This window comes from Christiangramia forsetii KT0803, assembly GCF_000060345.1.
In the GTDB taxonomy this organism is placed as follows: domain Bacteria; phylum Bacteroidota; class Bacteroidia; order Flavobacteriales; family Flavobacteriaceae; genus Christiangramia; species Christiangramia forsetii.
In genome coordinates this window covers 2,940,613-2,998,283 of sequence record NC_008571.1, presented here as the reverse complement: position 1 = coordinate 2,998,283, position 57,671 = coordinate 2,940,613, and the positions used below count along the sequence as shown (strand labels likewise).

Genomic DNA, 57,671 nt, shown 5'->3' with positions numbered 1-57,671 from the left:
TCCCAAAACTATGAAATAGGATGTTTCACGAAAATTAATAAACAACAAGGTAATTTTGATCAACAATTAGATTCAGGTGATCAATTTGGTTATTCAGTAGATAATATTGGAGATTTAAATAATGACGGTATTAGCGATATAATCGTTGGAGCATTTACAGATGATGATGGTGGAGCAAACAGAGGGGCGGTATATGTATTGTTTCTTAAAGCCGATGATACAGTTTTAAAATCTCAAAAGATTAGTTCAACCACTGGTGGTTTTACAGGAGATCTTGATGATAATGATGTTTTTGGCGCTTCGGTTTCATATCTAGGTGATATGAATAATGACGGGTTGGTAGAGGTGGCTGTTGGCGCAGAATATGATGGTGATGGTGGTTATTGGCATGGTGCTGTTTGGATTCTTAGCTTAAATACAGATGGGACTGTGAAAGCCCACTCAAAAATAAGCGATTTTGAAGGTGATTTTACCGGTCAGTTTAATGGTGATGTTGTTTTTGGAACTGATATAGGAAATATTGGAGATTTAAATAATGATGGGATTGAAGATATTATTGTTAGTGCGAGAAGAGATTATGATGGCAATCCCGGAGCCGGAGCAATTTGGGTTCTTTTCCTGAATTCTGATTTTACAGTAAACAGTTATTCCAAGATTAGTGAAACTGAAGGCAATTTTAATGTAGATCTGGATTCTGAAGATTTCTTTGGTGGATCTATTGCTATCCTAAAAGATTTGGATGGTGATGGTATAAAAGAGATCGCAGTAGGATCCTACCGGGATGATGATGGAGGAACAGACTTTGGCTCGGTTTATATTTTATTTTTAGATTCTAACGGTCGAGTGAAAAAACATAAGAAAATTTCTTATACGCAGGGAGGAGGAAGCTTTGATCTAAATAATAATGCTATTTTCGGGAAATCTATAGATGGATATTCAGATATTGATTCTGATGGTTTAATTGAAATTCTGGTGGGTTGTGCCCGCTGTATAAATCCCGAAACAAATACAACAACGGGAGCGTTTTATCTAATTGAATTAAATAACGATGGAACTGTAAGTGAGAGTTTTCCTTTTTCTTATAAAGTTGGAGGTTTTGAAGGGGAGTTAAATTCAGGGGATATTTTTGGTATTTCTTTAAGCTATTTAAAAAAACAAGACCCTTTAAAGGTTGTCGTCGGGGCATCAAAAGACAATGAAGGAGCTGTTTGGATTTTAAATTTTGATGACCAGATGGAAGGGTTGGCAATTAATCCAACTAACTCGCAATGTTCCGGTAGGAATATAGGCTTTATCCTTTCTGGTTTGGAGCCAAATGAATCTTACTTATTGAACTTCGAACACGATAATAATAGCTTTATTGAACTCGAATTTTCAAGTGATGAAAATGGTGAATATACCTTGCAGAATTTAGAAGCTGGTATTTACAATAATATTGAGGTAAGAAAAGATGGATGTGTCTTTGAATTTTCAGAAGAATTTGAAATTTCTGAAGAAGAAACACTTGAACCTGAATTTTCAGTGGTTTCCTCAGATTGTACTAGTTTAGAAGGAAACAGTATTCATATTAGTAATCTTCCAGTTAATGAAACGTTTTCTATCGGCTATGACTATAATGGTATTCCGAGGGAAATGGTTCAATTTTCAAGTGATGCTATAGGTGAAATAACTATTTCTGATGTAGAGCCGGGAGAGTATTCAAACTTTCAAATTGATTATGAGAACTGTAGTAATAGTTTTTCAATAAAACTGGAAGTAAATCCATTAGGTGAAATCGAACCGTTCTTTAATTTCCAGCTAGTAAGTGAATGTAGTACTGCAGATGGGGCGATTGAGATTAGGAATCTTGAGGAATTTGAAAATTACCTGGTTTCTTTCATGGTAGATTCCGAAGAAACTATTGAATTAGAGCTAACCTCAGATAGTGAAGGAATTTTACTTATCGAAAACCTGAAAGGAGCCCAATATTCAAATTTTTATATAGAAATAGCTAATTGCAATTATTATTTTGATGAGACCTTAAATTTAAATTTTAATGGTGCTAATTATGCTGTAGAAATAATACAGAGTCCAATATGTAGTTCAGATAGTGAAGGTATTGTAAAAGTTACCGGATTTACCCCGAATAGCGAATTTGAACTATTTTATTTCGTAAATGGGAGCGAGAAGAACTTAGCGATAGTTTCAGATCTTAACGGGACAATAACCTTAGAAGACCTCTCTGAGGGAGAATATGAGGAAGTTACGTTGGTAGCAGATTCATGTGAAATTTTAATAGAGAATTTCACATTGAATTGTAGTAGTGATGGTGATGAGAAAATTTGCTATAGTTATCCTAAATTTTTTAGCCCAAACTCCGATGGTATAAATGATCGATGGCGGGTTCAAATTACTAGCCCAGAGTGTAACAAGCAGTTTAATTGCTATATTTTCGACAGATATGGAAAGCTTTTAACCGTATTAAGGGGTCCTGATGAAGAATGGGATGGAAACTTTAATGGTGTAGCAATGCCTTCCGATGATTATTGGGTTAAACTGGATTTCCCGAATGAATCAGATTTTCAACCAGAAGTAACACATATCTCTCTTATTCGTTAACTTTCTCTGCGTAAGTTAGATAATACCTCGGAGTAAATTTTCTTAAAACAGGGCGAATTCCTATTTTATTTACAGGATGAGCCCATTTAATACTTTTCTTAATTTCCCAGCCGCTTTTCTCAAAAAGCCAATCGAATTGCCAGTCTTCAAACTCATGATAATGGCGATCCCATTGATCGGTTTTACTCCTGTAAGCTGAGGAAAACCATAGTTTAAGCGGAACACTAGCGATAATTTTTTTTGCTTTTATTTCACGAAGAATATTATATGGAGCAAGCAGATGTTCGAAAATCTCAAATGCCGTAACCAGGTCATATTCTGCATTTTTAACCGCTTTAAAATTATCGTCCAAATCTTCTCCTGAAGTGTTGGTAACTTCGTAGCCATTTTCGACCATAATTTCAGAAAAAGGATTTTTAACTCCCAGGTCCAATATTTTAGCAGGTGGAGGGACTATTTCTTTTAAAAATTTTAAGGTTTTCTGATAGCGCTTTTCAGGAAAATTCTGCTCGTACATTTTAGATCTGATAGGTAATAGCATTAATGTTCATTCCCGCACCAACACTTGCAAACATAACCACATCTCCTTTTTCAAGCTTTTGGTTGTCTATTTTTCCTCTTTGAACAAGGTCAAAAAGAGTAGGAACAGTTGCTACACTGCTATTACCGAGTTCGTGAATGGTCATAGGCATTACATTCTCGGGAGGGGTCATCCCATGTAACTTATAAAATCGCTGAATAATAGCATGGTCCATTTTTTCATTCGCCTGATGAATGAAAATCTTTTTAAGATCCTTAATTGACTTTCCACTATTTTCCAGACATTCCTTCATCGCTTTTGGAACGTTTACCAAAGCGAATTCATAGATCTTTCTACCATGCATTTTAATATACCTGATGTCTTCAGGAGCATCAGAATGATTGGATTTTCCAAAATAGATATATTCAGATTCCTGAAAAGAATAAGTTGCCGATTCGTGAGAAAGTATTCCAGATCCAGATTCAGCATCCGTAGCTTCAAGGATTACCGCACCGGCACCGTCTGAAAATATCATGGAATCCCTGTCATGCTTATCTACGACTCTCGAAAGAGCTTCAGCGCCAATAATAAGGCATTTTTTGGCAATTCCTGCCTTAATAAAGGCCTGTGCTTGGATCATTCCTTCTATCCAGCCTGGACAACCGAACAGGAGATCATACCCAACACATTTTGGATTCTTTATTCTTAGATGAGCTTTGACTCTGGTTGCTAAACTGGGAACAGTGTCACTTTGAATGGATTTTGATTTTACATCTCCATAATTATGAGCCACAATAATATAATCTAGTGTTTCAGGGTCTATTCCAGAGCTTTCAATCGCTTTCTGACTTGCGATTACAGCAATATCGGAAGTGGTAAGATTTTCGTCTAGATAACGTCTTTCTTCAATCCCCGTGATCGCCTTGAATTTTCTAATGGTGGTTTCATTATCATGGGGAAAGTTAGATCCGTCAAGATTGAAGAACTTATGTTGATCAAAGTCAGCATTTTTTGTAACGACATTTGGTATATAACTTCCCGTTCCGGTAATTTTGCAGTTCATCTGACTTTCTTGTTGTTAGGGTCACAATTTAAATAAATATCTTAAAACCCGCTTAAAATAGTTATTTTTTTGGTCGAAAAAAAACCTGCCGTCTGACAGGTTTTTACTATTAGAGACATTTTTTAAATATTAAGCTTCGGCATATTCTTCAGTTGGCGGACAGGTACACATAAGATTTCTGTCTCCAAAAGCCTCATCAACCCTGCGGACACTTGGCCAGAATTTGTTGTCGTGTAAATGATCTAATGGATAAGCCGCTTTCTCTCTAGAGTAAGGGAGTTTCCATTCATCTGAAGTTAACATATGAATAGTATGTGGCGCATTTTTCAAAACATTATTAGAATCATCTACAGAAACTTCATCAATCTCTTTTCTAATAGAAATTAAGGCATCACAAAAACGATCCAATTCAGGTTTGCTTTCACTTTCTGTAGGTTCAATCATCATGGTTCCTGCAACCGGAAAAGAAACAGTAGGAGAATGGAAACCATAATCTATCAGTCTTTTCGCAATGTCTGTTACTTCAATACCTTGTTCTTTGAATGGGCGACAATCAATAATCATTTCGTGCGCTGCACGTCCTCTTTCTCCTGAATACAGGGTTTTATAATGATCGTTTAGCCTTGCTTTAATGTAGTTAGCATTTAAAATGGCATATTCAGTGGCCTGTTGTAGTCCTCCCGTTCCAAGCATTTTGATATATCCGTAAGAAATAAGGCATACTAGAGAAGATCCCCAGGGAGCAGAAGAGATCGCTCCAATCGCTTTTTCTCCACCGGTTTTGATCACTGGATTACCAGGTAGGAAAGGCTTTAGCTGTTCTGCAACGCAAATAGGTCCAACTCCCGGTCCACCCCCTCCATGAGGGATGGCAAAGGTTTTATGTAAATTAAGGTGACAAACGTCAGCACCAATTCTACCCGGATTGGTCAATCCAACCTGTGCATTCATATTTGCACCGTCCATATATACCTGACCACCATTTTCATGGATAATATTTGTGATCTCCCTAATTGCAGATTCAAATACCCCATGCGTAGATGGATACGTAACCATCAATGCTGCAAGATTGTCTTTATGTTTTATAGCTTTTTCCCGAAGATCATCTACATCAATATTTCCGTTTTCTGAAGCCTTTGTAACAACTACCTTCATTCCAGCCATTACTGCGGAAGCAGGATTGGTTCCATGGGCTGAAGATGGGATCAAACATACATTTCTATGGCCTTCTCCGTTTGCTTCATGATAAGCTCTAATAACCATCAATCCTGCATATTCTCCCTGGGCACCAGAATTGGGCTGAAGAGAAGTTGCCGAAAAACCGGTAATTTCGGTTAATTGATGTTCTAATTCTTTTAATACTGTTTGATATCCTTCAGCCTGATTTACTGGTGCAAAAGGATGCATATTCCCCCATTGCGGATTGCTTAATGGAAGCATCTCTGAAGCTGCATTCAATTTCATGGTGCAAGACCCTAACGAAATCATAGAATGATTTAACGAAAGATCTTTACGCTCCAGTTTCTTTATATAACGCATCAATTCAGTCTCGGAATGATAAAGATTGAAAACTTCGTGCGTTAGAAATTCAGTTTTTCTCTCTAGATTCTTAGGGATTGCCGTTCTTTCAGAAAGTTCTTCGATTTCAGCATGTTTCTTTTCAGAAAGTTCAGCGAAAACAGCAATTACTGCATTAAGATCATCAGTAGTAGTAGTTTCATTTATCGAAATACAGGCACTTTCGGCATCTGGATAAAAGAAATTGATCTCATGCTTTTCAGCAATTGCTTTCAATTTTGAAGCATTCGCCTTAACATGAATAGTATCAAAATAAGCTGAATTTAGTTGTTCAAAACCAAGTTCCTTCAGGCTATCTTCCAGAGATACAGCCGATGCATGTACTATATTTGCGATATATTCCAGACCCTTCGGACCATGATAAACCGCATACATTCCAGCCATTACTGCAAGTAAAACCTGTGCAGTACAAATATTAGAAGTGGCCTTATCTCTTTTAATATGCTGCTCTCTTGTTTGAAGAGCCATTCTCAACGCATTATTGCCATCGAGATCTTTGGTAAGACCAATAATTCTTCCGGGAAGGTTACGCTTGTATTCTTCTTTCGTTGCGAAATAAGCTGCATGAGGGCCGCCATAACCAAGAGGGATTCCAAATCTCTGAGTAGTACCTACAACTACATCTACACCGAGTTCTCCGGGTGCCTGAAGTTTAACCAAGCTTAGTATATCGGCTGCAAAAGCAGTTTTAATATTCGCATTCTTACAGTTTTCAACAAAATTGGCATAATCGAAGATCTGTCCGAACTTTCCTGGATATTGCACTAATGCACCAAAATATTCTTCAGAAAAATCAAACTCTTCATGATCGCCCACTACCATATCTATTCCAAGGAAATTAGCCCTGGTTTCCATTAAAGAGATAGTTTGCGGCAAAGTTTGTTGAGAAACAAAAAATTTGTTTACATCATCTTTCTTTTGTTTTCTATCACGAACTGCATGCAATAAAGCCATCGCTTCTGCGGCGGCAGTAGATTCGTCAAGAAGGGAGGCATTTGCTATTTCCATTCCGGTAAGGTCACTTACCATGGTTTGGAAATTAAGTAAAGCCTCTAAGCGTCCCTGCGCAATCTCTGCCTGGTAGGGGGTATAAGCAGTATACCAGCCCGGATTTTCCAAAATATTTCGTTGGATAACGGCAGGAAGAATAGCCTGATGGTAACCAAGACCAATATAAGTTTTAAAAACCCTGTTCTTTTCAGAAAGCTTTTTAATATGCTCGGCATATTGATTTTCACTCATTGCTTTTGGAAGGTTCAAAGGCTGATCTAATCTAATATCATCTGGGATCGTCTCATAGATTAATTGCTCTATAGACTCAACGCCGATAGTATCGAGCATTTCCTGTAGATTTTCTGCTTTAGGACCTATGTGACGTAACGCGAAAGAATCTGTTCTCATTAAAATAAAGTTGTGTTTTTCGTGCTGCGAAAATACATAATTTCGTGCTAATTTTTTATAGTTAAGGCGTATACAGTTGTTAAGATTTTAAAGGCTATTCTATCTATGCGATTTTATATGTAATTTTACAGAATGAAGTATTTGAAAAATACTTTTGAACTTTATATAAATAGTAGCATCCATGTCTCTTTAGCTGTTGTTGCTTTTACCTTGATCACTTTTTTTGAGCATGATCTTATCCCTGATCTAAATCTTCTTCTGTTTATTTTTTTTGCCTCCATTACCGGTTATAATTTTGTGAAATATGCGGGTATTGCTAAACTTCATCATTTAAGCCTTGCAAAAAATTTAAAGATCATTCAGATATTTTCCTGTTTTTGCTTTATAGCATTAGTCTATTTCTGTTTTCAACTGAAAATGGAGGTGCTCATTGCTACAGGGATATTAGGTGCTTTTACCTTATTCTATGCGATTCCTGTTTTTGGAGGTGGTAAGAATCTACGAAGTCTCCCCGGAATCAAGATCTTTATCATAGCATTAGTGTGGGCTGGGAGTACGGTATTGCTTCCTCTAATTAATGCTGAAAAATTTCTTGGAATTGAATTACTGATAGATTTTGTACAGCGAATTCTACTGGTGATTATTTTAACGTTGCCTTTTGAAATAAGGGATCTAAATTTTGATAATGAGAACCTGGGGACTATTCCTCAGAAGCTTGGAAGTTCTACGACCAAAATTTTTGGGACTTTTTTGATTTTGATAATATTTCTGGTAGAATTATTTCAGGAATCATTTAATTCAGCTGAATTTTTAGCCTTAGGAGCAATATTATTTCTTAGCGGGCTTTTTTTATGGCAATCCAAGGAGGATCAAAAAAAATATTATGCTTCATTCTGGGTAGAAGCGGTGCCTATTCTATATCTGGGGGTTTATCTGATAGTCAATTTCGGTCTTCCGCAAATTCCTTTTTAATTTGCTGTCGCCACTGGTTTTTCTTTTCTTCAGGACAGGTTTCCAGTTTAGATTCCTGCATGAGATTGGTAAGTTTTGAATTTCTCTTTGAGAATTTTCTGCAGGTTTTACAAAACATGAGGTGAATGGTGAGTTTGATCTTCTCCAGGAAATCTGCTTCTTCATATTGCGCCTTGTCACAGCAGGTAGCCGCTTCAGAACAATCAACAAAAAGGAAGTTACTTTTTTTACTCATAATTAAAACCAGTTTTTTTCAAGACAAGCAGCCAAAGCAGTCCTGGCCCTGTGTATGATAACCCACAGATTAGACGGGGTGATATTAAATTCATTACAAATAGCTTCGGTATCTGCGCCGTCAATTGTTTTCCTCTTAAAGATCTCTGCGTGCTTTTCGTTTATAGAATCGAGGCAGTCCAGTATGGCCAGCCCGAGTTCATTATTCTCCATTTCATCTTCCGCAGTTTTATCAAACTGATCTGCTACCTGCTCCTCTAGCCATTCACCTTCATTATAATCATCAGAATATTTGATTTTAACTTCGGCTTTTCCTTTTCGAGAATTGATTTTGCGATAGTAATCTATGATCTTTCGCTTTAAAATCGAAATTAACCAGGTTCTTTCACTAGCCTCTCCTTTGAAATTCTTAGCAGATTTTAATGCAGCCAGAAAAGTTTCTGAGATAAGATCGTTTGTCACCTCACGATCGTTCACCCGGACAATCGTGTAATTAAAAAGGTAGTCTGAATATTTATCAACCCATTTATTTGGGTCGAGGGTATTAGCTGGCATGATCTAGTTTAAAACGATTCTAATCAAAAATAGCAAAAGAAAGCCTATCTAAAGCTATCAAAAAGATAAGATTTATAGATGTAATAACTGTTTTCAGCTATTTTGATATTAAACCAGCTCTTCTCAATAAAGCATCTGGCTTAGGTTCCTTTCCGCGGAAACGTTTATACAGTTCCATCGGGTGTTCTGTTCCTCCTTTGGAAAGTATATTTTCTTTGAATTTATCAGCAATATCTTTACTGAATATTCCATTTTCAGTAAAATACTCAAAGGTGTCCGCATCGAGTACTTCAGCCCATTTATAAGAGTAATAGCCCGCAGAATATCCTCCCTGGAAAATATGAGAGAATGCCGTACTCATACAGTTAGATGCGACATCTGGATACAGTTTTGTTTTCTCAAAAGCCTCTACTTCATGCCGCTTAACATCTTCCACATCTGTAGGATCAATAGCATGCCAGCTAAGATCCAGCATTCCGAAACTTATTTGTCGTAGCGTTGCCATTCCTTCTAGGAAGTTTGCTGACTCTTTGATTTTATCTATGTATTGCTGAGGAATTGCTTCTCCTGTCTTATAATGCTTAGCAAAAAGCTGTAAAGCTTCTTTTTCGTAACACCAGTTTTCCAGCACCTGACTAGGGAGTTCTACAAAATCCCAGTAAACATTAGGTCCCGAAAGACTAGGGTAGGTTGTGTTGGCCAGCATTCCGTGTAGGGCATGCCCAAATTCATGGAAAAGCGTGGTTACCTCATTAAATGTAAGTAACGAAGGCTCTTTTTCAGTTGGCTTGGTGAAATTACAAACAATGGATATATGTGGACGTTCATTTTTATTATTCTGAACATATTGATCTTTATAGATCGTCATCCATGCACCGTCTCTCTTTCCTGAACGAGGGTGGAAGTCGGCATAAAAGAGCGCAATCTCTTCTCCCAATTCATTGGTAACCTCAAAAGCTTGAACATCAGGATGATATTTGTCAATATTGGTTACTTCCTTAAAGTTAAGTCCGTAAAGTTTTTGAGCAACTGTAAAAACACCATCTATTACATTTTCAAGCTTAAAATATGGTTTTAATTTTTCATCGTCAAGATTAAAAAGCTTTTGCTTCAGCTTTTCTCCGTAATAAGCAGCATCCCATTTTTGAAGTTTATCTATACCGTCAAGCTCTTTAGCAAAATTTTCAAGTTCTTTAAACTCTCTTTCAGCTGCAGGTTTTGCTTTCTCCAACATTTCCTCCAAAAATGAATTTACTTTTTCAGGAGTTTCTGCCATTCGTTCTTCTAAAATAAAATGCGCATGAGATTCAAAACCTAATAACTGAGCTCGCTTATATCTCAATTTCGCAATTTCAAGAACATTCTCCCGGTTGTCTAATTCATTATTATTGAAAGCTCTGGATCCAAAAGCCATAGATAGTTCCTCGCGGAGTTTTCTATCATTTGCATATTTCATAAAAGGAATATAACTAGGATATTCCAGCGTGAAGATCCAGCCATCTTTTTCTTTAGATTTTGCGACAGATTTTGCTTCTTCTAAAAAATTTTCGGGTAAGCCTCCAAGTCTGGATTCATCGGTTACCTGAAGTTCATATTTATTGGTTTCCGCCAGGACATTCTCTCCAAACTGCAGGCTTAATTTTGAAAGTTTCTTGTCTATCTCTCTTAGATCGTACTGTTTTTCGTCAGGGAGGTTAGCGCCATTTCTGGTAAAAGCTTTATACTTTTTTTCCAGAAGCATAGCTTGTTCTTTCGATAAGTCTAAAGAATCTTTTTCAGCGTTGACCTCTTTTATTTTTTTAAATAGTTCTTTATTTAAAATTATATCGTTTTTAAATTCTGAAAGAACGGGAGAAACTTCCTGCGCAATTTTTTGAATTTCTTCATTTGTTTCTGCCGAATTTATATTAAAAAAAATGCTGGTAACCCTATCCAGTTTTTTACCAGAGAACTCCAGAGTTTCAATAGTATTCTCAAAAGTTGGTGTTTCTTCAGAATTAACAACCTCATTAATTTCTTCTCTCGCCAGCTCCACTGCTTTTAAAATAGCAGGTTTGAAATCCTCGTTTTTGATTTTCGAGAATGGAGCGTATTCAAATTCAGTTAATAGTATATTTTGAGAACTCATTTGTATAGATTTTGATTAACGCTAATGGCAAATTAATTAACGTAAATGATAATTTTTTAAGTTTTTTTTAATATTTTAGCCGATTCAAAGCAAAAATGAATCAATTCCAATATAGTAGTTCGCAAAGTTCTGGTTTTATATTTAGAATGGTTAATAAATAATAAGTACAGATTAAATGTTTACTACTCGAAAGGTCGCATCAGCGGCCTTTCTTATTTTTTGAGTGACTTGGCACCTTCGATTACTTTTTGTTTTAAGCCTTCTTTATAAACAAGGATTTTATCTAAAACACATTTGTCTGCAACTCCAATAATTTGAGCTGCAAGAATTCCTGCATTTTTTGCACCATCAAGGGCAACGGTAGCTACAGGTACACCACCAGGCATTTGAAGAATAGAAAGTACAGAATCCCAGCCATCAATAGAATTTCTTGATTTCACGGGAACTCCAATGACCGGAAGGGGAGACATAGAAGCTACCATTCCTGGTAAGTGAGCAGCTCCACCAGCACCGGCAATTATAACCTTGATGTCTTTCTCATGAGCTGTTTTACTGAATTCAAAAAGTTTATCAGGAGTTCTATGAGCAGAGACTATATCTACTTCCACTTCAATGTCAAAACCTTTTAAAATGTCTATGGCTTCTTGCATCACCGGCATATCGCTGGTGCTACCCATAATCACTGCTACTTTTCCCATTCTGGTTTATTTTTTACTGATGACTTTAATGCTATTTTTTACTTTTTCAGCTACTTCTCTGGCTTTTGAAATATCTTTATCTACTATGGTCACATGGCCCATTTTTCGGAAAGGTCTGGTGATTTTTTTGCCGTAAATGTGTGGAGTAACTCCATCCATCTTCATGATTTGCTCTATATTTTCGTAAACCACTTCACCCTCATGATCTTTAGCACCTACCAAATTCACCATAATTCCACCTACCTTGCTTTCTGTATTTCCTAAAGGAAGATCTAAAATTGCACGAATATGCTGTTCAAATTGATTGGTGTAAGAAGCTTCAATACTATAATGACCACTATTGTGAGGTCTTGGTGCCACTTCATTGATAAGAATTTGATCATCTTCTGTTTGAAACATTTCAACAGCAAGCAATCCTACATGCCCAAAAGCTTCGGAAACTTTTTCTGCTAACTTTCTGGCCTTTTCTGCAACCTTTTCATCAATCCGTGCAGGACAGATCACATATTCCACTTGATTGGCAGTAGGATGAAATTCCATTTCTACCACGGGATATGTTTTCATTTCCCCGGAAGGATTTCTGGCTACAATTACCGCCAATTCGTTCTTAAATGGAACTAATCTTTCCGCAATACATTCACCGTCTGAAAGTTCATTAAGGTCTTCAATAATTTTTATGACAGAAACACCTTTCCCGTCATAACCTCCGGTAGCGCTTTTCCACACAAATGGAAGACTGATCTTATTATTCTTAACCGCATCTTTTAATTTCTGAAGATCTTCAAAAACTTCAAAATTTGCAGTAGGGATACTTTTTTCAAGATAAAATTTCTTCTGTACTGCCTTATTCTGAATTTTCTCCAAAGTAGCTGCTGATGGGAATGTTTTGATACCTTCAGATTCCAGTTGCTTTAAAGCCTCAATATTTACCCCTTCAATTTCAAACGTAACAACATTAGCCTTTCTTCCAAAATTGAGAACGGTATTGTAATCCATAAGTTCTCCCTGCTCGAAATAGTTGCAGGATATTTTGCTGGGAGCTTCTTCACTAGGATCAAGAACCAGGGTCTGGATATCATATTTTCTTGTTTCATATAACATCATTTTGCCAAGTTGGCCTCCGCCTAAAATGCCGAGTTTAAAGTCTGAAGAAAAATAGTTTACCATAAATTAAAGAGGCTTTTCGCAAAAATAGCTTATTACTAATTCCTGCCATAGATATTCAATAAGAAATCAAGGGGCAGGGCTTCCTGAGATTCCTTATCTTTGCCACTTAAATTTGAAAATTTTGATAAAACTACATGATCTCGAATTTGAGCCTTTTATTTCTGAAAAGAAAATTATAGAGGTCATCGATGAACTTTCAGTTGCAATCAATAGGGATTTTGGAGATAAGAAGCCTGTTTTTCTAGGTGTATTGAATGGTTCATTTATGTTCGCTTCAGAAATCATTAAGAGGTTCAAGGGCGACTGTGAGATCAGTTTTGTGAAAATGGGATCCTATGAGGGAACTGAAACTACCGGGGATGTAAAAACGCTACTTGGACTGAATCAGGATCTAAAAGGTAGGCAGGTTATTTTACTGGAAGATATCGTGGACACCGGAAATACCCTGTTGGAGATAGATAAGATTTTGAAAAATGCTGAAGTTGGGGATTATAAAGTAGCCACTTTGTTTTTTAAACCTGAAGCATATAAAAAGAATATTCCTGTGGAATTTATAGGAATAAAAATACCTAATAAATTTATAGTTGGCTATGGTCTGGATTATGACGGACTTGGCCGAAACTTTACTCAAGTATATAAACGCAAAGAAAAGAAAATGACAAATTTAGTGCTTTTTGGCCCTCCGGGTGCAGGCAAAGGAACTCAGGCTTCAATTCTTAAAGAAAAATATGAACTTATTCACATTTCCACAGGTGATGTTTTTAGGTTTAATATCAAGAATCAAACAGAATTGGGATTGAGTGCCAAATCATTTATGGATAAAGGCCAGTTAGTACCAGATGAGGTTACTATTAAAATGTTGAATGCGGAGGTGGAAAAAAACGAGGGAGCTAATGGATTTATTTTTGATGGTTTTCCTCGTACCGAAGCGCAGGCTGGAGCCCTAAGCACTTATCTGGAGTCTAAAGGAACTGAAGTAAATGCTATGATCGCTTTAGAAGTAGAAGATGAGGTTTTGGTGGAGCGTTTACTAGAAAGAGGTAAAACTTCTGGAAGACCTGATGATGCTGATGAAGAAGTTATTAGAAACCGAATTAAGGTTTATTATAATGAAACCGCTATTCTGAAAAATTTCTATCAGAAGCAGGATAAGTATTACGGTGTAGATGGAGTAGGGAATATTGATGAGATTACTGAGCGATTAAGCAATGTGATCGATGAATTAATGAAATAATATAGAGAATGACTGAAGGGAATTTTGTTGACTACGTAAAAATTCATGTTTTTTCTGGAAAAGGAGGGAAGGGTTCTGCTCACCTTCACAGGGAGAAATATATTACCAAAGGTGGACCAGATGGAGGAGATGGTGGTCGTGGTGGTCACGTAATATTAAAAGGAAGCAAAAACCTCTGGACATTATTTCATTTAAAGTTTAAGCGTCACGTAAAAGCTGAACACGGTGGTAATGGAAGCAAACAGAGAAGTTCTGGTTCGCAGGGATCTGATGAATATATTGATGTGCCTTTGGGAACTGTGATTCGTGATACCGAGACCAACGAAATTATTAAGGAGATCACTGAAGATGGCCAGGAATTTATTGTAGCGGAAGGTGGAATGGGTGGCCGTGGAAATTGGCATTTTAAAAGTTCTACCAATCAAACTCCGAGATATGCACAGCCGGGAGTTGATGGGCAGCAGATTGACGTTACCTTAGAATTAAAGGTTCTTGCCGATGTTGGTTTGGTAGGTTTTCCAAATGCAGGAAAATCTACCCTACTTTCTGTTATCACAGCCGCAAAGCCAAAGATCGCTAATTATGAATTTACAACACTCAAGCCAAATCTTGGAATCGTTGAATATCGTGATTTTAAAACTTTTGTTGTTGCAGATATTCCTGGAATTATAGAGGGTGCAGCAGAAGGAAAAGGTTTGGGACATCGATTTTTAAGGCATATTGAAAGAAATTCCACCTTATTATTTTTAATCCCATCAGACGCCAGAGATATTAAGAAACAATACGATATCCTGCTTGATGAATTAAAACGGTATAATCCTGAATTAATGGATAAGGATAGGTTGGTAGCGATTTCAAAAAGTGACCTGCTTGATGAAGAGCTAAAAGCCGAAATGGCCAAAGAGCTGGATAAAGAATTACAACTTCCTTATATCTTTATTTCTTCAGTAGCTCAAAGCGGACTTACCGAATTAAAGGATAAATTATGGCAAATGCTTAATAGAGAGCCTGTTTAATTCCTGTTAAACCTATAAAGTCTCGAACTGATTTTTCTTATTTTTAGTAAAAATCAGTTTATGAAACTATTTAAATATTCAGTTTTATTGTTATTTATAACTGCCTGTAATGCACCTCAGGCAGTATATGATTATGATCAACAAATCAATTTTGATCAATATTCAACTTATGCATTATTTCCAGATTTTCAATCAGGTTTAAGTCAGTTAGACGAATCCAGGTTAACCGAAAGTCTTAAAAATGCTATGCAGCAGAGAGGTTTTTCAAGCCCACAATCGCCACAGATCTATGTGAATGTTTATACTGAAAAGTACGAGCAAGATAACCGAAGCCGAATTGGTCTTGGTGTTGGTGGCGGAGGTGGAAATGTAGGTGTAGGAGTTTCTGGTGGTATTCCTGTAGGCCAGAGAGATACTTTTTTGAAATTAACCTTTGATTTTATCGATGTAGAGAAGGATGTGCTCGTTTGGCAGGCTGTAGTTGAAAGTCCATTTAATTTGAATTCTGAACCCGGCGCAAGGCAGGAAAGATTTGATAAAATCGTAGCTAAAGCTTTGGATGGTTATCCTCCAAAGAAATAATATTCATTCAGTATTGGTAATAAAAAAGCCCCGCAATTGCGGGGCTTTTCACTTTTTGATTGGTTAGTTAGTATCAGTTAGAAAACTTAGTTTTCGTCTTGATCTTCCATCTCCTGATCATTCATTTCAGTGTTGTTCATAGATCCATTTCGGTTAGATACTACGAATGCACTTCTACGGTTTTTAGCATATTGCTCGTTTGTACAACCTGTTGGTTGAGTACAATCGTTAGTTGGTCTGCTTTCACCATATCCTTCAGAAGTAAGTCTAGCTTTGTCAATTCCTTTTTCAACAAGGTAATCTACAGTAGAAGCTGCTCTTCTTTTAGAAAGAGCCATATTATAAGAATCAGATCCTCTTGCATCTGCATGAGACTCAACTTTCACTTTAATGTTCGGATAATCGTTCATGTAAGTAACTACAGAATCAAGTACCGGCTTAGATTCAGCTTTAATAGTAGCCTTATCAAAGTCAAAGTAAATCTTACTTCCATCAATAGGAATGATATCCTGTCCACTAGTTTCATCTGTTACTGTTGGAGCTTCGATAATTTCATTCTCTTCACGAGTGAATTGGTAAAGGTTGTCTGTACCTCTTCTGTTAGAAGCGAAATAACCCATTTCTTCACTTTCTTTAATTACGAATGCAAAATCATCACTTCCGCTATTAATAGATTCTCCAAGGTTTTCAACTTCTGAAAAATCACCTTCTGTTCTGAAAATATCAAGATTTCCAAATCCCTGGTGACCGTCTGAAGTGAAGTAAAGCACATCTTCGTCGCTAATAAAAGGAAACTGATCTCTTTGAGCAGTATTTACCCCAGCACCAAGATTTTGTGGAGTTCCGTAAGTTCCATCTTCGTTTACATCTACAACATAGATATCAAAAGATCCACTACCACCAGGCATATCACTGGCGAAGTATAATTTACTTCCATCAGCGCTTAAGCTTGGGTGTTCAACTGAATAATCTTCGCTACTAAATGGAAGCTTTTCAACATTGGTCCACTCATCATTCAACATTTCAGCACGATAAAGACTGATGTGGGCTACACGAACATCGTTTTCATTCTTAACTCTGTCTTCGTTGGTTCTGTCAAAGAACATAACAGTACCATCCTGACTGAAAGTAGCCGAACTTTCGTGCTCATCGGTATTAATAACATTAGAGAAAAGAACGATATCGGTCATTTCACCTTCGTCATTCATTTCTGCGCTGTAAAGATCCAGTGCTGGAAGCTTATTCCAAGGGTAAACTGGGCGCTCTTGATTTCTAGTTGAAGCAAAAGCAACACGGTCTCCGTAGAATCCAATTCCGAAGTCTGAAGAAGACTGGTTGTTCATTACCTGGTCATACTTAAATTTATGAGGAACCATAGTATCCAGTTCACTTGCAAATTTTTCATGATCCCAGTTTTCACCAGTTAACTCATTCATTAACTCATCAGCCTTTACATAATTACCCGCAGCCATAAGAGTGTGGGCATACCTAAACTGATACTCAGGTTCTACAGCTCCTTCATGTCTTAGAAAAAGCAATTCATATACTTCATTTGCATTTTGCATCTGATTTGTATAGAAATATGAGTCTCCAAGATTCTGAAGAATCTCCTGAGTTTTATCATTCACGTTTTCATAAGCGTCTGCTGCATCCACGTAGGCTGCCGGGAGAAAAACTTGTTTCCATCCCTAATATCAGACTTTTGTCCGAAAGCGGTAATGCTTACAAAAATTATTAAAAGTGTACTATATATATTTTTCATGTTAGTCGGGTTTTAGAAGAATCTAGGTGATTTGTCATATCCTTTTTTAAGTCCGAATAGGTCAAAATCAAACAAAAGCATGATCTCGTGTGACCCATCGTTACTTAAATCGTAGGTTGGATAATCGTAAGCATATCCAATTCTTAGGCCTGGAGTAACTCTGAAGTTTACCAAACCTGTTATAGTTTCGTCGAATCTATAACCTACACCTGCTTCAAGTCTATCGTACAATAATACGTTAGCATTAACATCAACCGATAGTGGAGCTCCTTCCACACCTCTAACCATTGTAGAAGGTTTCAATTTAAGGTTCTCACTAATATCAAATACATATCCACCAGTTAAATAATAATGAATTTCTTCTGTACCTCGGTCTCTGAGTAATCGACTATCATCCAAATGATCTGAAGTTAACAGGTTAGGAGCAGAAACTCCCAAGTAGTGCTTATCTCCAAACCAAAATGCTCCAACACCGAATACAGGAAATACCTCATTTACGTTATTTGCAAATGCCGGATCATTAGGGTCGTTAACAACCAATTGAGTTAAATCTGCATCATAGGTTGTAAGACCTGCTTTTGCACCAAATGATAGATTAGTGCTTTCACCAGTTGGTATTACATAGGCGAAATCAGCTGTAATATTGTTTGTTTTCTCAACATTACCAATTTCGTCATGAACAACTGTAAGACCTAATTCCACTCTTTCACTAATTGGAGTGTGGGCAAAGAAGTTGAGGGTGCGGGGTGCACCATCAACATCTGTCCATTGCATTCTATAAATAGCTCCCAGATCCAGCATTCCCGGATCATCTGTTGCGTAAGCAGGATTCACTATACTCATATTATACATATACTGAGTGAATAGAGGATCTTGCTGGGCCAATCCTTTTATAGAAAAAAGGATAATGCCTGCGAATAATAAATATTTTGTGATTATTTTTTTCATTTCGTTCTCTTATTTATCCTAATTATCTACTTAAGTACACGGTTCCTCTTACTGGCTCAGTCGCGCCATCTTTAAAGTCTATATAGTAGAAGTAAGCTCCTACCGGTAGCGCACCGCTTCCTAAAGAACCTTCTGTGCTGGTGCCATCCCAATCTGGGGAGTTAGCGTTTCCTTTGTAAACCAGGTCTCCGTTTCTATTACGAATTTCCATAGTATAATTAGGGTATAGATCTTCGATAAATCTAATGTCAAATGTGTCGTTAAATCCGTCTGTATTAGGTGAAAAACCTTCAGGGATGAAGAAGTCACATTCTATTGTTACAGTTACTGCTAATCTACCTGAGCTTTCACAGCCTGTTTCGGTACTGAAAAGGCTTGCATAATAAGTAACCCCATCTTGTAAAGCAGTTCCACTACTTAATGCATTATCCCCGTCTTCAGAATCATACCAGGTAATAGTACCTGTTTCGTTGATTAAGTCTGTAAGATCTGCTATTGTAGGATCGTTGAATTCACAGAAACTTGGATTTGTAATAGAAGCTGTTGGTGCATTTGTATCATTTATGTTTACTGTTATTTCAGCAGCATCAGATTCACATCCATCTTCCTCGATTCTTTGAGTTACGTAATATGTACCCATAACTAAAGCATCTTCAGGCGCAACCATTGTATTTAAGGTTTCATCTGAGTAGAAAGTTAGGTTGGAACCAGTTGCTGAGAGATCAGCTCCTGTAGCATCATCTATTGCACAGAACGTAAATGGATTTCCATCTACTGTAGGTGCATCTGGCGTTTCCTGAACTGTAATGGTGAATTCTGCGGTGTCATCGCCACAATCGTTAATTGCTTCAACAGTATAAATTACTGAATACTCACCAGCTTCAAAATCAGCAGGGTTCATCATTCCATCAGCAATCACGTCTCCATCAAGAGTGAATTCTCCGTTGTCATCTGCATCTACTGAAAGAGATTCAAAAAGATTCTGAATTCCTTCGTTCATACACACAGTTAGATCCATGTCCATACCTGCAAAGGCAGATTCAAGAACTGTAATTGTAAAAGTAGCAGAAGCTTCTCCTTCAGTACAAGGTGAGTCTTCGGTAAGGGAGTAAGTGATTTCAAATTCACCAGCACCCATCATGGCAGGACTGAAAGTCCCATCTTCGTATCCTTCAAATGTTCCATTTGAATTTGCATCTGCAGGCAAGAATGAGAATAAGTCTACATCTTCCGCATTTCTACAGATAGGATCTGGAGTTGTAATTTCACCAATTTCTGCAGGGATAAGATCAGTTACCACCACAGTAAGTTCAACAGAATCTTCACAACTTCCGTTTCCAATAGTATAAGTAGTAGTAAAACTTCCTATTTGATTTGCTAAATAATCCTGACGAATATCCTCAATACTTGGTGAGAAAGTACCATCTGTAGGAACTCCATCGGCAAGCAGGTTCACAAAATAATTACGAACAGTAGCAAGGTTAGGTGTTGCATTTAGTCCAACAGAACAAACTGTAAAAGTTACATCTTCACCGGCATCGAAGGTTTCTGAAGTCACATTGATCATAAATGAAGTAGAAGCTTCTCCTTCAATACAATCTGCATCTTCTGAACTTACAGTATAAGTGAATGAATACTCACCAGCTTCTACTGTCGAGGCATCAAAAATGTTTCCATCCAATTCTTCTCCATTCAGTAAGAATGTACCTCCTAGCGTGCTATCCTCAGATAATGCTGCGTTTAGGTTATAAGAAGTTTCACTTGTACAAACATTAATCTCGTCATTCATTGCTTCTGCAATTGCTTGACCTGGTTCATTCACAAATACTCTAAACGTCGTCGAATCCTGTCCTTCAATACATTCTGAATCTTCTCCATTTATTGAGTAAGTAATTAAATAACCTTCTTCGTTAGTTCCAATAGAAGTATCGAACATATTGTCAGTTACTCCTTCTCCAGAGAACGTTCCGCCCATTTGAGCACCAGAACCATCAAGGAATTGATTTAATGCTATCATTCCGTCAGTAGTACAAGCCACTTGATCATCTATATCACCCGCATTGGCAGGACCTTCTTCTTGAATAGTAACAGAAACAACTACAGATCCCTGACATTCTCCATTATCTACAGTATAAGTTGTAGCGAAGGTATCAAATGGATTGTTATTGTATTGCGCTAAGATTTCTTCTGCGGTAGTGTCAAAAGTACCTCCTGAAGGTAATCCTGAAACCAGACCTAAGTAAAAGTCTTCGATAATATCGGCAGTTAAATTTTCAGGTACTTCAGATTCGCAAAGTACAGCTGTGATATTATTTCCAAAATCAAAGTTTGAAGTCACATTGATCATAAATGAAGTAGAAGCTTCTCCTTCAATACAATCTGCATCTTCTGAACTTACAGTATAAGTGAATGAATACTCACCAGCTTCTACTGTCGAGGCATCAAAAATGTTTCCATCCAATTCTTCTCCATTCAGTAAGAATGTACCTCCTAGCGTGCTATCCTCAGATAATGCTGCGTTTAGGTTATAAGAAGTTTCACTTGTACAAACATTAATCTCGTCATTCATTGCTTCTGCAATTGCCTGACCTGGTTCATTCACAAATATTCTAAACGTAGTCGAATCCTGTCCTTCAATACATTCTGAATCCTCTTCACTTATCGAATAAGTAATTAAATAGCCATCTTCGTTAATTCCAATAGAAGTATCGAACATATTATTAGTTACTCCTTCTCCAGAGAACGTTCCGCCCATTTGAGCACCAGAACCATCAAGGAATTGATTTAATGCTATTATTCCGTCAGTAGTACAAGCCACTTGGTTGTCTATATCACCAGCATTGGCATCCTGTATATTATTAATAGTAATAGAGATACTTATAATTTCGCTATCACATACTGAATTTGCAGGATCTGTATATTCAAAATTGAATGTTTCAGAATCGGAGGTTGGAGAATCAATGAAATTTGATAAGCTTGTAGCTTCACTAACAGTCCCGTCGCCAAAATTATCAGCATCAAAATTTTCCACGCCTGCTTCTTCCACTAAACCTTGAAGAAATTCAAAACCTGCTATAGGATTTGAAATTAGATCCTGTGCATCAGTTACACATAAGCTCCTTGAAATATTAGTATTAATAGGAGTATCTTCTACTGTTATAGTAAACGTAGTTTCGTCAGAATCAGTTGTGCATGGGGTTGTATCATCTACAGAGTATGTGATTGTATAGGTTCCCTCACCAATTGATGGATCAAATTGATTATTGTTTACGCCAGAACCAGAGAATGTTCCACCCATTGTTGCATCGGGATCGTTGTTTGGTAATGTCGTTAAATCGATAGAGTCTTCATTAGTACAAACATTTTCAATATCATCAAAGCTACCGGCATTTGCAGGAGCATCTTCTAGAATATCAAAGGAAATTTCTCCTGAGGATGTACAACCACTTTCTGTAGTAACTGAATATGTTGTCATAAATGATCTCACGCCATCAGTATACGCGTCTACAACTTCTGCCAAAGTCATATCGGTAAAGTCTCCATTTTGCGAAACACTTGAATCCAATTGCTCTAAGAATAATTCTCTTGCCAATTCTTCATACATGGTGGTTCCTGCAATTCTGGAATCAATTTCTGACTGGCAGTAAATGCCGTCTCCAGTTTGAGTTCCCAACTCATCAGCTTCATCTATTTCAAAAGCTAGATCTGCGCTATCTTCACAAGGTTCTCCAGAACCTACTGTGTAGGTAGACATAAAAGGGCCTTCCGATCCAGCATTAATATTATCAGTTATTGATGTTACATTTGAAAATGTACCGCCATTATCAGCATCAGAGCTTAATAAAGTCATCAAGAAATCCGTAACTTCACCCTCAGTAGCTACCGCTGAAAATGTAGCTCTACATGTTGTGTTATCCTGTGTGTTGTCATCGCCCGCTTCAAAAGATTCATTGATTTCTATGTTGAAATTAATATCATCAGTACACTCTTCAGGAGTAGTAAATGTGGCTGTGGTAATAATAGGTTGGGTAGGATCATTTTCGAATTGTTGAGCCAAAGATCCTAAAGAAGGATTAAACGTAACATTATTAGGTAAATCCCTTCCATCAGTAATGAAATTTAGTAGAATAGATGAGCCTTCGCCATCGGCAATCCTTTCCCTTAGATCGTCTTCACAAATTTCACCAATGACATCATCTCCTGCATCAAAAGAAATTACTTCAACGATTACTTCTCTTCGTTCACCTTTTACAGTTTCACAAGGAGGAAATGGGCTATTTCTATCATTTACAACCTGTGCTGCAAAATAATCTTCACCATTTACAAGCTCTACATCATCCGCTAACGGAGAGTTAGAAGTTTGACTTCTATACCATCTGATAGCCTGAGTATTTGGCTCAGTTCCAGAAGCCATTAGGTCTGCCACAGTTGCTCCCTCACAATAAGTTTGGTTAGCATCTGCGGTTGGAGTGGGGGATTCAAGAGGGTCAAATCCAACAGCTGCTCTCGTAGATGGGCAAAGATCATTTGAATCTGTAGTATCGGCATCGACCTGACCTACAAAATAGCTATTTCCTGCTGCTAGAGGATCGGTTGGCGCTAAAGCAGTTTCTCCAAATTCGGTACCATATACTTCTAGGTCATACCCCGAATCAGCAACGAAAAGATCTTCAAGTTCACTCGCCGTAAAACCTGCAGATTCACAAGGAGATATAGTAAAACTACCTCTATTATTTGTAATAGTGTTCATTGGTGTATTTGCAGAGTCTACAGCTACAGTAACAGGTACCCGATTACAATCCTCTGTAGTACTTCCAATGAAATAAGTAGTACCATCAGTCAAAAGTTCGTCCCCATCTATAGGATCTGTATCATTTTCCGTATCTGCTGATTCATAAACAGCTCCGTTCGTAGCGTTAGAATAACGCAAGTCATCTATTGTTTCAAGATAACAGTAGTTTTGGTCTGAACCTGGTGTGGCACAGTCTTGGGCTTGGCCGTAAGAGGCTAAATTTCCAATAAATAAAATAAAGGCGAAAAGGAACCAATTAAGGCCTTTCCTCCCTAAAGTAAAATTTTGCATAGGCTAGGTGTTAAATTCAAAATTTATATATGGTTAAAACTCATTAAAAAGTTGCACAAATATTAAAATAATTTTTAATATGCTGAGTTAAATTAAGAAACATCTTATCATTTAATAATATGTTGCCTTAAGTTTGCTGAATTACAACTCTTTGGGCGCCCTAAATTTATAAAAATTTTACTTATGCTAACAAATTTCAGGTTAATAGTCGGACTTTTTTACCTTTTTACCTTCGGATCGATGGCACAGACCAGCATAAATAGTGCAGAAAAAATGCTCAATAATGGGGAAATTGAAAAAGCCAGAGTAGTTTTTCTACAGCATGAAAAACAACCAATAGCAATGGAGTATTTAGGAGATATTGCCAGTTTTAACAAGAATTGGGATGAAGCCATAGAATATTATGAAGGCCTACTTGATTTGGATTCTGAAAATGCCATGTACAATTTCAAGTTAGGTGGAGCTATGGGAATGAAGGCCTATTATGGTTCAAAATTTCAAGCCGCGCTTCTATTAGGAGATATTAAGGAATATCTAAAAAAGGCAGCTGAGCTTGATCCAAAACATAAAGAAGCACGTAGGGCTTTAGTAGAATTGTATATGCAACTTCCCAGTATCGTTGGCGGTAGCAAAACAATTGCTGAAAGTTACGCATCAGATTTAGATAGGATTAATCAAGTAGATGCCCTGTTAGCTGACGCTTACATCTACAAAATTCAGGAGTACCGAGATCTGTCAAAAAATAAATATAATGACGCGATAAGGGCAGCAATAAGGAAGCCTGAACTTGTTTCCAGAAACTACCTGAAGTATGAATTAGGTGAAGCCGCTGCTATAAATGAGATTCAACTTGATGCAGGTAAAAAATTCCTTGAGGAATATATCGAGAATTATGGATATAAGGACCTGAAATCTCCTGCCTGGGCATATCTTAGGCTTGCTCAAATTGAAAGAATGCAAAATAATCAAGAAATTGCGCTAAAGTATATTGAGAGGTCTTTGAAGATAGATCCAGATTTTGATAAGGCACTTATCGAAAAGCAGAAAATTCAGAGGCTTTAAGAGGTAAATTACCTGAGTCAACTCTTATATTTGCACAAAATCATTCTATGAAAATTCATTTTATCGCCATTGGTGGAAGCGCCATGCACAGCCTTGCTATTGCTTTAAAACAAAAATCTTACGAAATATCTGGTAGTGACGACGCGATCTTTGAACCTTCTAAATCCAGGCTAATAGAACATGGTATATCTCCTAAGGAGATTGGCTGGTATGCAGATAATATTTCCCCGGATCTGGATGCAGTGATTCTAGGAATGCATGCGAAAGACGATAATCCTGAATTAATAAAGGCTCGTGAACTAGGTTTGAAAATATATTCTTACCCTGAATTTTTATATGAGCAGTCGAAAAATAAAACCAGGGTGGTTATTGGAGGTTCTCACGGGAAAACCAGTATTACTTCTATGATCCTGCATGTTATGAAGTACCACGAAAAAGAAATAGATTATATGGTTGGTGCATCGCTGGAAGGATTGGGGAATCCAGTGCATTTAACCAAAGATAATGATTTTATAGTGATAGAAGGGGATGAGTATTTATCTTCTGCGCTAGATAGAAGGCCAAAATTTCATTTATATCAACCTAATATTGCTTTATTAAGTGGAATTGCCTGGGATCATATTAACGTATTCCCGACTTATGAAAATTATGTAGAGCAATTTAAAATTTTCATTGATTCTATTATTAACGGCGGAATTTTGGTTTACAATGAAGAAGATTCAGTAGTAAAAAAACTTGCCGAAGAAACAGAAAACCCTATAAGAAAACATGCTTATTACACTCCGGAATATCATACAGATGGAGATCATACTATATTAGATGTTCCGGAAGGCGAACTGCCTTTAGAGATTTTCGGAAAGCATAATTTGAATAATCTGGCCGGAGCAAAATGGATTTGTCAGCATATGGGTGTTGATGAAGATGATTTTTATGAAGCTATCGCTACTTTTAATGGGGCTTCAAAGCGTCTAGAAAAAGTAGCTGAATCTCCATCTTCCATTATTTTTAAGGATTTTGCTCATAGTCCTTCAAAAGTATCGGCGACTACGGCTGCGGTAAAAGAGCAATTTCCAGAAAGAAAGCTGATAGCCTGTTTAGAACTGCATACTTACAGTAGCTTAAATGCGGAATTTTTAAAGGAATATAAAGATAGCCTCGCTGAAGCAGACGAAGCCCTGGTGTTTTACTCTCCAGATGCCGTAGCGATTAAGAAGTTGGAGGCAGTTACAGAAAATCAAATTAGAGAAGCTTTTCAGAAAGAAAATCTTAAAGTTTATACCACGTCTGAAGAATTCAAAGCTGAATTGAAAAATACAGATCTTAATAATTCAGTTCTGCTGATGATGAGCAGCGGAAATTATGGCGGACTTGATATGGAAGAACTTAAAGAGATGATTTAAATTTCTCAGGATCAATAATTTTCAACAAAATATTATTTCATTGTTTATCTTTAACCTAAGATGGATGATGAAAAAATAAACCTTAGTATAAAAAATTGGGCAGCAGATGACAGGCCCAGGGAAAAATTACTTCAGAAAGGTAAATTAAGTTTGAGTGATTCTGAATTAATTGCCATTTTAATTGGGTCTGGTAGTAAAAATGAAACTGCTGTAGAGTTATCCAAACGAATCCTTTCTTCCACTAAAAATAATCTTAGCGAATTAGGGAAGCTTTCCGTAAGTCAATTATGCAAATTCAAGGGAATTGGGCCAGCAAAAGCCGTTTCTATAGTTGCGGCATTGGAGCTGGGAAGGAGAAGAAGGCTTGAGGAAGCCTTAGAACAGAAGAAGATTACTTCGAGTAATTCTGTTTTTGAAATTATGCAGCCTGTTATAGGTGAATTGCCGCATGAAGAGTTTTGGATAATTTATCTCAATAACAGCAATAAGGTGATCGAGCAATTTCAAATTAGTAAGGGCGGAATAACGGGAACGCTGGTAGATGTCCGCATTACTTTGAAGAAAGCCCTTGAGCTAGGCGCGGTTTCACTAATCTTAGCGCATAACCATCCATCGGGAAATCTCAAAGCCAGCGAAGCCGATAAGCAACTTACCAGGAAATTAAAAACAGCATCAGAGAGTCTGGATATCAAAGTTCTTGACCACATTATTGTAACTGAAAAATCATACCTTAGCTTTGCCGATGAAGGTATGCTCTAAGACAGCTTTTAATGTTATTGATTTACACCCAAAAAGTTACCCCAAGGATCATTTATGTATTCAAACATATTTGCACACATGTTTTGGGAATCCCCATTAAATTTACTTCTAAAATCGAAGAATTTATTGCCCATGATGGCGCTAAACTATCTTATGGAAGGCAAGCTCTGGGGAACGAATTCTTTATTCAGAAAGTAGATCTTTTAATGGAGCAGGGATTTTCAGAACTGGAAATAAAAGTACAGCCTTGGGATGATACTATTGGTTTCTTTCCTTTGCCGGAAGCCAGTGACCTTCCATTTGATATTTTTGCGGCCTCTTTTTATTTATTGAGCCGGTATGAGGAGTATCTCCCGCATGTAAAAGATGAAGACGGTAGATTTCCGGCGGCGGAAAGTCTTGCTTATCAGGAGAGTTTTTTACAAAAGCCCGTTGTAGACATCTGGGCTCTTAAATTTAGAGATATCCTTCTAGATCGTTTTCCTAATCTGGAATTTTCAGATCGAAAATACAAAGTGGGAACTATCATAGAATCCAATCATACCTATATTTTTAAAAATAAAGGTTTTTTGCGAAGCTTTATAGGTCTTTGGTTTGATCTTTTTAAACTGAATCTGGGTAAAGTTGGGGATCGGCTTCAAGTTTGGATCAGGGTAAAGAATGATCCGCTTGATATTTTTGAAGATCTTATAGATTTAATTAAGGAGCATAAGATATATATGCTTTTTATGTTTCAGTTGAGTGATTTTTCTATTCATGATCGTAATATTAGCCATAATAGAATTCCACACCGGGCAGTTATAAAATCTGTTGCAGATTATGCTAAGGTTGGATTATTAATGGGGTATTACGCAATGGAGGAAGTTAAGAGCCTTCGGAAAGAAAAATTGAGATTAGAGGAGATTATTCATAGCCCGATTGAGCATGCTATGAATTCTCAATATAATTTAAGGCTACCAGATCAATATAATAACCTTTCAGAATTAGAGATTAATAACGATCACTCCATGGGGTATCCTGATAATCCCGGGTTTCGGGCTGGAACCTGTACGCCTTACTTATTTTATGATATAAATATGGAAATAACAACTCCTTTACGCGTTCATCCATATGCATTCCATTCTAATGTCGTTGAAAAATTGACCAAAACTAAATTGAGAGAAGATATTGCACGAATGTTGTTGGAGGTAAAGGAAGTTCGGGGTACGTTTAGAGCAGTATTCAGTAATCATGATTTTTCAGATTATGCCGATAATAAGTTGCACTATTCTCTTTTAAAGCAGATACATGAAATTGACTAATATAAAACACGTTTTTTTTGATCTTGATCATACTTTATGGGACTTTGACCGTAATTCAGCATTAGCATTTAAGGAAGTGTTTGAAAAGCAAAAAATCGAATTGAATGTAGATGATTTTCTTCAGGTCTATATGCCGATAAACTTCAAATACTGGGAGCGTTACAGAAACAATTCAGTTACAAAGGAAGTATTGAGGTATGGAAGACTTAAAGATAGTTTTGATAGTTTAAAATTTGATGCCCAGGATACAACTATCAATATAATCGCTGATAACTATATTGAATATCTTCCTAATAATAATCATTTACTGGAGGGGAGTCTTGAAATACTGGATCATTTGAGTCGGAATTATAAGTTACATATTATAACCAATGGCTTTGAGGAGGTTCAGCATAAGAAAATGCGGAATTCCGCTATTTTAGATTATTTTGAAACTATAACCACTTCAGAAGATGCCGGTGTAAAAAAACCACATCCACTTATTTTTGAAAAGGCACTGAAAAAGAGTGGGGCTCAGGCATCAAATTCGGTAATGATTGGTGATAATCTTGAAGCTGATATAATTGGTGCTCATGAATTTGGTATGCACGTAATTCATCTCAGCCCGAAGACGCAATCAATTTATAATCAGTATCCTAAAATTCAAAAGTTAAAAGAACTTCTAAATTATTTATAATACTAAAGAAAAAGTAATTTCGTTTGCTAAAGAAAGTCCATTCATGTTTCATTATAAGCTTCAGAAAATACCATTACTTGTAGCTGCTTTTAGTTTTTTGATGACCTCCTGTTTCAAGGATGTAGATTTTGAGCAGGCCCAGGATATTAAATTGGCACCAGATCTTGAAGCTGATCTTTTATTTTATACAATAAATGAGACAGATTTTGAAGATTCAGAAACAAATGCATTTACTCCGGTAATTAGAGATACTGTGAGATTGGAATTTTTGGATGATGATTATACTCAGGATGGTCTAATGCATGCTGAATTTAGGTTTCGACATGAAAACAGGTTTCCATATTTAATTAAAAGTAGTATCAGGTTTTTATCTGAAAATGACAGAACGCAATTTTCTGTAAACTACGATATTCCACCAGGGTCTAATGATTCACCAACGATTGTTGATACCATTCACGTAGTTTCGGGTAATGATATTGGAAAAGTCAGGAGGTCTATAAATATGCTGGTAGAACTGGAAATGATTGATGGTGGAAAAGATATTGAAGGTGAATTAGATTTTTCATCTAAAGGTCTTTTCAAGTTTGAATTTTAGTATGCGGAAGATTGTCCTAATCTTATTCCTTTTAATTTCAACATTTAGTTTTGGTCAAAATAGGCCATTGCTATACAATGTTGATGATTTACCGCAGTCTCTACTACAAAACCCCGGAGCTAGAATAGATTTTACCAGGCATTTTGGAATCCCATTTTTTTCACAGCTTCATTTATCTGCTGGCTCCACGGGAGTTACAGCACATGATATATTTTCTGATGAAAATGGGAATGTGAATGAAAGAGTCCGGAATGTGATGAATACTATCACGGCGGGGGATTACTTTTCTATTAATGAGCAAATGGAGATCCTGTCTTTAGGCTGGAAGATAGGAAATAAAGGCTATTTTTCCGCAGGTATTTATCAGGAGCTTGATGTTTTTGCTTATTTCCCAAAGGATCCTGCAGTTCTCGCTTTTGAAGGGAATGCAGACTATATAAACCAGGATTTTAATTTTTCAGATGTTAGTTTTACCGGGGAGGTACTAGCCGTATATCATGCCGGTTTCAATTATAAAGTAGACAGAAAATTGACGGTTGGTGGAAGATTGAAATTGTATTCAGGAATATTCAACGCTGAGAGCACCGGCAATGAAGGTGTATTTAGAACCGTACAAACACCAAACGGCCCTAATTTTTATCGGCATGAAGTAGACGGGTTAAATGTTATTGTAAATACTTCAGGATATGCGTCTTTGAAAGTAAAAGATAGTATTACCGTCGATGGCGCAGTGGCAGATCTTTTGAGCAGGTCACTCTTAGGTCAGAATGTAGGAGTTGGGATAGATCTTGGATTCAATTATAGAGTAACGGATCAGTTTTCTATAAATGGATCTGTTCAGGATCTTGGTTTGATGTTCCATCAGAAAGATCTTGAAAACAGCAATTATTTTGGTTCATTCCAAACCAATGGATTGGAGCCTTTATTTCCTGAGCTCGATGGAAGCGAAAGTGCCATTCCATATTGGGATGTTTTTGAAGAGAGGCTAGATGCAAATCTCAGGGATGAGACTACAGCCAATGAATATACTACCTGGCGTCCTTTAAAATTTAACGCTTCTTTTGAATTTGGAACAGGAAAGTCTATTCTGCCCTGTGATTATCTTATAAGTAAGCGACCCAGATTTATGAATCTGTTTGGCATGCTTATTTCAGGAGTTAATAGACCTAAAGGCCCTACTTATGGAGTTACTGCATATTGGGATAGAAAGGTAAACGATAATTTAAGATTTCGTCTCGCTTATGCAGTAGATGAATTTTCATTAACAAAACTTGGAGCGATGGTTTCTTCTCGTTTTAAGAATTTTAATATCTATCTTGCAGCGAATGATATAATGGGTTATACTAATTTGGCAAAAGCGAATAGTGCTTCACTACAGTTGGGGCTACAATTTATATTTAAAGATTTATGAAAACATTACTTACAGGCATATTTATTTTTGGATTTGTAATTATGGCTTCGGCTCAGGACTTGAATAATTATAAATATATTATTGTTCCGGAAAGCTTTGAGTTTACTGACGAAGTTGATCAATACAGATTGAATTCATTAACTAAGTTTCTTTTCGAAAAGTATGGTTTTAATACGGTCATGAAAACTGAAGATAAACCGGAGGATCTCAGAAATAATCCTTGCCTGGGGTTAAATACCAATGTTGTAAATAACTCCAGCCTGTTTGTTACTAAACTCACACTTCAGTTGATTGATTGTGGAAATAACGTAGTCTTTGAAACCAGGGAAGGAACAACTCGCGAGAAGGACTTTAAGACAGCTTATCATGAAGCCTTGAGAGATGCATTCAGTTCAGTAGAAGAAGTTGATTATAACTACGTTGAAAATACTAATATTGCCAGGGAATCTTCAGAAAAGGAGGTGGCAGCTGCTCCGGTTCCTGTAAAAGAACCGGTAGTAGAGAAGTCCGCAGTAAAAGACAGTGTTGAAACGGAAGAAGATGAGATTATAGAAGAAGAACCTGAGGTAGCAGTTGAGGTGGAGAAAAAAGAAAATGGACAGGGAGAATATAGTTATTCAGGAAAAAATTATAGTCTGAAAGAAACACCGCAAGGACTTGGATTATTTCAAGAGAACTCTTCAGATCCAATAGCTATTTTGATTAAAACTAGTGGAGGGAAGAGTTATATTTATAATTCATTGACCAATCAGGGCGTAGCTTATTTTGATAAAAATGCTAATCTTATAGTTGAATATTTCAATAAACAAGAAGATAAAATGGTCGTTCTAACTTATGAGCTGAACGATTAATACCCATATTTCTTTTGCCATCTTTTTCTTAGAAATTCACGCTGGGCATTTTCCCGCTGGTTATTTCCGGGCTTGTATAAAGTAGTATTTCTAACTTCATCCGGCATAAATTCTGCTGCCACAAAATTTCCTTCGTGATTATGGGCATACTTATAGTCTTTCCCATAGCCAATATCTTTCATAAGCTTTGTAGGAGCATTTCTAATTGCTAATGGCACAGAGAGGTTACCGGTTTTTTTAACCAGGCTTTGAGCCTCATTAATTGCCTTATAAGCGGCATTACTTTTAGGAGAAGTTGCAAGATAAGTAACACACTGGCTAAGAATGATTCTTGCTTCAGGATAACCAATGGTATTTACAGCTTGAAAAGAATTATTTGCAATTACCAGGGCAGTGGGGTTTGCATTTCCAATATCTTCACTGGCCAGGATCAATAATCTACGCGCTATAAACTTTACATCCTCACCACCTTCTATCATTCTGGCGAGCCAGTAAACAGCCGCATTGGGATCACTTCCCCTGATAGATTTTATAAAGGCAGAAATAATATCATAATGTTGTTCACCGGTCTTATCATATAATACCGTGTTTTGCTGAACTTTTGATAGCACCAGATCATTGGTGATTTCTACATTCTTTTCTGCTGAGGTTACCAGAAGTTCAAAAATATTAAGTAGTTTTCTGGCATCTCCGCCACTTAATCTAAGTAAAGCTTCAGTTTCTTTCAGCTTTACATTTTTTGAAGCGATGCTTTTATCCTCTTTAATAGCCCTTTGTAGTAACGCAATTAGATCTTCTTTTGAGAATGGCTTTAGAATATAAACCTGACATCTGGATAATAAAGCCGAAATCACTTCAAAACTCGGATTTTCGGTTGTCGCACCTATGAGAGTCACCCATCCTTTTTCAACAGCTCCTAGAAGAGAATCTTGTTGAGATTTGCTAAAACGGTGTATTTCATCTATAAATAGAATAGGACTTTTTGTCGTAAACAGACCTTCACTCTTTTTAGCTTTTTCAATTACTTCGCGTACATCTTTTACGCCACTGCTAATTGCACTTAAGGTGAAGAATGGTCTCCCGGACTCTGTTGCTATGATATTGGCCAGCGTAGTTTTTCCAACACCCGGTGGGCCCCAAAAGATCATAGACGGAATTATTCCCTGCTGAATTTGTTGTTTAAGAGCACCATTTTTTCCAATAAGATGTTGCTGACTCAAATAATCTTCGAGTGTTTTTGGGCGGAGTCTTTCGGCCAGTGGTTGATTCATAGCAATAAAAATGTGACAGTATTACATCCATTCTAGTTTGGATGGTTTTTTGTAATATTAATTAAAATTGGAGAAAATTTGAAAACTTCCTCACCTTTTGTTTTTACGAGCGGGACCATAGCATATCCGCTTTTATTTGTACTTCTCATCTGGATAGTTTTCTGGATAGAAGTTCGGTTTGGAGTTAAATTTAATTCTTATGGTGTTAGACCTGGAGAAATTGTGGGTTTACGCGGAATTATATTTTCACCTTTCATTCATTCAGATATAAAGCACCTTTTTAATAACACCATTCCGATATTTATATTATCTCTGGCACTTTTCTATTTCTACAGGCCTATAAGCTGGAAGGTGCTTCTCATTGGTCTTCTTTCAACCGGGTTGCTTACATGGTTAATTGGTAGGCCTGCAAATCATATTGGCGCCAGTGGGATTATCTATTTACTTGCTGGATTCCTTTTCTTTAAAGGTGTTTTTTCAAAACATTACAGGCTGGTTGCCTTGTCATTGATTGTTGTTTTTATCTATGGCGGATTAGTCTGGTATGTAACACCAATAGATCCATCTATCTCCTGGGAAGGTCATCTGTCAGGTCTTCTAAGTGGATTTGCACTCTCTCTAGTTTTCAGAAAGAATATTCCCGAACCACCGAAATATTCCTGGCAACAGCCCGATTATTCTGAAGAAGATGATCTCTTTATGAGACATTTTGATGAAAACGGAAATTTCATCGAAAATTTACCAATAGAAGAAGAGGAGGATGAAGAGAGTCAATATAATTATATCTATAAAGAAAATCCAGAAAAAGATTAGATTCGTTGTCTCACCGCCTCATACAAAAATGCCCCACAGGCGACAGAAACATTCAAGGAAGCTATACTCCCTAGCATTGGAAGTTTAGCTTTGTAATCTACAGATTTTAATATGGAATTTGAAATACCTTTAGCTTCATCACCCATGATAATAGCAATTGGTTGTTTTAGGTCTATATCGAAAATAACATCATCGGTTTTTTCAGTAGCCGCAATGAGTTTAATATCATAAGTCTGAAGATGAAAAACAGCATCTTTGATATGGTTTACTTTACAAATAGGAATATTAAATACTGCTCCAGCTGAAGTTTTTACCGTATCGGCATTAATAGGAGCAGATCCTTTTTCCTGAATAATAATCCCGGTAACACCACAGCATTCTGCAGTTCTAATAATTGCACCAAAATTTCTAACGTCGGTTATTCCGTCTAACAAAACAAATAATGGGGTAGTGGAAGATTTTTGCGAATCTTCGACTAACTTTTCGAGGCTCACGAAACCGATAGGAGAAATATTCGCTACAACACCCTGATGATTTCCATTTTTGCTAAGTTTGTTTAGCTTTTCAACAGGGACATAAGAAATATTGTAATTACCTTCTTTAAGGTTTCGGTTCAATTCCTTAAATAAAGGTCCGGAAAGGTCTTTTTGAATAAACACCTTTTCGATGTCTTTCTTGCTATCTATAGCTTCAATAACAGTTCTAATTCCAAAAATCCTAGTTGTTTCTTCCATACCGCAAAGTTAATATTTATAATAATCCTGAAGTTTAATTTTAGAGAATAAAAAAACCACCCGGTTAGGGGTGGTTTTTTCTATTACTGTCAATTAAACCCTACTTAATTTCTTGGAAATACCCAAATATCATCATCCAACAAGTGACCACCCTGGGCATCTATAGCTGCTTGATAGGCATCTGGATTAGATTGTCTTTCAGAGATTGGATATAATAGTCTTCTTGGTATTATTCCAGAGGGATCATTTCCATTTTCACCGTTTGGATCTGGAGTAATATCAGGAAAGCCCGTTCTTCTATAATCATTCCAAACCTGGATTGGAGCCTGACCATACATTGCTTTGTATTTTTCAATAATAATGGTTTCGATACTTGCATCTCCTACGCTGCCTATATAGTCTTCTGTATCTCCAGCAGAAACACCTAAATATGCTAAATTTGCTCGAATTGCTTCTTCTAAAGCTTCACTACCGTCTCCACCCGTTCTTTCGAGAGCTTCTGCTTCGATAAATTTCAACTCAGAGTAGCTAATTACTGGAGAAGGGCTATCTAATTTTGCCCAAAATAGATTTGGATTAGAAGCATCGAAATATAAAAATAGATCACCTTCATCTGGAGTCATATATAAATCCATACGAGGGTCTTCCATCATTAGATCTGCAAAGAAATCACCGATGATCATGGTGTTTGGTCTTTGAAACCCAAATAAGGCAAGTGGGTGCCCACCATTTTGGGTATTTTCCCACATGAAGTCAAGCTGTCCACCATTACTTTCCATAGCCATTTGAGCTTCTGTTAGTGCCTGTTGGGCAGCATCACTTTTAACACTGGTTTGCTGAATATAAAAACGAGCTTTTAGTGCATGGGCTGTAGCGATCCATTGATCATTACTTCCACCAATCAGGTCACCCTGAATTCCTGCCGGATCTTCAGCTTCCAGATCGGTGATAGCTTCAGAAAGTAAAGTTTGTAAAACTCCGTAAAGTTCCTCCTGATCGTCATACTTAGGAGTTAAATTTTCCTCTCCCATAAATGCTTCGGAATAAGGAACATCACCCCATACATTCGTAGCGACACCTAAATTAATAGCCATATAGATTTTTGCTAAACCTCTGGTATTGGGAGCCTCCGTAGCGGTTGCTCTTTCAATAATATCGGCAGCATCTCTCATAGAACCTGTGTATAGTCCAAAATCCCATGGGTTGTTGGTGTCATTCTCTCCGATTACATAAGATGTATATTGTAACTGCTGCGCGTCAAATCCCTGCCATTGCTGCATTATAATCCCACCATATCGGCCTAAGACGGCGCCAATATTTCTGTGAGTTTGTGTTTGCATAGCTGGAACAATAGCTACCAGTGGAACGCTTTCTCCACCAGGTCTTGTAGGATCCTGGTTTACGTCGTCATATTCACAGGAAACCAGTAGTGACATACTGAATAAGACCGTGAAAAATACTGCTGTTAATTTATAATATTTCATATTGTACTTTAATTAAAAATTAAGTTTGACCGTTAGTGCATAACTTTTAGTGTTTGGCTGGTTAAAGTAATCCAGGCCAACTCCGTTGGAAGCTCCGGTTAAGTTTGTTTCAGGATCAATTCCCGGATAATCTGTGATAACAAAGAGATTTCTTGCAGACGCAGTTAAGGAACCACCTGTAAGGAATGAATTGTCTAAAAGAACCGATGGTAATCTATAGGTTAGAGAAGCTTCTCTTAACCTAACCCATGAAGAGTCATAAATATAGTCTTCTGAAACTCCACCAAAACCGTAACGTACCCATCGATATGAACCAAGTCCGTTTTCAGGATTGGCCAATGCTACCTCTTGAGTGTTTGTTTCTCCAGTATTCGCATTTACTCCATCGAACACGAAATCTGTAATTTCACGTTGCTCGGCTGTTTTTTGGGAAGTACCAAAGTAATCTATAATCCCACAAGTACCACACCATACATCGCCACCTTCACGTATATCTAGCAAAGCAGATAATGAAAAGTTCTTATATGAAAAGGTATTTCTTACACCAATATTAAAATCTGGTGTAGGATCTCCTATAACACCGTCTTCCGGATTTACCAAAGGGAAACCATTATCACCTATTAGTACTTCTCCATTTTCATTTCTGTCAAACCTAGATCCAAAAATGGCTCCGTAAGGTTCACCAGCGATAACCCTGGACGAAGTTGATGTAAATCCAGCGAGGGTAATAGACTCTACGTTCTCAGCTAACTCTTCTACAATATTTTCATAAGTTGAAAAGTTGGCGTCAATATCCCATGTGAAATTTTCTGTCTGGATTGGCTTAATACCTAAAAGAGCTTCCCAACCCTTGTTAGAAATTACTCCAGCATTAACAATTCGCGAAGTAAATCCGGTAACAGCCGGTTGGTCAACAGGTATAATTTGATCGGTTGTTTCTTTATCGTAATAAGTGACGTCTAACTTAATTCTGGAATCCCAAAATCTAAATTCCGCACCTACCTCGAATTCTTTAGTTACCTCTGGACGAATATTTGGATTACCCTGTTGTGCTGATCTTTCAAAGGCTACCGTAGAAAAGATCGGAAACTGATTTGCATCAATAAACCCATCTCCTCCAGTTGTTGCTGCGTTATAATAGGTTAATGTACCAAAAGCTGGTGCATCGTTACCAGTTTTACCATATGAACCTCTAAGTTTTCCGTAATTCATAAAGCCACTATTCAATAGTTCAGTGAATACAAAAGAAACCCCTGCGCTATAAGATACAAAGCTGTTGTCATCCTCCGGAAGGGTAGAAGACCAGTCATTTCTAAAGGCACCATTAATAAATAGGGTTTCATTGATCCCAAATTTCACCTCTGAAAGAAAGGCGTCTAGATTTCTTCTATTCAATAAACTTTCTGAAGTAGCTTGGCTGGCAGTATTTGAAACATTGAAGAAACCGGGAATGGTTAATCCATTTCCTAAAACATCGCGTAATAAACTTTCTGTTCTAAATCCATCATATCCAAGAATACTATTGAAGGTTATATTTTCAGAAATATTCTTATTAAAAAGTACCAGTAATTGCGTATTGATATCTTCACTAAAAATGTTTGAATCATAAACCTGACCCTGAGGGTTCCCAGCACTATTAATATCAACACCCTGTTTTCTCACATCAGAATACTGATCATATCCATAAGTACCTTGAACAGTTGCCCAATCGAAAGGCTTATATTCAAAAGATAATCTACCAATAAAACGTTTTACATCGTCGAATGAAGGATTCTTAGCTACGGTCCAGTATGGGTTGTCATAAATCCCGCCTCTGTAGCTTCGTTGCCTGCCATCAGGTAATTCGTAGCTACTAGGAGTATTAGCAGCATCTCTACCATCAAGACCATTACCATTATCAAACGAAGGGGTGGCTCTTAAAAGCCCAAGCATAATACCGGAAACATTAGATCCTCTTTGAACACGACGCCCCCCTGAATTAATATAGTTACCACTGGCAGAAACTTCAAAATTATCTGTAAGAGATGCACTTATATCACCTCTAAAAGATCTTCTATCAAATTCTTCTTTCGGAGCAACACCAGTTTGATTTAGCTTGCCTCCGGAGATATAATATTTAACTTTTTCAGAACCTCCCCTAACGGATACGTTTTGTTCATTCAACACACCAGTCACGAAAAAATCTGATTTATCAAATGCCATCGCAGGCATCCCATTACCTTCCCCTTCAGGTACAAGTCTTCCAAATCTGCTGTAAGGGTAAGAAGTGTCCCCATCATATTCCAAAGAAGATATCCTTGGTCCCCAGCTAAAACCTTCGCCAGTTTCAGGGCCTCTATATGTAGGTTGCCCTTCTACAGGTCTTCCCTGGGCATATTCTTGTTGTAAATCTGGAAGTTGATTTACTTCACTAAACTGGATAGTGGAAGAAACATTTACGGTAGGTGCTCCGGACTGACCTTTTTTGGTGGTGATTATCACAACTCCATTAGCAGCTCTCAACCCATAAAGTGTTTGAGCGGCAGTACCTTTTAAAATATCGATAGAAGCAATATCATTCTGGTTAATATCGATCGCTCTGTTCGATTGGTCTACATCCCCAACACCATTTCCTGAACTCGAGTTGTCAATTGGCACCCCATCTACAATAAATAATGGGCTGTTTGATCTGTTAATGGAAGTGTTCCCTCTAATCCTTATGTTGGAAGAAGCCCCAACAGAACCAGATGCACTTACTACATTTACACCAGCTGCTTTAGAGGAAAGCGAATTTACCAGGTTGGTTTCCCCGGTATTTTCAATTTCTTCAGCTGTTACACCTTCTACTGCATAAGTAACAGACCGCGGTGTCGCTCGAACTCCAAGAGCAGTAACTACAACTTCATCAAGTTGAGCTGCATCTCCCTGCATGGTGACATTAATTTGGTTGGAAGATCCAACGGTGACCTCTGAGGTTTGTAATCCCACAAAAGAGAAAGAAAGGATATCACCCTGCTCTGCTCCAATAGAGTAATTACCGTCGAAATCTGTTTGAGTACCCGTATTGGTACCTTTAATTAAAACGTTTACTCCAGGCAGAGGCAGACCATCCTCGTCTGTAACCGTACCGGTGATCGTTTGTTGCTGCGCAAAGGTAATTTGCACCACAAACGCCAGTAATAGCGTTAAAATACTACTAAATTTTGCTTTCATTTTTAAATTTGTTTGAATTAGCCAGCATCAAAAATGCTATAAATATGTTAATGATCAATAAAATATATGTTAAAAATTGCTGTAAACTAAATAATTTTAAATCATTTGCACGAATCACTGATGAGTAAATTGAAAACATCAATATTTTATATTCTTAATAATTTTCTTTCAGTTCAGCAGTTTTCCTATCTATTAATTCTGAAATAATATTCTTTAGGATGAATTAATGAAGATATATTAAATGCTAGGTAAGCAAATATTTATATAAAAAAACCACCCGGTTAGGGGTGGTTTTGAAATAAAATCTAAGAATGACTTTTCTTAAAATCCATCAGAGTAATCAATGTCAAAGCTAACTGCATTACCATCAACTACACTAACACTTCCTATTCTAAATATACCGTAGAAGTTTTGAGTTTCTATATTACCATCTTCATCTTCAACATCTCTAGTATCCTTATAAACAAATATGTCTCCATTTTCAAGGTCTGTTGCAGAAGTTATAGTATCTCCATCTTCATAAGCTGCTCTTGCAGTTAATACATCGGCATCAAAATCCTCATCGAGTTTTACAAAAGATACATCTGAGCCATCAATAACTTCAAATCCTGTAGGGTCAAGAAAACGAATATCTGCTCCGTTGTCCTCACCATCACCCGAGATAGCACCTGTAGCCAGATCAAGCTGGTTCATGGTAAGATCATCTGATAATGTAACAGAATTTGAATTAGTAAAAGCTTTAGGAGTAATAGCAACCTGTCCGCTCGTTATATCAGTTAAGTTGCCACTTGTAGCTGTTAATTTATAAAAAAGAGTATCGTTAACTCCAAGATTTAAATCAGCAAAGTTGGTTTCGCTTAGCATTACAGAACCTCCGTCTGTAGCTACATCTACGTCGCTGTCTATAAAAGTTCCATCACTGTTTCTTTTTAATTCTAACATAACATCATCTACGTTAGCAGAGAATGTAGAAACTTCATAGTTTAAAGTCACAGCAGATAAACTGTCCATAGTAGTCTCTGTGGCATTATCACCTAAAGAGATTACTTTTTCTACGCCTACAGTAAAGGGATCTTCAGAAACTTCACCATTGGAATAAGTTGTTCTTATTCTAATAGGATAAGATCCGGTTTGTTGATCCACTCCGTCATCATCTGGAAATGTAAAATCCCCTAAGATTGATGTATTAAAAGTAGCTGTTTCCCCGGATACAGTTGCGTTTCCAACCACTGATCCGCCCTGGATAATCTCCACACTTTCCACGCTTACAGCTTCAGTGGCGAAAAAGTTGATGTTAAGATCAGAGTTTCTGTCGAAACGGGAAATAGATCTGTCAGATAAAGTAGCATAACCTCCTATCTCAGTAGGATCGTCACGATATCCATCATCATCAGCTTCACATGATGTCAAACCTACGGCGATGAGTACGCTTAAGCTTGCAAGTTTTAAATATTTTTTCATTTTCTATATTTTATAATTTATTCACAGTTAAAAAGCAATTATTCAACGTCCCAGAAAATTGGGGTTTGCTGATCGTCTCCACCAATTGCGGAAGATGCGGCTTCATAGCTGGTTGGATTAAGGTTCTGTTCGTTTACTGGATAAGTATATCTTAGTGGAACAGGTCTTCCTGAATCTGCAGCTACATTAAGCTCTGGAGCATCATATTTTCTCCAAACAGACCATCCTTGAAATGGATTATCATACATCGCAATCCAGAACTGGAATCCTAATCTGTATTCTGTACCGTCGTAGGCTACCGAGGATTGAGAAAGATAACTATCAACATCTGCTTGAGTACCACCTGCATACATTATAGATGCAGTAATTGCAGCGTTATAATGAGATTCAGCAGATCCTGGTGCAGAGTAACCATCTTGTACAGCTTCAGTTAAATAAAATTCTACTTCAGCATAATCAAGAAAGATTCCCGGATGTGTTGGATCTCTAAAATCTTCTCCTATATGGGTAAAAAATGGAAAAGAATTACTTCCTCCATAGATACCTCCAACATAACCACCACTCAAATTATCATCAAAATAATACATTCTTCTAGGATCATTAAGATCATTTAAATAATCCACAATAGTATTTGCAGCTAGATAATCAGATCTTCCACTTTGCACAAGATCCTCCCATAGTGGATTAGTGTTAGGGAATGATCCTTGATAGGCGATTAATGCGCTATCATCATTTGAAGTGAATATACCTCCAGAAATTGCAGATTCTGCGGCACTCTGTGAAAGTGATGGATTAACATCTGAGAGTCTCATTGCAAGTCTTAGTTTTAAAGAGTTTGCAAATTTAACCCATTTATCCATATTTCCACCATAAATCACATCTGCAGATGTGAAACCTTGTCCGGCTTCAAGATCAGCAGTGGTAGAATCTAACCTTGAAATTAGGTCTCCATAAATTGTTGAAGCGTCATCATAAGCAGGAAGTGGAAATTGTTGTGCATCCAGCGCTTCGGTATAAGGAATATCACCAAAGGAATCTACCAATACATGCCATGCATATACTTCTAAAACTTCAGCCTGTCCAATACGCGCAGACTTTTCAGTTTCAGATAAATCTGCATTATTCATAATATTTGTCTTGGCATTTTGAAGATCAAAAATTACATCCCTGTAAATTTCAGACCAATGATTCTGTGGAATATTACGATTCGTCAAATTATAATTAGGTTCATCCAAATATGTAGTTGTCGAAAGGTATTGTGCCAAAAATCTAAATACATTTAAATTTACATTAGGAGTGGCTAGTTGATCACCTAGGCTAACGGTTGCAGAAGTAAATAAAAAGGCTTCTGATACCTGCGTAGGGTTTTTAGGATCCCTATTTAGATCCTCATAATCTTCATCACTCTGGCAAGACCATAAGGTCACTAGAGCAAGGAGTGCTATTATATATTTTTTCATAATCATTTTTTTTAAAAGTTAAGTTTCACGCTTGCACCAATCTCTCTGAAGTTTGGATATGCCCCTGATTGGTATCCCTGAATGTTACCTGAACTTAATCCTGCTTCAGGATCACTGTAAGGAACATTTTTGTCTATGATCCAAAGGTTCCTTCCTATAATTGAAAGGGAGGCGTTGGTAAGAGGTAATTGGTCTATTAAGTTTTCGCTGAAATTATAAGTTAGACTAGCTTCTCTCAATTTTACAAAACCTGCATCATATACATGACCTTTATTTGCATCTCTGGCATAACCATAAGGATTCCCAAAATTAGAAAAATCTACCCTTGTATTGTTTGGTTGTCCATCTGCAGTAACACCTGGAAGAATTATACCTCCACCCTGTGATAGTGGATTTCTCATTGGATTTCCTAGATCGTTGGTTCCAACAGTCTGGTCATATAGTCCAGTTGCGAAACCGTACCAAGTATCAAGGGAGAAAATATCTCCACCTTTCTGCATATCTATAAGGAAACTTAATGTGAAATCTTTATACTGTAAGCTGTTTTGAATACCTCCTGTCCAGTCTGGCTGGATATTTCCAATAATGTTGTTGCTATTAGAAGTCACTTGATAGTAACCTCTAGAGTTTACAACGCGGTTTCCTGCATCATCATATACATAATCTGTACCTCTTATGGCGCCATAAGCAACTCCAGGAGTAGCATTTATAGAAACACCACCTTGTAGAGAAGCTAATTCCAGGTTTTCGATTCCTTCACGTAGTTCAATTACTTCACTCTCATTCTTTGCCCAGTTGGCAGTGATATTCCAGTTGAAATCTTCCGTTCTAACAGGGTTTAATGTTAAAGATACTTCAAGTCCTTTATTTTCAATCGTCCCTGCATTTAATAATACAGTGTTGAAACCTGTAGCATTTGAAACCGGTACTGGTGTAATTTGATCTTCTGTTTGAATATTATAATAGGAAGCATCAATACCAATTCTTCGATCTAAAATATTGGTTTCGATACCAACCTCATATGATTTAGTACGTTCCGGTTTTAGGTTTATGTTTGCTAACTGTGAATTATTTGAAGCAATCCCATTCCCTGCAAATGGAGTACTAATTGTATAAGTATTAAAAACACGATATGGATCTGTATCGTTACCAACTTCAGCATAATTTGCTCTAAGTTTAGCAAAGTTAAGCCAATTAGCATCCAAAAGGTTTGATACAATTACGTTTCCTGAAATTGAAGGATAATAAAAAGTATTGTTTTCTTTAGGAAGCGTAGAAGAACGGTCTCTTCTTATAGTAGCATCTACAAAATAAGTGTCTAAATATCCTAAGCTTGCACGAGCATAAAAACCATCTAGCATTCTGGTTGCTTCGTATTCGTTAGGTGGCTGAAGTGCAGAAGCACTGTTGCTTAGTGCGTAGAATCCTGGAGCGTTTAAACCACCATTGGTTGAAGCATCTATAAATTCTCGATAGTTTCTTCTCAAATTCATACCTAAGTTACCATCAAGATTCAAGCCGTCAGCAATATCTGTATTAAAATTAAGGATTAGGTCATAATTAAATTCTGAATCACGATTATTGATTCTAGAATAACCAGAAACTCCGGTACTTCCAACATTTCTTCTCTCTTCTCTCAACTCTTCAAAAGTATCAAAAGTAAAACGGCTTAATACACTAAATACATCGTTAATCTCATATGTCAAGTTAACGTTACCAAAATATCTATTTCTATTATCTGTTTGAAAATTCTCATATCTTGTAAAATATGGATTGTCAAAATAGATCGGAGATAAATTATCTGGTCCATTCGGGTTCCAGGTAATATTTTCTCCGGTTGCAAAATAGGCATCTCTTTGTTCTTGAAAATCTACGTTTCTCTGCCACCATTGTCTAGCAGACTGCATCACGTTTTCTGCATCATAACCTGTACCATAACGTCCTTTACCATCTGTCCTAGTATAGGTAATATTGGCGGCAGCACTAAATTTATCATTAAAGTCATGTGTCCCGCTAAATTTTAAAGTATTTCTTTTGATAGAACTGTTAGGTAACGCACCTTTTTGATCTAAATGAGTCCCACTTACTCTAAATGAACTTTTATCTGTCCCACCATCTAATGCAACAGAGTTTATTGTTGTAACCCCCATGTTCCAGATAGAACTTGGAGTAGTGGCACCTGCAGTCCATGGTTGCGCCTGCTGAAAAGTTCCCTCTAATTGTGGGTATATTGAATTCCATTGATATATCAATCTATTAGGATCAAATGGTGCACCAAAAGAAGCATCTTCCGTAAAAGGAGTAGTTTCATCAAGATTACCGTCACCATCTATATCATACAGAAGAAAATAACCATCATCTGAAGGGTAATATTGCCCATACCCAGCTCCATATTGATCTTGATAAACTGGTAAAGTAGTATCATCTACATGGGTTGTAGTAACGGTAGAGTTAATAGAAATACCAATTCCTTTACCTTTACTCCCTTTTTTAGTCTCAATAATTACCACACCATTTGCGGCTCTTGCTCCATACAATGCTGATGCAGCTGCACCTTTTAATACGTTAATAGAAGCGATGTCATTTGGGTTGATGTCCATTGCGGCATTACCATAATCATAACCACCCCTACCTCTAGTCTGATCGGATGTGTTAGAGTTACTGTTACTAATAGGTGTTCCATCTACAACAAAAAGAGCCTGGTTATTACCAGTTAAAGAGGAGTTTCCCCTAATTACAATATTAGAAGATCCGCCTGGCGTACCTGAAGATTTAATATTTAAACCAGCCACCTTACCAGAAAGTGAGTTCATAAAGTTTGTAGTAGGAACATCAGAAACTTCAGAGCCTTCTACAGATTGTGTAGCATACCCCAATGATTTCTTTTCTCTTTTAATTCCCAGAGCGGTAACCACCACTTCATCTAATTGCGCTGCGTCTGCTTCCAGTACTACATCAATTTCAGTGTTGTTTGCAACAGTATATTCTGCAGTTTTAAGACCAACGAAAGAAAACGCCAAAACATCGCCAACATTGGCATTAATGGAATAGTTTCCGTCAAAGTCTGTTTGAACACCTGTTGAGGTTCCTTTTACGAGCACGTTTACACCAGGCAACGGTAACCCATCAGAATCGGTTACCATACCGGTAATCGTTTGCTCTTGTGCAAAGGTTATTTGCACAACAAACGCCAGTAATAGCGTTAAAATACTACTAAATTTTGCTTTCATTTTTAAATTTATTTGAATTAGCCAACCCCAAAAATGAGCAGAATTAAAGGTTAATACAAACTTAATCGCACGTTAATTTTTTGTTAGAAATACATGTATTTGATAATCAGTTTAATAGTATAATTTTTTTAACAAATGACTCTATTGTTACTTTAATATTTACTATTTCACAAAAAAAACCAATTATTTCTATGAGTTTTGTTTATTAATAGAAATTGTAGTAATAAAAAGTTTTATTTGGTGATTTTTTTTCTAAAAATTAGCAAATGAAGGTGTATCCAATTTATTTCTTAGAGAATGTTTAAAAATTATTTCGAACGAAATATTTTGACCAGTGAAACTGAAATCTTATGCACGGGATAAATAGGAGAAAAATTTAATTTAGCCACAAAATATGAAAATAGAGTAATATGCCAGGTTCAATTTGGAGGGCTGGTGGGATTTAATTAAAATAATAAAGTTTATCCTCTTTTTATTGTTGATTTTGAGAAGGAAGAGGGCAATGTGGTTTGTGAGTATTTACTTTGTTTAAATTTTACAAGTCTTTTAAAATAGAAAAGTCTCCAGACTTTTAGTAAGTTGGAGACTTTTTGGGTAATTCAAAAATATAATTTTATAGTTAATTCTGGTCTGATGGACTTAAATTTGGATTGGCGTTAATTTCTGCCTGAGGAATTTTAAAAATCCAATCATCATTTGTGGATGGTTTGTCCATTTGAAAAGCATCCTGATAAAGAACTTCAGATGCTCCAGAACCTCCATTGGCACCATGGTCTATACCTTCATCCCATCTAATGTGGTTGGTATACCCAAAGCCTTCTCCCCACATTTCCAGTCGCCATTGAAACTTTATATGTTCGAAGAAACTTTCTTCAGTATTGAATTCATCAGCACTCCATTCCTCGTCCCTTGCTTCAGCTAAAGGCTTCAAAGCTTCTTTAGCGCCAGCAAGATCTCCCATCATTAATTTTGCTTCTGCTTCGATCAAATACATTTCTGAAGCTCTCATATATATAACATCATCTGGATCTATACTTCCAGGATTTGCATTTTTCAATTTAAAATGCATATATGGATGAGTATTATGCCCGGATGTTAAGCCATATGTGCTTTTAATTTCAGCTACCGCAGCATCAAATTCCTCCTCTGTTTCGTACAATGGGTTTGTATTATTTTCCCATCCTCCATTACCATTCGCGGCAGAAGTATTTGAATTTGGTGCGTCCGGTAAAAAGACATCTTTTCTGTAGTCTGATTCTGGAATAGCATCCACCATCCTGCGATCTGCTATTTTCGGATTGTTTCTAACCTGGCTACCATTAAATGTGTTGCTGGCTAAGTAGAAATAAGATCTAAAGAAGGTTGTTTCGGCAGCAATCACATTGCTCCCCCAGATTACTTCTGAAAGTTCATTAGAATTAAAACCTGATTTCCATTCATCTTCACCTAATAATGCGTAGCCTTCTCTTGCTTTCGCAGCGGCTTCTGCTGCTGTAGCCCAGTCTCCTTTGGAAAGTGCCCAACGTGCTTTTAAACCTTGAGCTACATCAACACTTAACTGTGCTTTTGCTGCAGCACCTCCAACCCCTGGAGGCTCGCTACCTTCAAACGAGCTGATCGCTGCATCTAAATCTGACCCAATCTGAGTATAAACTTCCTGTACAGTAGATCTTGGTTGACTTGTAAATGGTGTTTCAGATGAGAATAATATTGGAACCCCAGGGTCAGAAGCCGGGTCACCGATTAAATAACCTCTTCCATAATGCTGCACTAAAGATAAATATGCATATGCTCTATAAGTGTACGCCTGGCCCAGGATATGTTTAAGTCTCGCTGTTTCAGTTAATGTTCCACTTTCTATTTCATTAATTAACAAATTTGCATGTAGAATAATATTGTAGCGGTGATACCAAAATATTTCTGTTGTTAAGGAAGTGGGCTGTGTGTGCTCATTCCATTGCATGGCAGAACGCCAGGATAAATTGTTCGCATTTGCAGAATGAATGAGGTCACCCGCTAAATTATCACCCAGCGGTACCCAATAGTGGTTATTAGCTCTGCCAGTATCACCGCCTGGAAAAACAGTCTGGGACTGGGAGTATAGACCACGGTGTATCCCGTCTAATATGAGCTGCATATTATCTTCATTTGCCAAGGCATCTGTTGCCGAAATGGCATCTGTGGGTCTTCTTTCTAGAAATTCCTCCTCGCAAGAGGTTATTGACATCGAAAGAAATATCAATAAGAGATATTTTATTTTATATGACATAGTGTAATTTTTTTATTATTAGAAAGATAGGTTTAAGCCTAATGAAATTATTCTTGCTGGAGAGAAATCATCTCCTGGCGCTGTTCCTGCCAAATTGTATTGCGGATCTAATCCTTTTCTTTCGCTGTTTAGGTATAAGTTTTCACCTGTAATTGAAATCCTGAGGTCATCCAACCCAAGAGCATCTGTTGTGTTATTATCAAAATTGTATCCTAAATTAACATTCTTCAAAGACCAAAAGGAAGCATCGGTTATAAATCTATCTGATTGCGTACGAACTAAATTAGGATTACCATTTTCAAGTCTTGGTACATCTGTAATGTCACCGGGTTGTCTCCACGCATTTAGAATATCAGGATGAAGAGAACTACCGTAAGATCCGCTGTGCATTAAATCAGCATAAGCATTATCAAGAACACTACCACCAATACCATAGGTAATCAGAAAATCTAAATTAAATCCTTTATATCTAAAGCTATTAGCCACAGAGCCAAGTAGATCTGGAATTGAGGAATCACCGGTATAAGCTCTTTCTGTCTCCTGCCAGTCATTTGTAGTCTGGATGCTACCGTCTGCATTTCTAACAGGTACGCTTTCTCCGTCTTCATCCTGCTCGTATAAAAAGAATAATTGGTCACCATTCTCCGGGTCTACTCCCGCAGTTCTTAACAAAAAGAAATCGAATCTAGAACGTCCTGCTGCCCATCTCTTAGATCCGGTAATAAATGGATCTGGTAAAGAGGTAATTTCATTTTTGAATGTAGAAGCTTGTAAGGTCAAGTCCCAGAAAAAATCATTCTGGTTCATTAAATGACCGGTAACTGCAAATTCCCAACCCGAATTGTACATATCTCCAAGATTAACTGGAAACTCATTTAGACCATTACTTAGGGCAATCGGTAAATTGTAAAGCAGATCACTAGAATTTTTCTTATAGTATTCAATTGAACCATCTAAGAAGTTGTTGAATAATCCAAACTCAAGCGCAACATCAAAGCTTTCAATTGTTTCCCATTGTAAGTTTGTATTTCCAATATCTGTAAAAAGTATTGCGGGTCTTGCGGCATTTGAAGTAATGGAAAATCTCGCCTGTGATAAATAGCTGTCTAAAAGATCATCATTACCCACTTCTCCGTAAGAAGCTCTCAGCTTTAATTTATCTATGAAAGAAACATCATCCATAAAGTTTTCCTGGTCTATTCTCCAGGATCCACCTACAGAATAAAAAGTTCCCCACCTTTTATCGGCATTGAAGACAGACGATCCATCACGTCTTATTGAACCACTTATATAGTATTTATCATCAAAATTATAATTGGCTCTAAAAAAGTAACCTTCAATAGCCTTATCGAATGTAGCACCGTCTAAGTCAACGATGTTTGAGAAGTTTGCAAATTCATAGATTCCATTGGCTGCCTGTACGGTAGCTAAAGCTGAAAGATTTGAAATAGATCTTTCAAAACTTTCGTGCCCAGCAGTAAAGTCAAGATTGTGCTTACCAAATCTTTTTGAGTAGGTAAGAAGTTGATTGAAATTCTCTACCTCTCTTCGAGCGCGATCTTCACTAAGTCTTCCGTCTGGTTGAGCATCTCCGATGATAGCATTTTCGTATTCTCTTTCAAAAAGTTCATTGATATCTCTACCGTAATTCAATCTAAAGTTTAGACCGTCAAATACCTCCAGCTCTCCAAAAAATCTAAAGCCATATGTATTATCTCTATCGCTTTCGTTATTTAATAGTAGTTCCTGAAGTGCATGGCGTCCCTGATTCACTGGGCGTGATCCAATATTAAATTCTGAGAATCCTTCACCGTTATCAAATACAGGAGCACCAAAATTATCTGTTACAATATTTCCCTGTAGGTCGTTAACGTACACTGGATAAATAGAACCAATACCCTGTGCGAAACTAAAGGGATTTACAATGCTTCCTGTCCCTGCAGAACTTGGTCCAACAGCTTCGGAAATGGTAATATTTGCGCTACCTCCAATTGTGATTCGGTCGTTCACGTCAAATTCCCCATTTAATCTTGCGGTCAAACGATCAAAACCAGATGTAACTACATAACTCTCTTCATCTAAATAAGATGCCGAGAAAAATACGGTATGATCTTCACCACCGGCAGAAACATTCATATTATAATTTGTTCTCAATCCAGTTTGCTGAAGTTGATTAAACCAATCTAAACTTTGATAGATAACCTCGGCATTTGGATTTAATTGACCGTTAACGCCTACAATTTGATCATTAGGAACGTTAAATGGGTTGTAACCTAACTGGTTGTAGATATTGGCACTAGCAAATTCAGGATCACCATCACCCGCACTTGAATTTTTAAGAGCCTCCCACATTACCTCGTAATATTCTCCCGGTGAAACCTGGTCATATCGTGGTATACCGTTAGATACTAAGCCGGATTGAGCTGAAACACTCATTTTAATTTCCCCCTTAGTTCCTGATTTCGTTGTAATTATTACAACTCCGTTAGCAGCTCTTGAACCGTATAAAGAAGTAGATGCTGCATCCTTAAGGATTGTGAAAGATGCAATGTCTTCCTGGTTGATAGAACTTAAACTTCCTTCAAATTGCATGCCGTCCACTATGTATAAAGGGTCGGTATCGCCATTAAGGGTACCAACACCTCTTATTACAATTCCTGGGGAATCACCTGGTCCGGCTGGAGACGTGAATTGAACTCCGGTTGCTTTACCTTCTATGGCTGCGATAGGTGATGTAACGTTTCGCGATGCAAGCTCCTGGGAACCTATAACACTGGCGGAACCTGTAAAAGCTTCTAGGCTAGAAGTTCCGTATGCTACAACCACAACTTCATCTAAAGATGCTGCGTCGGTAGCCATAGTTACATCTACAATGTTTACAGACCCAATAGTATATTCCTGGGACTCCATTCCTAAAAATGAAAATACAAGAATATCTCCTTCTGCTGCCTCAATGGAATAATTTCCATCAAAATCCGTTTGTGTACCTGTCGAAGTTCCCTTTTTGAGGACATTTACACCTGGCAGGGGGAGACCGTCTTCTCCTGATACCGTACCGGTAATGGTTGTTTCCTGTGCAAAACTTATTTGCACTACTAACGCCAGTATAAGCGTTAGAATACTACGTAATTTTACTTTCATTTTAACTTAATTTGAATTAGCCTTTTCAAAAATGCTAATTAAAAGTTAATAATACAAGGTAATTTTATATAAACTTAACATTTATGTTAAAACGATGATGTTTTTTTATTTAGCGCTTACTCCTTAAATCAACATGCAAAGACTGCTTAACTCTTATGTAATTTCTGGTCTTTATATAAAATTCTATTTTAAGCAATTCTAAATTAAATAATTGCGATAATATTTGAATTATACTTTTTTATTTCTACCTTTGCAGACCCTAAAAAACAGGGGAGTAAATTTTATTAATAATTAGTGTATAGGAAATTATGCCAACAATTTCACAATTAGTACGAAAAGGAAGAGCCAAAATAACCAAGAAGAGTAAATCGGCTGCTTTGGATTCGTGCCCTCAAAGGAGAGGTGTTTGTACACGTGTGTACACAACAACTCCTAAGAAACCAAACTCGGCTATGAGAAAAGTGGCCAGGGTAAGGTTGACTAACGGAAAAGAGGTGAATGCCTACATTCCGGGTGAAGGACACAATCTACAGGAGCACTCGATAGTATTGGTTAGAGGTGGAAGGGTAAAAGATTTGCCTGGTGTTAGATACCACATTGTACGTGGTGCGCTAGATACTGCCGGTGTTGAAGGTAGAACTCAGCGTAGGTCTAAATACGGAGCAAAACGCCCTAAGAAGTAATTAAAAACTTTTAATGTAAAGAAATGAGAAAAAGACAGGCGAAAAAACGACCTCTTTTACCAGATCCAAAATTTAACGATCAGCTTGTTACACGTTTTGTGAACATGATGATGTGGGATGGTAAGAAATCTGTTGCCTTTAAAATTTTCTATGACGCTATCGCGATCGTGGATGAAAAGAAACAAGACGAAGAGAAAACTGGATTAGAGATCTGGAAAGATGCTCTTTCTAACGTAATGCCTCACGTTGAAGTGAGAAGCAGACGTGTTGGAGGTGCAACTTTTCAAATTCCAATGCAGATAAGACCAGATCGTAAAGTATCTACTGCTATGAAGTGGTTAATTAGCTTTTCGCGTAAGAGAAACGAGAAATCAATGGCTGGTAAATTAGCTGCTGAAGTTCTTGCTGCCGCAAAAGAAGAAGGAGCTGCTGTTAAGAAAAGAGTTGATACTCATAAGATGGCTGAAGCTAACAAAGCATTCTCTCACTTTAGATTCTAAAACAACATGGCACAAAGAGATTTAAAATTTACTAGAAATATCGGAATTGCGGCTCATATTGATGCGGGTAAAACCACAACAACAGAGCGTATCCTTTATTATACAGGTATAAGTCACAAAATAGGTGAAGTTCATGATGGTGCTGCTACTATGGACTGGATGGAGCAGGAGCAGGAGCGTGGTATCACGATTACTTCTGCGGCTACACACTGTAAGTGGATGTACCGTGATCAAGAATTTACAGTTAATATTATAGATACACCCGGTCACGTTGATTTTACCGTAGAGGTAGAGCGTTCTTTACGTGTACTTGATGGTGTTGTTGCGTTGTTTTCTGCAGTAGATGGGGTGGAGCCTCAGTCTGAAACTGTATGGAGACAGGCAGATAAATATAGAGTTCCACGTCTAGGTTTCGTTAATAAAATGGACCGTCAGGGAGCAGATTTTTTCAACGTTTGTCGTCAGGTAAGAGAAATGCTAGGTGGTAACCCGGTACCTCTTCAGGTTCCAATCGGTGATGAAATTGACTTTAAAGGTGTGGTTGATCTTATTTCTAAGAAAGCTATTATATGGAATGATGAAGATCATGGGATGACCTATGATACTATCGAAATTCCTGAAGAGCTTTTAGACGATGTAAATAAATACCGTGCAGAATTAGTAGAAGCGGTTGCTGAATATGATGAAGCGCTGATGGAAAAATTCTTCGAGGACGAAAGTTCTATTACTGAAGATGAAATTATCGCTGCATTAAGAGCTGCTACTATAGATATGAGCATCATTCCAATGATGTGTGGTTCTGCATTTAAAAATAAAGGTGTTCAGGCAATGCTTGACGCTGTGATGCGTTACCTTCCTTCTCCGGCAGATGTGGAGGCGATTGAAGGTACTAACCCAGATACGGGCGAAGAAGAAAGTCGTAAGCCTCATGTTGATTCTCCATTTGCTGCGCTTGCATTTAAAATTGCTACCGATCCTTTCGTAGGTCGTTTGGCATTTTTCCGTGCGTATTCAGGTACGCTGGATGCTGGTTCTTACGTGTTGAACGTTCGTTCTGGTAAGAAAGAGCGTATTTCAAGAATTTACCAGATGCACTCTAATAAACAAGAGCCTATAGATAGTATCGAGGCTGGAGATATTGGAGCTGCAGTAGGATTTAAGGATATTAAAACGGGAGATACGCTTACAGATATGAAGCACCCAATTGTTCTTGAATCTATGTCTTTCCCTGCGCCGGTAATCGGTATCGCTGTGGAGCCTAAAACTAAGGCTGATGTGGAGAAAATGGGAATGGCTCTTGGTAAGTTAGCTGAAGAGGATCCAACTTTTACAGTTAAAACTGACGAAAATTCTGGTCAAACAATTATCTCTGGTATGGGTGAACTTCACCTGGAGATTATTATTGATCGTATGAAGCGTGAGTTTAAAGTTGAAGTTAATGTTGGTGAGCCTCAGGTAGAGTACAAAGAAACTATTACAAAAAGCGCAGATCACAGAGAAGTTTATAAGAAACAGTCTGGTGGTCGTGGTAAGTTTGCTGATATTGTTTTCGAAATGGGACCAATTGATGAAGATTTCGAAGGTACTGGTCTTCAATTCGTAGACGTAATTAAAGGTGGTCGTATTCCTAAAGAATTTGTTCCTTCTGTAGAGAAAGGATTCAAAGAAGCTATGAAGAATGGTCCTCTTGCAGGATTTACAATGGATTCTTTGAAAGTAACACTTAAGGATGGTTCTTTCCACCCTGTGGATTCAGATCAACTTTCTTTTGAATTGGCTGCTAAAATGGGGTATAAGGATGCTGCTAAAAAAGCAGGAGCTGTAATCCTTGAGCCAATCATGAAAGTAGAAGTGGTAACTCCGGAAGAAAATATGGGTGATATTGTTGGTGACCTTAACAGAAGAAGAGGTCAGGTAAACAATATGTCAGACAGATCTGGAGCGAAAGTAATCAAAGCTGAAGTACCACTTTCTGAAATGTTCGGATATGTAACTACATTAAGAACACTTTCATCGGGTAGAGCAACTTCAACTATGGAATTCTCTCACTATGCTGAAACTCCTTCTAATATTTCTGAAGAAGTAATCAAAGCAGCTAAAGGAGCAGCAAACGAATAATCTTAAGGAAATGAGTCAAAAAATCAGAATAAAACTAAAATCTTACGATCATAACCTGGTAGACAAGTCTGCTGAGAAAATCGTAAAAACCGTAAAGACTACGGGAGCTGTTGTTACCGGACCAATTCCGTTACCAACAAACAAAAAAATCTTTACTGTTCTTCGTTCACCTCACGTGAACAAGAAATCCAGAGAGCAGTTCGAGTTAAGCTCTTACAAGAGATTGCTTGATATTTATAGCTCTTCTTCAAAAACGATTGATGCGTTGATGAAGCTTGAATTGCCAAGTGGTGTAGAGGTAGAGATTAAGGTGTGATAATTCTTGGCTTTTGTGAGCTGAGGCGAAACAAAAGTTTTGAAGTATCCATCCCGACAAGGGAGGGATCTCTCGAAAGTTTTTAACTTTCAAAAAACATGTCCTAAGCGTTTCGCGAAGGAAAAACGGTGAAAAATACAATTCAGGGCTGAATGTGTTTTTCAGCCCTTAGTTTTTTAAATAAGTAAACAATTAATAATTAATTAAATATGTCTGGGTTAATAGGAAAAAAGATCGGCATGACCAGTATCTTCGACGAGAATGGGAAGAATATCCCATGTACCGTGATACAAGCTGGACCATGCGTGGTTACCCAAGTCAGAACCAAAGAGGTTGACGGGTATGAAGCACTTCAACTTGGTTTCGATGACAAAAAGACTGTTGGTAAAGCTGCCGAAGGGCACGCTAAAAAAGCAGGAACCGTTGCAAAACGTAAAGTCGTTGAATTCCAGGGTTATAATGAAGATTACAAATTAGGTGACTCTGTTACCGTGGAACATTTCAAAGAAGGTGAATTTGTGGATATCGCAGGTACATCTAAAGGTAAAGGTTTCCAGGGTGTTGTTAAGAGACACGGATTTGGAGGAGTTGGGCAGGCCACTCACGGTCAGCACAACAGATTAAGAGCACCAGGTTCTATTGGAGCAGCGTCTTATCCTGCGAGAGTTTTCAAGGGAATGAAGATGGCCGGTAGAATGGGTGGAGAAAGAGTTAAAATTGAAAACCTGAGAGTTTTAAAGGTTGTTGCAGACAAGAATCTTTTAGTTATAAAAGGATGTGTGCCTGGATCTAAAAACTCATACGTAATCATTAGTAAGTAATGGAAATAGCAGTTTTAGATATAAAAGGAAAAGAAACGGGCAGAAAAGCAAAGCTTTCTGATTCTGTTTTCGCTATAGAGCCTAATGACCACGCTGTTTATCTTGATGTTAAACAATACCTGGCTAACCAGCGTCAGGGAACTCATAAAGCTAAAGAAAGAGCAGAGATCAAGGGTTCTACTCGTAAGATCAAAAAACAAAAAGGTACTGGTACTGCAAGAGCAGGTAGTATCAAGTCTCCTATCTTTAAAGGTGGTGGACGTGTTTTTGGACCAAGACCAAGAAATTACGGTTTTAAATTGAATAAAAACCTTAAGCGTCTTGCTAGAAAATCTGCGCTTTCTATTAAAGCAAATGATAAGGCAATTATGGTAATAGAAGATTTTTCATTCGATACTCCTAAGACTAAAAACTTCACGGAAGTTCTTAAGGCTCTGGGTATTGAAAGTAAAAAATCTCTAATAGTGTTGGGCGATTCAAATAAAAATGTATATTTGTCGTCGCGCAATTTAAAGACCTCTGAAGTGATAAGTAGTTCAGAATTAAGTACTTACAAAATACTTAATGCGAAAAGCATCGTCTTTTTAGAAGGTTCTTTAGAAGGAATTGAGTCGAAATTAAGTTAATAAACCGTTATGAGCATCTTAATAAAACCTGTTATTACAGAAAAAGCTACCGCAGATAGCGAGATGAATAATCGCTTTACTTTTGTGGTAAGTAACAAGGCAAATAAGATTCAGATCAAAGATTCGATCGAATCTGCTTATGGCGTGTCTGTTACTAAAGTTCGAACTATGAATGTCCGTCCGGATCGTAATACCAAATTCACAAAATCTGGTATGATCACTGGTAAAACTAAGGCTTATAAAAAAGCAGTAGTACAGGTGGCGGAAGGTGAAACTATTGATTTATATAGTAATCTTTAAGATTAAAGAATGTCAGTTAGAAAATTAAAACCAATTACACCTGGTCAGCGTTTTAGAGTAGTTAATGGGTATGACGCCATTACTACTGATAAGCCGGAGAAAAGCCTATTGGCGCCGATAAAAAAATCAGGTGGTAGAAACAGTCAAGGTAAGATGACCATGCGCTATAAGGGTGGTGGTCATAAGAAACGTTACCGAGTTATCGATTTTAAACGTGACAAGCAGGGAATTCCTGCAACTGTCGCTAGTATAGAATACGATCCAAACAGAACGGCTTTTATCGCATTATTGAATTATCAAGATGGTGAGAAAAGGTATATTATTGCTCAAAACGGGCTTCAGGTAGATCAAAATGTAGTTTCTAGTAATGAAGCTGCAACTCCTGAAATTGGAAATGCGATGCCTTTGGCTAACATTCCGCTTGGTACTGTGATCTCTTGTATAGAGCTAAGACCTGGACAAGGTGCTGTAATGGCGCGTAGTGCTGGTGCTTTTGCTCAATTATTGGCAAGAGAAGGAAAGTATGCTACTATCAAATTGCCTTCAGGTGAGATTCGTAGAGTTCTTGCTTTATGTATGGCGACTATAGGAGCTGTTTCTAACAGTGATCATCAGCTTATGATCGGTGGTAAAGCCGGTAGAAGCAGATGGTTGGGTATCCGTCCAAGAACAAGACCAGTAGCTATGAACCCTGTAGATCACCCAATGGGTGGTGGTGAAGGTAGAGCTTCTGGAGGTCACCCACGTTCAAGAAAAGGTCTTCCTGCTAAAGGATTTAAGACCCGTTCAAGAACGAAAGCGAGTAATAAATATATTGTAGAACGTAGAAAGACTAGAAAGAAAAAATAAGATATGGCACGTTCATTAAAAAAAGGACCTTTCGTTCATTACAAACTGGAACAAAAAGTGGCTCAGAATGTTGAGTCAGGAAAGAAAGCCGTGATCAAAACCTGGTCTAGAGCTTCTATGATTACTCCAGACTTTGTAGGGCAAACTATTGCAGTACACAACGGGAAACAATTTGTTCCTGTTTATGTAACTGAAAACATGGTAGGTCATAAACTAGGAGAATTTTCACCAACGCGTTCTTTCAGAGGACATGCAGGTGCAAAAAATAAAGGTAGAAAATAGAAGCTATGGGAGTTCGTAAAAGAGAAAGAGCAGAGCAAATAAAAGAAGCCAAGAAACAGGTAGCTTTTGCAAAGTTAAATAACTGCCCTACTTCACCTAGAAAAATGCGTCTTATGGCGGATTTAGTAAGAGGTGAAAAAGTAGAAAAAGCGCTTCATATTTTAAAATTCAGCAAGAAAGAAGCTTCAAATCGCTTAGAGAAACTATTGGTTTCAGCAATTGCCAACTGGCAAGCTAAGAATGAGGATGCAAATCTTGAAGAAGCTGAATTATTTGTGAAAGAGATTCGTGTAGACGGAGGAAGTATGTTAAAAAGACTTCGTCCAGCTCCACAGGGTCGTGCACACCGAATTAGAAAGAGATCCAACCACGTTACATTGGTGCTTGGAGCAAACAATAATACACAAAGCTAAGAGATAGTATGGGACAAAAAACAAATCCAATCGGGAATCGCCTTGGTATCATTAGAGGTTGGGAATCCAACTGGTACGGAGGTAATGATTACGGCGATAAGTTAGCCGAAGACG

The 57,671-nt window shown here is 37.4% G+C and carries 45 protein-coding genes (2 of these 45 only partly in view); 25 read left to right on the top strand and 20 right to left on the bottom strand.

Annotated elements, in window-relative coordinates:
- Window positions 1-2,598 carry the 3' portion of a T9SS type B sorting domain-containing protein gene (locus GFO_RS13575; RefSeq protein WP_158308629.1) on the top strand. 36 nt of this gene lie to the left of the window's left edge, so 2,598 of the gene's 2,634 nt are visible here — the last part of the coding sequence; its start codon lies off the left edge, out of view; its stop codon occupies window positions 2,596-2,598.
- On the opposite strand, the gene GFO_RS13570 is transcribed toward GFO_RS13575, so the two are convergent.
- From GFO_RS13570 to gcvP, 3 genes are all read right to left on the bottom strand, one after another.
- On the bottom strand, window positions 2,588-3,115 hold the full coding sequence (locus tag GFO_RS13570) for a methyltransferase domain-containing protein (RefSeq protein WP_041250141.1): 528 nt from the start codon (window positions 3,113-3,115) through the stop codon (window positions 2,588-2,590). The two genes, GFO_RS13575 and GFO_RS13570, sit on opposite strands and share 11 nt — an antisense overlap.
- 1 nt (window position 3,116) lies before the next feature.
- Entirely contained in the window at window positions 3,117-4,181 is a 1,065-nt protein-coding gene (locus GFO_RS13565) for a 3-oxoacyl-ACP synthase III family protein (protein ID WP_011710731.1), read from the bottom strand.
- 129 nt (window positions 4,182-4,310) lie between these two features.
- Window positions 4,311-7,160 carry an aminomethyl-transferring glycine dehydrogenase gene (gene gcvP, locus GFO_RS13560; protein WP_011710730.1) on the bottom strand — a complete coding sequence of 950 codons (2,850 nt, stop codon included), beginning with the start codon at window positions 7,158-7,160 and terminating at the stop codon, window positions 4,311-4,313.
- A 132-nt stretch (window positions 7,161-7,292) separates the two neighbouring features.
- On the opposite strand from gcvP, the gene GFO_RS13555 reads away from it, so the two are divergent.
- Entirely contained in the window at window positions 7,293-8,132 is an 840-nt protein-coding gene (locus GFO_RS13555; RefSeq protein ID WP_011710729.1) for a UbiA prenyltransferase family protein, read from the top strand.
- On the opposite strand, the gene GFO_RS13550 is transcribed toward GFO_RS13555, so the two are convergent.
- The 5 genes from GFO_RS13550 to GFO_RS13530 all read right to left on the bottom strand — a co-directional run bounded on the left by GFO_RS13550 (window position 8,101) and on the right by GFO_RS13530 (window position 12,914).
- Window positions 8,101-8,367 (bottom strand): hypothetical protein, encoded by a 267-nt coding sequence (locus GFO_RS13550; RefSeq protein ID WP_011710728.1) that lies wholly within the window; start codon window positions 8,365-8,367, stop codon window positions 8,101-8,103. The genes GFO_RS13555 and GFO_RS13550 overlap by 32 nt on opposite strands.
- Window positions 8,368-8,369: 2 nt before the next feature.
- Window positions 8,370-8,921: a sigma-70 family RNA polymerase sigma factor gene (locus GFO_RS13545; RefSeq protein ID WP_011710727.1), complete on the bottom strand. Its 552-nt coding sequence runs from the start codon at window positions 8,919-8,921 to the stop codon at window positions 8,370-8,372.
- A gap of 97 nt (window positions 8,922-9,018) precedes the next feature.
- Window positions 9,019-11,049 (bottom strand): M3 family metallopeptidase, encoded by a 2,031-nt coding sequence (locus GFO_RS13540; protein ID WP_011710726.1) that lies wholly within the window; start codon window positions 11,047-11,049, stop codon window positions 9,019-9,021.
- 212 nt (window positions 11,050-11,261) lie between these two features.
- On the bottom strand, window positions 11,262-11,747 hold the full coding sequence (purE, locus tag GFO_RS13535) for a 5-(carboxyamino)imidazole ribonucleotide mutase (protein WP_011710725.1): 486 nt from the start codon (window positions 11,745-11,747) through the stop codon (window positions 11,262-11,264).
- Between the two features lie 6 nt (window positions 11,748-11,753).
- A complete protein-coding gene (locus tag GFO_RS13530; RefSeq protein ID WP_011710724.1) occupies window positions 11,754-12,914 on the bottom strand; it encodes a 5-(carboxyamino)imidazole ribonucleotide synthase in 1,161 nt (386 codons plus the stop codon).
- A gap of 121 nt (window positions 12,915-13,035) precedes the next feature.
- On the opposite strand from GFO_RS13530, the gene GFO_RS17600 reads away from it, so the two are divergent.
- Genes GFO_RS17600 through GFO_RS13515 form a run of 3 tightly spaced genes read left to right on the top strand, consistent with a single transcriptional unit; the run spans window position 13,036 to window position 15,746 of the window.
- Window positions 13,036-14,148 (top strand): adenylate kinase, encoded by a 1,113-nt coding sequence (locus GFO_RS17600; protein WP_148264627.1) that lies wholly within the window; start codon window positions 13,036-13,038, stop codon window positions 14,146-14,148.
- Window positions 14,149-14,156: 8 nt separating this feature from the next.
- Window positions 14,157-15,164, top strand: a complete 1,008-nt coding sequence (gene obgE / locus GFO_RS13520) for a GTPase ObgE (RefSeq protein ID WP_011710722.1) — start codon at window positions 14,157-14,159, stop codon at window positions 15,162-15,164.
- Window positions 15,165-15,224: 60 nt separating this feature from the next.
- Window positions 15,225-15,746: a DUF4136 domain-containing protein gene (locus GFO_RS13515; protein WP_011710721.1), complete on the top strand. Its 522-nt coding sequence runs from the start codon at window positions 15,225-15,227 to the stop codon at window positions 15,744-15,746.
- An 86-nt stretch (window positions 15,747-15,832) separates the two neighbouring features.
- Here the strand turns inward: GFO_RS13515 and GFO_RS13510 are convergent, their stop codons facing one another.
- From GFO_RS13510 to GFO_RS13500, 3 genes are all read right to left on the bottom strand, one after another.
- Window positions 15,833-17,374, bottom strand: coding sequence for an OmpA family protein (locus GFO_RS13510; protein ID WP_232501931.1), 1,542 nt, complete (start codon window positions 17,372-17,374; stop codon window positions 15,833-15,835).
- Window positions 17,375-17,520: 146 nt separating this feature from the next.
- Complete coding sequence (locus GFO_RS13505; protein ID WP_011710719.1) at window positions 17,521-18,456, bottom strand: PorP/SprF family type IX secretion system membrane protein; 936 nt, start codon at window positions 18,454-18,456, stop codon at window positions 17,521-17,523.
- Window positions 18,457-18,478: 22 nt separating this feature from the next.
- Window positions 18,479-23,539, bottom strand: coding sequence for a T9SS type B sorting domain-containing protein (locus GFO_RS13500; RefSeq protein WP_011710718.1), 5,061 nt, complete (start codon window positions 23,537-23,539; stop codon window positions 18,479-18,481).
- A gap of 240 nt (window positions 23,540-23,779) precedes the next feature.
- Between GFO_RS13500 and GFO_RS13495 the strand changes: the two genes are divergently transcribed.
- Genes GFO_RS13495 through GFO_RS17370 form a run of 8 tightly spaced genes read left to right on the top strand, consistent with a single transcriptional unit; the run spans window position 23,780 to window position 31,594 of the window.
- The gene (locus GFO_RS13495; protein WP_148264626.1) at window positions 23,780-24,601 is read left to right on the top strand and encodes a tetratricopeptide repeat protein; all 822 of its coding nucleotides are present in this window, start codon (window positions 23,780-23,782) and stop codon (window positions 24,599-24,601) included.
- A 47-nt stretch (window positions 24,602-24,648) separates the two neighbouring features.
- Window positions 24,649-26,001 (top strand): UDP-N-acetylmuramate--L-alanine ligase, encoded by a 1,353-nt coding sequence (locus tag GFO_RS13490; RefSeq protein WP_011710716.1) that lies wholly within the window; start codon window positions 24,649-24,651, stop codon window positions 25,999-26,001.
- Between the two features lie 60 nt (window positions 26,002-26,061).
- The gene (radC, locus tag GFO_RS13485; RefSeq protein ID WP_011710715.1) at window positions 26,062-26,760 is read left to right on the top strand and encodes a RadC family protein; all 699 of its coding nucleotides are present in this window, start codon (window positions 26,062-26,064) and stop codon (window positions 26,758-26,760) included.
- A gap of 11 nt (window positions 26,761-26,771) precedes the next feature.
- Entirely contained in the window at window positions 26,772-28,061 is a 1,290-nt protein-coding gene (locus tag GFO_RS13480) for a polysaccharide deacetylase family protein (RefSeq protein ID WP_011710714.1), read from the top strand.
- Window positions 28,048-28,737: a YjjG family noncanonical pyrimidine nucleotidase gene (locus GFO_RS13475; protein WP_011710713.1), complete on the top strand. Its 690-nt coding sequence runs from the start codon at window positions 28,048-28,050 to the stop codon at window positions 28,735-28,737. Before GFO_RS13480 ends, GFO_RS13475 begins: the two co-directional genes overlap by 14 nt.
- Before the next feature lie 43 nt (window positions 28,738-28,780).
- On the top strand, window positions 28,781-29,332 hold the full coding sequence (locus GFO_RS13470) for a hypothetical protein (protein ID WP_011710712.1): 552 nt from the start codon (window positions 28,781-28,783) through the stop codon (window positions 29,330-29,332).
- Between the two features lies 1 nt (window position 29,333).
- Window positions 29,334-30,743: a DUF5723 family protein gene (locus GFO_RS13465; protein ID WP_011710711.1), complete on the top strand. Its 1,410-nt coding sequence runs from the start codon at window positions 29,334-29,336 to the stop codon at window positions 30,741-30,743.
- The gene (locus GFO_RS17370; RefSeq protein WP_011710710.1) at window positions 30,740-31,594 is read left to right on the top strand and encodes a hypothetical protein; all 855 of its coding nucleotides are present in this window, start codon (window positions 30,740-30,742) and stop codon (window positions 31,592-31,594) included. The genes GFO_RS13465 and GFO_RS17370 overlap by 4 nt, the downstream gene beginning before the upstream one ends.
- Here the strand turns inward: GFO_RS17370 and GFO_RS13455 are convergent.
- Window positions 31,591-32,865, bottom strand: a complete 1,275-nt coding sequence (locus GFO_RS13455) for a replication-associated recombination protein A (RefSeq protein WP_011710709.1) — start codon at window positions 32,863-32,865, stop codon at window positions 31,591-31,593. The two genes, GFO_RS17370 and GFO_RS13455, sit on opposite strands and share 4 nt — an antisense overlap.
- 78 nt (window positions 32,866-32,943) lie before the next feature.
- Here GFO_RS13455 and GFO_RS13450 point away from each other — a divergent pair, with 78 nt between their 5' ends.
- Window positions 32,944-33,678, top strand: coding sequence for a rhomboid family intramembrane serine protease (locus GFO_RS13450; RefSeq protein ID WP_011710708.1), 735 nt, complete (start codon window positions 32,944-32,946; stop codon window positions 33,676-33,678).
- Here the strand turns inward: GFO_RS13450 and rlmB are convergent.
- The 8 genes from rlmB to GFO_RS13410 form a co-directional block, all read right to left on the bottom strand.
- Window positions 33,675-34,412, bottom strand: a complete 738-nt coding sequence (gene rlmB, locus GFO_RS13445) for a 23S rRNA (guanosine(2251)-2'-O)-methyltransferase RlmB (protein WP_011710707.1) — start codon at window positions 34,410-34,412, stop codon at window positions 33,675-33,677. The genes GFO_RS13450 and rlmB overlap by 4 nt on opposite strands.
- 104 nt (window positions 34,413-34,516) lie before the next feature.
- Window positions 34,517-35,896 (bottom strand): SusD/RagB family nutrient-binding outer membrane lipoprotein, encoded by a 1,380-nt coding sequence (locus GFO_RS13440; protein WP_011710706.1) that lies wholly within the window; start codon window positions 35,894-35,896, stop codon window positions 34,517-34,519.
- A gap of 12 nt (window positions 35,897-35,908) precedes the next feature.
- Window positions 35,909-39,088, bottom strand: coding sequence for a SusC/RagA family TonB-linked outer membrane protein (locus tag GFO_RS13435; protein ID WP_011710705.1), 3,180 nt, complete (start codon window positions 39,086-39,088; stop codon window positions 35,909-35,911).
- Between the two features lie 321 nt (window positions 39,089-39,409).
- A complete protein-coding gene (locus tag GFO_RS13430; protein ID WP_011710703.1) occupies window positions 39,410-40,549 on the bottom strand; it encodes a hypothetical protein in 1,140 nt (379 codons plus the stop codon).
- Window positions 40,550-40,587: 38 nt separating this feature from the next.
- A complete protein-coding gene (locus GFO_RS13425) occupies window positions 40,588-42,009 on the bottom strand; it encodes a SusD/RagB family nutrient-binding outer membrane lipoprotein (RefSeq protein ID WP_041250140.1) in 1,422 nt (473 codons plus the stop codon).
- 11 nt (window positions 42,010-42,020) lie between these two features.
- Window positions 42,021-45,239 carry a SusC/RagA family TonB-linked outer membrane protein gene (locus GFO_RS13420; protein WP_011710701.1) on the bottom strand — a complete coding sequence of 1,073 codons (3,219 nt, stop codon included), beginning with the start codon at window positions 45,237-45,239 and terminating at the stop codon, window positions 42,021-42,023.
- A 619-nt stretch (window positions 45,240-45,858) separates the two neighbouring features.
- The gene (locus GFO_RS13415; RefSeq protein WP_011710700.1) at window positions 45,859-47,508 is read right to left on the bottom strand and encodes a RagB/SusD family nutrient uptake outer membrane protein; all 1,650 of its coding nucleotides are present in this window, start codon (window positions 47,506-47,508) and stop codon (window positions 45,859-45,861) included.
- An 18-nt stretch (window positions 47,509-47,526) separates the two neighbouring features.
- Entirely contained in the window at window positions 47,527-50,649 is a 3,123-nt protein-coding gene (locus tag GFO_RS13410; RefSeq protein ID WP_011710699.1) for a SusC/RagA family TonB-linked outer membrane protein, read from the bottom strand.
- 308 nt (window positions 50,650-50,957) lie between these two features.
- Between GFO_RS13410 and rpsL the strand changes: the two genes are divergently transcribed.
- The 11 genes from rpsL to rpsC all read left to right on the top strand — a co-directional run.
- Window positions 50,958-51,332 carry a 30S ribosomal protein S12 gene (gene rpsL, locus GFO_RS13405; protein WP_010230128.1) on the top strand — a complete coding sequence of 125 codons (375 nt, stop codon included), beginning with the start codon at window positions 50,958-50,960 and terminating at the stop codon, window positions 51,330-51,332.
- Window positions 51,333-51,355: 23 nt separating this feature from the next.
- Complete coding sequence (rpsG, locus tag GFO_RS13400) at window positions 51,356-51,832, top strand: 30S ribosomal protein S7 (RefSeq protein WP_011710698.1); 477 nt, start codon at window positions 51,356-51,358, stop codon at window positions 51,830-51,832.
- A 6-nt stretch (window positions 51,833-51,838) separates the two neighbouring features.
- Window positions 51,839-53,950, top strand: coding sequence for an elongation factor G (gene fusA / locus GFO_RS13395; RefSeq protein ID WP_011710697.1), 2,112 nt, complete (start codon window positions 51,839-51,841; stop codon window positions 53,948-53,950).
- Between the two features lie 10 nt (window positions 53,951-53,960).
- Window positions 53,961-54,266 (top strand): 30S ribosomal protein S10, encoded by a 306-nt coding sequence (gene rpsJ / locus GFO_RS13390; protein WP_010519396.1) that lies wholly within the window; start codon window positions 53,961-53,963, stop codon window positions 54,264-54,266.
- A 209-nt stretch (window positions 54,267-54,475) separates the two neighbouring features.
- A complete protein-coding gene (rplC, locus tag GFO_RS13385) occupies window positions 54,476-55,087 on the top strand; it encodes a 50S ribosomal protein L3 (protein ID WP_011710696.1) in 612 nt (203 codons plus the stop codon).
- Window positions 55,087-55,713 carry a 50S ribosomal protein L4 gene (gene rplD / locus GFO_RS13380; protein ID WP_011710695.1) on the top strand — a complete coding sequence of 209 codons (627 nt, stop codon included), beginning with the start codon at window positions 55,087-55,089 and terminating at the stop codon, window positions 55,711-55,713. The genes rplC and rplD overlap by 1 nt, the downstream gene beginning before the upstream one ends.
- 9 nt (window positions 55,714-55,722) lie before the next feature.
- Window positions 55,723-56,013 (top strand): 50S ribosomal protein L23, encoded by a 291-nt coding sequence (gene rplW / locus GFO_RS13375; RefSeq protein WP_011710694.1) that lies wholly within the window; start codon window positions 55,723-55,725, stop codon window positions 56,011-56,013.
- A gap of 9 nt (window positions 56,014-56,022) precedes the next feature.
- A complete protein-coding gene (rplB, locus tag GFO_RS13370) occupies window positions 56,023-56,862 on the top strand; it encodes a 50S ribosomal protein L2 (RefSeq protein WP_011710693.1) in 840 nt (279 codons plus the stop codon).
- A 3-nt stretch (window positions 56,863-56,865) separates the two neighbouring features.
- A complete protein-coding gene (gene rpsS / locus GFO_RS13365) occupies window positions 56,866-57,144 on the top strand; it encodes a 30S ribosomal protein S19 (protein ID WP_011710692.1) in 279 nt (92 codons plus the stop codon).
- 5 nt (window positions 57,145-57,149) lie between these two features.
- The gene (gene rplV, locus GFO_RS13360) at window positions 57,150-57,557 is read left to right on the top strand and encodes a 50S ribosomal protein L22 (protein WP_011710691.1); all 408 of its coding nucleotides are present in this window, start codon (window positions 57,150-57,152) and stop codon (window positions 57,555-57,557) included.
- 8 nt (window positions 57,558-57,565) lie between these two features.
- On the top strand, window positions 57,566-57,671 hold the beginning of the coding sequence (gene rpsC, locus GFO_RS13355; RefSeq protein ID WP_011710690.1) for a 30S ribosomal protein S3. 614 nt of this gene lie beyond the right edge of the window; only the first 106 of its 720 coding nucleotides appear in the window; its start codon is at window positions 57,566-57,568; the stop codon falls past the right edge of the window.

What these genes read in the sequence shown, in the direction of transcription:
- GFO_RS13570 (WP_041250141.1), bottom strand. Translation starts at nt 3,115, where the DNA reads ATGTACGAGCAGAATTTTCCTGAAAAGCGCTATCAGAAAACCTTAAAA.
- GFO_RS13565 (WP_011710731.1), bottom strand. Translation starts at nt 4,181, where the DNA reads ATGAACTGCAAAATTACCGGAACGGGAAGTTATATACCAAATGTCGTT.
- gcvP (WP_011710730.1), bottom strand. Translation starts at nt 7,160, where the DNA reads ATGAGAACAGATTCTTTCGCGTTACGTCACATAGGTCCTAAAGCAGAA.
- GFO_RS13555 (WP_011710729.1), top strand. Translation starts at nt 7,293, where the DNA reads ATGAAGTATTTGAAAAATACTTTTGAACTTTATATAAATAGTAGCATC.
- GFO_RS13550 (WP_011710728.1), bottom strand. Translation starts at nt 8,367, where the DNA reads ATGAGTAAAAAAAGTAACTTCCTTTTTGTTGATTGTTCTGAAGCGGCT.
- GFO_RS13545 (WP_011710727.1), bottom strand. Translation starts at nt 8,921, where the DNA reads ATGCCAGCTAATACCCTCGACCCAAATAAATGGGTTGATAAATATTCA.
- GFO_RS13540 (WP_011710726.1), bottom strand. Translation starts at nt 11,049, where the DNA reads ATGAGTTCTCAAAATATACTATTAACTGAATTTGAATACGCTCCATTC.
- purE (WP_011710725.1), bottom strand. Translation starts at nt 11,747, where the DNA reads ATGGGAAAAGTAGCAGTGATTATGGGTAGCACCAGCGATATGCCGGTG.
- GFO_RS13530 (WP_011710724.1), bottom strand. Translation starts at nt 12,914, where the DNA reads ATGGTAAACTATTTTTCTTCAGACTTTAAACTCGGCATTTTAGGCGGA.
- obgE (WP_011710722.1), top strand. Translation starts at nt 14,157, where the DNA reads ATGACTGAAGGGAATTTTGTTGACTACGTAAAAATTCATGTTTTTTCT.
- GFO_RS13515 (WP_011710721.1), top strand. Translation starts at nt 15,225, where the DNA reads ATGAAACTATTTAAATATTCAGTTTTATTGTTATTTATAACTGCCTGT.
- GFO_RS13505 (WP_011710719.1), bottom strand. Translation starts at nt 18,456, where the DNA reads ATGAAAAAAATAATCACAAAATATTTATTATTCGCAGGCATTATCCTT.
- GFO_RS13500 (WP_011710718.1), bottom strand. Translation starts at nt 23,539, where the DNA reads ATGCAAAATTTTACTTTAGGGAGGAAAGGCCTTAATTGGTTCCTTTTC.
- GFO_RS13495 (WP_148264626.1), top strand. Translation starts at nt 23,780, where the DNA reads ATGGCACAGACCAGCATAAATAGTGCAGAAAAAATGCTCAATAATGGG.
- GFO_RS13490 (WP_011710716.1), top strand. Translation starts at nt 24,649, where the DNA reads ATGAAAATTCATTTTATCGCCATTGGTGGAAGCGCCATGCACAGCCTT.
- radC (WP_011710715.1), top strand. Translation starts at nt 26,062, where the DNA reads ATGGATGATGAAAAAATAAACCTTAGTATAAAAAATTGGGCAGCAGAT.
- GFO_RS13480 (WP_011710714.1), top strand. Translation starts at nt 26,772, where the DNA reads ATGTTATTGATTTACACCCAAAAAGTTACCCCAAGGATCATTTATGTA.
- GFO_RS13475 (WP_011710713.1), top strand. Translation starts at nt 28,048, where the DNA reads ATGAAATTGACTAATATAAAACACGTTTTTTTTGATCTTGATCATACT.
- GFO_RS13470 (WP_011710712.1), top strand. Translation starts at nt 28,781, where the DNA reads ATGTTTCATTATAAGCTTCAGAAAATACCATTACTTGTAGCTGCTTTT.
- GFO_RS13465 (WP_011710711.1), top strand. Translation starts at nt 29,334, where the DNA reads ATGCGGAAGATTGTCCTAATCTTATTCCTTTTAATTTCAACATTTAGT.
- GFO_RS17370 (WP_011710710.1), top strand. Translation starts at nt 30,740, where the DNA reads ATGAAAACATTACTTACAGGCATATTTATTTTTGGATTTGTAATTATG.
- GFO_RS13455 (WP_011710709.1), bottom strand. Translation starts at nt 32,865, where the DNA reads ATGAATCAACCACTGGCCGAAAGACTCCGCCCAAAAACACTCGAAGAT.
- rlmB (WP_011710707.1), bottom strand. Translation starts at nt 34,412, where the DNA reads ATGGAAGAAACAACTAGGATTTTTGGAATTAGAACTGTTATTGAAGCT.
- GFO_RS13440 (WP_011710706.1), bottom strand. Translation starts at nt 35,896, where the DNA reads ATGAAATATTATAAATTAACAGCAGTATTTTTCACGGTCTTATTCAGT.
- GFO_RS13435 (WP_011710705.1), bottom strand. Translation starts at nt 39,088, where the DNA reads ATGAAAGCAAAATTTAGTAGTATTTTAACGCTATTACTGGCGTTTGTG.
- GFO_RS13430 (WP_011710703.1), bottom strand. Translation starts at nt 40,549, where the DNA reads ATGAAAAAATATTTAAAACTTGCAAGCTTAAGCGTACTCATCGCCGTA.
- GFO_RS13425 (WP_041250140.1), bottom strand. Translation starts at nt 42,009, where the DNA reads ATGAAAAAATATATAATAGCACTCCTTGCTCTAGTGACCTTATGGTCT.
- GFO_RS13420 (WP_011710701.1), bottom strand. Translation starts at nt 45,239, where the DNA reads ATGAAAGCAAAATTTAGTAGTATTTTAACGCTATTACTGGCGTTTGTT.
- GFO_RS13415 (WP_011710700.1), bottom strand. Translation starts at nt 47,508, where the DNA reads ATGTCATATAAAATAAAATATCTCTTATTGATATTTCTTTCGATGTCA.
- GFO_RS13410 (WP_011710699.1), bottom strand. Translation starts at nt 50,649, where the DNA reads ATGAAAGTAAAATTACGTAGTATTCTAACGCTTATACTGGCGTTAGTA.
- rpsL (WP_010230128.1), top strand. Translation starts at nt 50,958, where the DNA reads ATGCCAACAATTTCACAATTAGTACGAAAAGGAAGAGCCAAAATAACC.
- rpsG (WP_011710698.1), top strand. Translation starts at nt 51,356, where the DNA reads ATGAGAAAAAGACAGGCGAAAAAACGACCTCTTTTACCAGATCCAAAA.
- fusA (WP_011710697.1), top strand. Translation starts at nt 51,839, where the DNA reads ATGGCACAAAGAGATTTAAAATTTACTAGAAATATCGGAATTGCGGCT.
- rpsJ (WP_010519396.1), top strand. Translation starts at nt 53,961, where the DNA reads ATGAGTCAAAAAATCAGAATAAAACTAAAATCTTACGATCATAACCTG.
- rplC (WP_011710696.1), top strand. Translation starts at nt 54,476, where the DNA reads ATGTCTGGGTTAATAGGAAAAAAGATCGGCATGACCAGTATCTTCGAC.
- rplD (WP_011710695.1), top strand. Translation starts at nt 55,087, where the DNA reads ATGGAAATAGCAGTTTTAGATATAAAAGGAAAAGAAACGGGCAGAAAA.
- rplW (WP_011710694.1), top strand. Translation starts at nt 55,723, where the DNA reads ATGAGCATCTTAATAAAACCTGTTATTACAGAAAAAGCTACCGCAGAT.
- rplB (WP_011710693.1), top strand. Translation starts at nt 56,023, where the DNA reads ATGTCAGTTAGAAAATTAAAACCAATTACACCTGGTCAGCGTTTTAGA.
- rpsS (WP_011710692.1), top strand. Translation starts at nt 56,866, where the DNA reads ATGGCACGTTCATTAAAAAAAGGACCTTTCGTTCATTACAAACTGGAA.
- rplV (WP_011710691.1), top strand. Translation starts at nt 57,150, where the DNA reads ATGGGAGTTCGTAAAAGAGAAAGAGCAGAGCAAATAAAAGAAGCCAAG.